This is a genomic window from Shewanella sp. NKUCC06_TVS (genome assembly GCF_019345515.1).
GTDB lineage: Bacteria > Pseudomonadota > Gammaproteobacteria > Enterobacterales > Shewanellaceae > Shewanella > Shewanella oncorhynchi.
The window spans coordinates 288,358-346,028 of record NZ_JAHKQX010000001.1 but is presented as its reverse complement, the minus strand read 5'-3'; the positions used below and the strand labels follow the sequence as shown (position 1 = coordinate 346,028).

The 57,671-nt window shown below is 46.3% G+C and carries 47 protein-coding genes (2 of these 47 only partly in view); 15 read left to right on the top strand and 32 right to left on the bottom strand.

The genetic code is table 11. The features are described from left to right. On the bottom strand, window positions 1-1,467 hold the 5' portion of the coding sequence (locus tag KO531_RS01365) for a DUF885 domain-containing protein (protein WP_251068801.1). It extends 408 nt beyond the left edge of the window; only the first 1,467 of its 1,875 coding nucleotides appear in the window; it begins with the start codon at window positions 1,465-1,467; its stop codon lies off the left edge, out of view. A 567-nt stretch (window positions 1,468-2,034) separates the two neighbouring features. On the opposite strand from KO531_RS01365, the gene KO531_RS01360 reads away from it, so the two are divergent. Further along, window positions 2,035-2,244 carry a cold-shock protein gene (locus tag KO531_RS01360; RefSeq protein WP_006080998.1) on the top strand — a complete coding sequence of 70 codons (210 nt, stop codon included), beginning with the start codon at window positions 2,035-2,037 and terminating at the stop codon, window positions 2,242-2,244. A gap of 110 nt (window positions 2,245-2,354) precedes the next feature. On the opposite strand, the gene KO531_RS01355 is transcribed toward KO531_RS01360, so the two are convergent. After that, window positions 2,355-4,301 carry a monovalent cation:proton antiporter family protein gene (locus KO531_RS01355; RefSeq protein WP_219250185.1) on the bottom strand — a complete coding sequence of 649 codons (1,947 nt, stop codon included), beginning with the start codon at window positions 4,299-4,301 and terminating at the stop codon, window positions 2,355-2,357. 170 nt (window positions 4,302-4,471) lie between these two features. Between KO531_RS01355 and KO531_RS01350 the strand changes: the two genes are divergently transcribed. Then, a complete protein-coding gene (locus KO531_RS01350; protein WP_105249714.1) occupies window positions 4,472-5,362 on the top strand; it encodes a GGDEF domain-containing protein in 891 nt (296 codons plus the stop codon). Window positions 5,363-5,502: 140 nt separating this feature from the next. On the opposite strand, the gene tilS is transcribed toward KO531_RS01350, so the two are convergent. The 17 genes from tilS to rpsB all read right to left on the bottom strand — a co-directional run bounded on the left by tilS (window position 5,503) and on the right by rpsB (window position 25,503). After that, on the bottom strand, window positions 5,503-6,942 hold the full coding sequence (gene tilS, locus KO531_RS01345) for a tRNA lysidine(34) synthetase TilS (protein ID WP_219250184.1): 1,440 nt from the start codon (window positions 6,940-6,942) through the stop codon (window positions 5,503-5,505). A gap of 41 nt (window positions 6,943-6,983) precedes the next feature. After that, complete coding sequence (dnaE, locus tag KO531_RS01340) at window positions 6,984-10,457, bottom strand: DNA polymerase III subunit alpha (RefSeq protein WP_028760595.1); 3,474 nt, start codon at window positions 10,455-10,457, stop codon at window positions 6,984-6,986. Between the two features lie 150 nt (window positions 10,458-10,607). Then, the gene (rnhB, locus tag KO531_RS01335; RefSeq protein ID WP_219250183.1) at window positions 10,608-11,240 is read right to left on the bottom strand and encodes a ribonuclease HII; all 633 of its coding nucleotides are present in this window, start codon (window positions 11,238-11,240) and stop codon (window positions 10,608-10,610) included. Then, entirely contained in the window at window positions 11,240-12,418 is a 1,179-nt protein-coding gene (gene lpxB, locus KO531_RS01330; RefSeq protein WP_219250182.1) for a lipid-A-disaccharide synthase, read from the bottom strand. Before lpxB ends, rnhB begins: the two co-directional genes overlap by 1 nt. Window positions 12,419-12,659: 241 nt before the next feature. Then, window positions 12,660-13,430 (bottom strand): acyl-ACP--UDP-N-acetylglucosamine O-acyltransferase, encoded by a 771-nt coding sequence (gene lpxA / locus KO531_RS01325; RefSeq protein ID WP_219250181.1) that lies wholly within the window; start codon window positions 13,428-13,430, stop codon window positions 12,660-12,662. After that, on the bottom strand, window positions 13,427-13,891 hold the full coding sequence (gene fabZ, locus KO531_RS01320; RefSeq protein WP_006080990.1) for a 3-hydroxyacyl-ACP dehydratase FabZ: 465 nt from the start codon (window positions 13,889-13,891) through the stop codon (window positions 13,427-13,429). Before fabZ ends, lpxA begins: the two co-directional genes overlap by 4 nt. Window positions 13,892-13,922: 31 nt before the next feature. Then, a complete protein-coding gene (gene lpxD / locus KO531_RS01315; RefSeq protein WP_105249717.1) occupies window positions 13,923-14,948 on the bottom strand; it encodes a UDP-3-O-(3-hydroxymyristoyl)glucosamine N-acyltransferase in 1,026 nt (341 codons plus the stop codon). Window positions 14,949-14,951: 3 nt separating this feature from the next. Next, window positions 14,952-15,449: an OmpH family outer membrane protein gene (locus tag KO531_RS01310; protein ID WP_028760600.1), complete on the bottom strand. Its 498-nt coding sequence runs from the start codon at window positions 15,447-15,449 to the stop codon at window positions 14,952-14,954. Between the two features lie 64 nt (window positions 15,450-15,513). Next, window positions 15,514-17,994, bottom strand: a complete 2,481-nt coding sequence (gene bamA, locus KO531_RS01305; protein ID WP_131523800.1) for an outer membrane protein assembly factor BamA — start codon at window positions 17,992-17,994, stop codon at window positions 15,514-15,516. A gap of 31 nt (window positions 17,995-18,025) precedes the next feature. Further along, on the bottom strand, window positions 18,026-19,396 hold the full coding sequence (gene rseP, locus KO531_RS01300) for a sigma E protease regulator RseP (RefSeq protein WP_028760602.1): 1,371 nt from the start codon (window positions 19,394-19,396) through the stop codon (window positions 18,026-18,028). Between the two features lie 39 nt (window positions 19,397-19,435). Next, entirely contained in the window at window positions 19,436-20,626 is a 1,191-nt protein-coding gene (gene ispC, locus KO531_RS01295) for a 1-deoxy-D-xylulose-5-phosphate reductoisomerase (protein ID WP_219250180.1), read from the bottom strand. A 4-nt stretch (window positions 20,627-20,630) separates the two neighbouring features. Next, on the bottom strand, window positions 20,631-21,488 hold the full coding sequence (locus tag KO531_RS01290) for a phosphatidate cytidylyltransferase (RefSeq protein WP_219250179.1): 858 nt from the start codon (window positions 21,486-21,488) through the stop codon (window positions 20,631-20,633). A gap of 20 nt (window positions 21,489-21,508) precedes the next feature. Next, the gene (locus tag KO531_RS01285) at window positions 21,509-22,336 is read right to left on the bottom strand and encodes an isoprenyl transferase (RefSeq protein WP_028760605.1); all 828 of its coding nucleotides are present in this window, start codon (window positions 22,334-22,336) and stop codon (window positions 21,509-21,511) included. An 81-nt stretch (window positions 22,337-22,417) separates the two neighbouring features. Then, on the bottom strand, window positions 22,418-22,975 hold the full coding sequence (gene frr, locus KO531_RS01280) for a ribosome recycling factor (RefSeq protein ID WP_012088724.1): 558 nt from the start codon (window positions 22,973-22,975) through the stop codon (window positions 22,418-22,420). A 21-nt stretch (window positions 22,976-22,996) separates the two neighbouring features. Continuing rightward, the gene (gene pyrH, locus KO531_RS01275; protein ID WP_006080981.1) at window positions 22,997-23,734 is read right to left on the bottom strand and encodes a UMP kinase; all 738 of its coding nucleotides are present in this window, start codon (window positions 23,732-23,734) and stop codon (window positions 22,997-22,999) included. A gap of 68 nt (window positions 23,735-23,802) precedes the next feature. Then, complete coding sequence (gene tsf, locus KO531_RS01270; RefSeq protein ID WP_028760606.1) at window positions 23,803-24,654, bottom strand: translation elongation factor Ts; 852 nt, start codon at window positions 24,652-24,654, stop codon at window positions 23,803-23,805. 120 nt (window positions 24,655-24,774) lie between these two features. After that, a complete protein-coding gene (gene rpsB / locus KO531_RS01265) occupies window positions 24,775-25,503 on the bottom strand; it encodes a 30S ribosomal protein S2 (protein WP_028760607.1) in 729 nt (242 codons plus the stop codon). Between the two features lie 283 nt (window positions 25,504-25,786). Between rpsB and map the strand changes: the two genes are divergently transcribed. From map to dapD, 3 genes are read left to right on the top strand one after another with little or no spacing between them, the layout of a single operon-like run. Further along, window positions 25,787-26,617 (top strand): type I methionyl aminopeptidase, encoded by an 831-nt coding sequence (gene map, locus KO531_RS01260; protein WP_226058787.1) that lies wholly within the window; start codon window positions 25,787-25,789, stop codon window positions 26,615-26,617. A gap of 33 nt (window positions 26,618-26,650) precedes the next feature. Then, window positions 26,651-29,236, top strand: coding sequence for a bifunctional uridylyltransferase/uridylyl-removing protein GlnD (glnD, locus tag KO531_RS01255; protein ID WP_219250178.1), 2,586 nt, complete (start codon window positions 26,651-26,653; stop codon window positions 29,234-29,236). A 21-nt stretch (window positions 29,237-29,257) separates the two neighbouring features. Continuing rightward, window positions 29,258-30,082 carry a 2,3,4,5-tetrahydropyridine-2,6-dicarboxylate N-succinyltransferase gene (gene dapD, locus KO531_RS01250; protein WP_212600028.1) on the top strand — a complete coding sequence of 275 codons (825 nt, stop codon included), beginning with the start codon at window positions 29,258-29,260 and terminating at the stop codon, window positions 30,080-30,082. A 134-nt stretch (window positions 30,083-30,216) separates the two neighbouring features. On the opposite strand, the gene KO531_RS01245 is transcribed toward dapD, so the two are convergent. The 4 genes from KO531_RS01245 to KO531_RS01230 form a co-directional block, all read right to left on the bottom strand. Next, on the bottom strand, window positions 30,217-32,148 hold the full coding sequence (locus KO531_RS01245; RefSeq protein WP_168823188.1) for an HD domain-containing phosphohydrolase: 1,932 nt from the start codon (window positions 32,146-32,148) through the stop codon (window positions 30,217-30,219). Between the two features lie 172 nt (window positions 32,149-32,320). Continuing rightward, window positions 32,321-33,187 (bottom strand): formyltetrahydrofolate deformylase, encoded by an 867-nt coding sequence (gene purU / locus KO531_RS01240; RefSeq protein WP_105252965.1) that lies wholly within the window; start codon window positions 33,185-33,187, stop codon window positions 32,321-32,323. 165 nt (window positions 33,188-33,352) lie between these two features. Continuing rightward, window positions 33,353-34,834, bottom strand: coding sequence for a PTS transporter subunit EIIC (locus KO531_RS01235; RefSeq protein WP_113938960.1), 1,482 nt, complete (start codon window positions 34,832-34,834; stop codon window positions 33,353-33,355). After that, entirely contained in the window at window positions 34,786-35,250 is a 465-nt protein-coding gene (locus KO531_RS01230; protein WP_113938961.1) for a flavodoxin, read from the bottom strand. Before KO531_RS01230 ends, KO531_RS01235 begins: the two co-directional genes overlap by 49 nt. 121 nt (window positions 35,251-35,371) lie before the next feature. Between KO531_RS01230 and KO531_RS01225 the strand changes: the two genes are divergently transcribed. Beyond that, window positions 35,372-35,566, top strand: coding sequence for a hypothetical protein (locus KO531_RS01225; RefSeq protein ID WP_105249725.1), 195 nt, complete (start codon window positions 35,372-35,374; stop codon window positions 35,564-35,566). Between the two features lie 121 nt (window positions 35,567-35,687). Here KO531_RS01225 and truC read toward each other — a convergent pair whose 3' ends face one another. Together truC and KO531_RS01215 are read right to left on the bottom strand one after the other, a co-directional pair. Further along, the gene (truC, locus tag KO531_RS01220) at window positions 35,688-36,533 is read right to left on the bottom strand and encodes a tRNA pseudouridine(65) synthase TruC (protein WP_219250177.1); all 846 of its coding nucleotides are present in this window, start codon (window positions 36,531-36,533) and stop codon (window positions 35,688-35,690) included. Next, a complete protein-coding gene (locus tag KO531_RS01215) occupies window positions 36,520-36,840 on the bottom strand; it encodes a YqcC family protein (RefSeq protein ID WP_028760615.1) in 321 nt (106 codons plus the stop codon). Before KO531_RS01215 ends, truC begins: the two co-directional genes overlap by 14 nt. A 163-nt stretch (window positions 36,841-37,003) precedes the next feature. Here KO531_RS01215 and KO531_RS01210 point away from each other — a divergent pair, with 163 nt between their 5' ends. After that, window positions 37,004-38,017: a DUF3549 family protein gene (locus KO531_RS01210; protein ID WP_219250176.1), complete on the top strand. Its 1,014-nt coding sequence runs from the start codon at window positions 37,004-37,006 to the stop codon at window positions 38,015-38,017. Continuing rightward, entirely contained in the window at window positions 38,014-38,400 is a 387-nt protein-coding gene (locus KO531_RS01205) for a DUF3301 domain-containing protein (RefSeq protein WP_105249728.1), read from the top strand. The genes KO531_RS01210 and KO531_RS01205 overlap by 4 nt, the downstream gene beginning before the upstream one ends. Window positions 38,401-40,151: 1,751 nt before the next feature. Here KO531_RS01205 and KO531_RS01200 read toward each other — a convergent pair. Continuing rightward, complete coding sequence (locus tag KO531_RS01200) at window positions 40,152-40,457, bottom strand: DUF962 domain-containing protein (protein ID WP_219250175.1); 306 nt, start codon at window positions 40,455-40,457, stop codon at window positions 40,152-40,154. Next, window positions 40,450-41,088, bottom strand: a complete 639-nt coding sequence (locus tag KO531_RS01195) for a GNAT family N-acetyltransferase (protein WP_219250174.1) — start codon at window positions 41,086-41,088, stop codon at window positions 40,450-40,452. The genes KO531_RS01200 and KO531_RS01195 overlap by 8 nt, the downstream gene beginning before the upstream one ends. 149 nt (window positions 41,089-41,237) lie before the next feature. On the opposite strand from KO531_RS01195, the gene KO531_RS01190 reads away from it, so the two are divergent. Continuing rightward, entirely contained in the window at window positions 41,238-41,471 is a 234-nt protein-coding gene (locus KO531_RS01190; RefSeq protein ID WP_028760620.1) for a DUF2789 domain-containing protein, read from the top strand. A gap of 11 nt (window positions 41,472-41,482) precedes the next feature. Here KO531_RS01190 and KO531_RS01185 read toward each other — a convergent pair whose 3' ends face one another. Then, entirely contained in the window at window positions 41,483-41,890 is a 408-nt protein-coding gene (locus KO531_RS01185) for a DUF3192 domain-containing protein (protein WP_028760621.1), read from the bottom strand. Window positions 41,891-42,054: 164 nt separating this feature from the next. Between KO531_RS01185 and KO531_RS01180 the strand changes: the two genes are divergently transcribed. Next, window positions 42,055-42,438, top strand: coding sequence for a hypothetical protein (locus KO531_RS01180; protein WP_131523814.1), 384 nt, complete (start codon window positions 42,055-42,057; stop codon window positions 42,436-42,438). Further along, window positions 42,438-43,211 (top strand): Zn-ribbon-containing protein, encoded by a 774-nt coding sequence (locus tag KO531_RS01175; protein WP_131523815.1) that lies wholly within the window; start codon window positions 42,438-42,440, stop codon window positions 43,209-43,211. Before KO531_RS01180 ends, KO531_RS01175 begins: the two co-directional genes overlap by 1 nt. A 95-nt stretch (window positions 43,212-43,306) precedes the next feature. Here the strand turns inward: KO531_RS01175 and syd are convergent, their stop codons facing one another. After that, window positions 43,307-43,957 (bottom strand): SecY-interacting protein, encoded by a 651-nt coding sequence (gene syd / locus KO531_RS01170; RefSeq protein ID WP_219250173.1) that lies wholly within the window; start codon window positions 43,955-43,957, stop codon window positions 43,307-43,309. A gap of 59 nt (window positions 43,958-44,016) precedes the next feature. Between syd and queF the strand changes: the two genes are divergently transcribed. Next, window positions 44,017-44,874: an NADPH-dependent 7-cyano-7-deazaguanine reductase QueF gene (gene queF / locus KO531_RS01165; RefSeq protein WP_105249734.1), complete on the top strand. Its 858-nt coding sequence runs from the start codon at window positions 44,017-44,019 to the stop codon at window positions 44,872-44,874. An 82-nt stretch (window positions 44,875-44,956) separates the two neighbouring features. Here the strand turns inward: queF and KO531_RS01160 are convergent, their stop codons facing one another. After that, window positions 44,957-45,898, bottom strand: coding sequence for a LysR family transcriptional regulator (locus KO531_RS01160; protein ID WP_219250172.1), 942 nt, complete (start codon window positions 45,896-45,898; stop codon window positions 44,957-44,959). Between the two features lie 123 nt (window positions 45,899-46,021). Here KO531_RS01160 and KO531_RS01155 point away from each other — a divergent pair, with 123 nt between their 5' ends. Beyond that, the gene (locus KO531_RS01155; protein WP_219250171.1) at window positions 46,022-48,010 is read left to right on the top strand and encodes an alkyl sulfatase dimerization domain-containing protein; all 1,989 of its coding nucleotides are present in this window, start codon (window positions 46,022-46,024) and stop codon (window positions 48,008-48,010) included. 171 nt (window positions 48,011-48,181) lie between these two features. Here KO531_RS01155 and KO531_RS01150 read toward each other — a convergent pair whose 3' ends face one another. Together KO531_RS01150 and KO531_RS01145 are read right to left on the bottom strand one after the other, a co-directional pair. Continuing rightward, the gene (locus KO531_RS01150; protein ID WP_219250170.1) at window positions 48,182-48,727 is read right to left on the bottom strand and encodes a hypothetical protein; all 546 of its coding nucleotides are present in this window, start codon (window positions 48,725-48,727) and stop codon (window positions 48,182-48,184) included. 88 nt (window positions 48,728-48,815) lie between these two features. Continuing rightward, entirely contained in the window at window positions 48,816-49,685 is an 870-nt protein-coding gene (locus KO531_RS01145; protein WP_219250169.1) for a 4'-phosphopantetheinyl transferase superfamily protein, read from the bottom strand. A 647-nt stretch (window positions 49,686-50,332) separates the two neighbouring features. Between KO531_RS01145 and KO531_RS01140 the strand changes: the two genes are divergently transcribed. Together KO531_RS01140 and KO531_RS01135 are read left to right on the top strand one after the other, a co-directional pair. Beyond that, window positions 50,333-51,202 carry a helix-turn-helix domain-containing protein gene (locus KO531_RS01140; RefSeq protein WP_219250168.1) on the top strand — a complete coding sequence of 290 codons (870 nt, stop codon included), beginning with the start codon at window positions 50,333-50,335 and terminating at the stop codon, window positions 51,200-51,202. Next, on the top strand, window positions 51,199-57,671 hold the 5' portion of the coding sequence (locus KO531_RS01135; protein ID WP_219250167.1) for a type I polyketide synthase. The gene runs 1,819 nt beyond the window's last position; the window shows 6,473 of its 8,292 coding nt (coding positions 1-6,473); it begins with the start codon at window positions 51,199-51,201; its stop codon lies beyond the right edge, outside the window. The genes KO531_RS01140 and KO531_RS01135 overlap by 4 nt, the downstream gene beginning before the upstream one ends.

The following is a 57,671-nucleotide window of genomic DNA, read 5'->3' as shown; positions in this document are numbered from 1 at the left end:
ATCAAAGGGATCCTTTTGAAAACCAAGCTCCCACGCCAAACGTTCACTATATAAAGCCCAACCTTCAATGTACGCCGTAAAAGGCGCCATCTTACGAATAAGTGGCATACCTTCTAACTCCATCGCCACTGCAATTTGGAAATGATGCCCAGGGATCCCCTCGTGGTAGGCTAAAGTGCGCATACCGTATTTAGGCGTGGCCTTGATGTCATATAAATTGGCATAGAAACGCCCTGGACGACTACCGTCAATCGCGGGCTGCTGATAATAGGCACCCGGTGCCGTTTTCTCTTTAAACTCAGGAATACGCACCACTTCCATGCCCGCTTCGGGTCGAATACGGAAGGCATCACCGAGTCCCGCATTCACTTCATCAAGAATCGCTTGATAATCAACGAGGATTTGCGCCCTACCCGCATCGCTATCCTCGTAGTAAAACTTAGGATCGGCGGCTAATGCTTCAATCGCGACCGAGAAACCTTGGCTTATATCGTAACCTTCAGCGGCTAAGATAGTCATGATTTCATTTTGAATGCGATCTACTTCAGCGAGCCCTTTGGCATGGATTTCGTCCGCAGTGTAATTAGTGGTCGTAAAGAACTTCAGCAATTGCTCATAGGCAAGGTTGCCATTTGGCAGCGCCCAATAACCATCATCCGTCCCAGCTTTGGCTTGTAGCTGGGTAAGGTAGTCGATAAATAATTGATACGCTGGATGCACGTAACCTTTAATGTCCGCTTCCACCGCTGCCAATAACCGTGCTTGCTCATCGGCACTGATATCCGTGTCAGCCAATTTAGTTTTGAAGGAACTGTAGAGAATATTGTCTTGAATCGGCGTCGCGACAAACTCATTCATCTCGGTCAGAACACGCTCAATCACAAACTTTGGCGGGATAATCCCCTTAGCCTCACGAATTTTTAAGCCTTCGAGAGTTTGCGCAAACTTAAGTTTCACTTTTTGTAAACGCGACAGATAGTTTTCAGCATCGCCCACAGAATGCACTTGGTGCTGCGCCTGCATAAAGCTGGGATAACCGTTTTGCACGCCAAACAACTGATTCAGCGGATAGTTATGGTAACGATACGGCTCAGAGATCAGCGCAAAATCGGCAAGATATAGGGCGATATCCTTGGAGATACGTTGATTTTCATCTAAATCCGCATCGGAATAGCTCAATAGGGTTTCACGCAGATCTCGCACTTGCGCGAAAGTCTTATCCATCGCCTCAGGACTATCGTCATCCAACTCTGCGTTATGGCCTGTAATCCCTACCGATTCCAAGAATCCCAATGAGGTTAAGGTCTCAGGGCTTTCGAAAGCCATCTTGACCACACTGTGGTCTAGAAATGCGCGAAAGAAAAACGGCTTTTTCGCAAACCATTCATGGACGGCCAGCGCCACTAATAACAGCACTAAGACTAAGCTGCCAAGTCCAATCCGTTTTAGTACTGTTTTCAACGTCATTCTCCATTCTTAATTATATTCAATCTAAAGTTATCGCCCTGAATCCATAGCTCAAGCACGTTTTTATTGGATGACGAGAATACCATTAACCACAAATAAGTAACAATTCAATAACGTAACGAATCATGACAGAATCCTTACCTAAGCATACAAGCCGCATTTAAACCTAATGGAACGGATTGAAAGGTTAATCGCAAGTCAGTCATGGCAAACATAAAAAAACTTTCACACTAGATAACAATCAAAAACAAAATCTAAATAGTTGAATATTAATAGTTATATCTAATTCCGCACTCAATAAGTCGCAAAAAAGCAGTTTCAATATGAGAGGTATTTAAAAATAAAACTATACAAACCCCTAGAGTATGTTAATCTGCACTCCGGCCTGTGATTCAGACCTATTTATAAGCAATATTATGTATTTGAAAACCTTCGCTACGCCTGTAATATTTTTTTTGCTGTCATGAAGCTTTCCACTCATAACTTATCATCAATGTAAATAATTCTATTTCTGGCTAACATACCGCATAATTGCGAATTATTTGTTTGAAAATTTTGGAGACATTCATGTCTAAAACTACTGGTGTAGTTAAATGGTTTAACGAAGATAAAGGTTTTGGTTTTATTTCTCCTGACAATGGTGGCGCTGACGCATTCGTTCATTTCCGCGCAATCGTTTCAGAAGGCTTTAAAACTCTTGCTGAAGGTCAAAAGGTTTCTTTTGACATCGAACAAGGCCAAAAAGGTCCTCAAGCTGCGAACGTAGTTATTCTGTAATTAGACTTTGTCTAATTTAAGTTAACAAGTTCCAGACAAAAATGCCGACACTATGTCGGCATTTTTATATCTGCATTTTCATCCATCTCAAAAGAGTGAACCTCAGGCCTTTAGCCATGTAAGAGCTTAGCCTCAGCTTTCTCAAGTCGTCGTGGTTTACCCACTATCAGTAAGATATCCCCTGCACGAAAAACCCAGTCCTGCTCAGGATGTTCCACTTCGGCGCCATTGCGACGAATCGCCCTTAACTCTACTTTCAATGTTTCCCACAAGATATCGGCAACGGTTTTACCAATCGCATCAGCCCCACGCGGTAATGCCACCGCATGCAATGACTCTAAAGTAAAATCAGTTTCTGTGCCGGAAAAGAAGCCGTGTAAAAATTGATAATGATTGCGCCGCTCAGATTCTAGCCGTTTTAGGATCCGTGCCAATGGCACACCACATTGGTGTAGTACCTGCGATACTAACATCAAGCTCCCCTCTAAAGACTCAGGGATCACTTGATTAGCTCCCGCCTTTTTAAGCAAGTCTAGATCGCTGTCGTCTTTGGTTCTAACTAAAATTTTAGCCTCTGGTGCCAATAACTTACATAAAGGTAAGACTTCTTCTAAACTACGTGACTCACAAAAAGTGATAACGATCATCTTGGCCTGTTTAACGCCCATTTGTTTTAAAATTGCCCGTTTACACACATCACCGAAATAAATAGGTTCGCCCGCACGACGCGCTTCAGTGACGCGCGTTGGATCGAGATCCAATACCAGATAGGGTACAGCTTCAGTTTTTAAAAAACGGGCAATGGTTTGTCCTACTCGGCCGTAACCAAAAATCATCACCAGCTCATGATCATCCATCATCAATGGCACAGCTTCATCCACATGCTTTGCCTGACGGATCCCCAGCGCCCACTTAGCAATATCCACACTATGACGAACTAACCAAGGAGCTATTGCCATGGAAAGCACGGCGACCATGACTAATATGGTACTGATCTCATTATTTAAAAGTTGATAGTTGACCGCTAAAGCCAATACCACAAAACTGAACTCCCCCACTTGAGCTAAGCTCATAGCCGTACTCATCGCAATTCGAAAAGGCTCACCTACTAATCTTAAAATGCCATGAATGATCAGCGCCTTACCTAGCACAACAGCCACTAAGATCAGCAGTATCTGCCACCAGAAACGTATCACTAAGGTAAAGTCCAGCATCATGCCAATGGAGATGAAAAACAGCCCCATCAATAGATCACGAAACGGTCGTATATCCGCCTCAAGTTGGCGGCGATACTGGCTTTCTCCCAGCAGCATACCCGCCATAAATGCCCCCAGCGCCATAGATAATCCTAGCCACTGAGTAAAAGCCCCTGTGACAAGCGCAACGACTAAGGTCGATAATACAAACAGCTCATTGGAGCGAGAACGCGCAACCTCATCAAATATCCGCGGCAACGCCCACTTACCAAACGCCATTAAGAGGAAAAAGGCCAATATGCCTTTGAGCAAGGCAAAGGCGATGTCCGCGACCATCAAAGGTTCGCCGCCATTGGCCAGTAATGGCAATAGGATCAACAACGGCACAACCGCTAAATCTTGGAACAAAAGCACGCTGACGGAGAGTTCGCCGTGGCGGCGCCTCAGCCATCCCTGTTCATTGAGTAATTTGAGGACAATAGCAGTAGATGACAACGCGATGGCAGCACCGATAACCAAGGCTTCAACCCAATTCAGGCCGCACAATAGGGCCATGCCCATGGTCAACAGGGTCGTGATCACCATCTGCGCACTGCCTAAGCCAAATACAGTCCGGCGCATGGCCCACAGCCGCGGCACAGAGAACTCTAAGCCTAAGGTAAACATCAGCAGCACAACGCCAAGCTCGGCGACAGATTGCATTTGATGCTGGGTAAACCAATGAAAACCACTCGGGCCACTCACAACCCCTGTGAGTAAATAAGCCAGAATTGCGGGTAGGCCCAAACGACGCAGCACAGCAATGGCCACAATGGCAATCACGAGCATAAGTAATACTTGGATTAAAAAGCTATGTTCCATTGGGGCTATGACTCCTGTCAAAATGCTGACGTGTCAAAAAATCTAACTCTCAGTTTTAAGCTTAACTGAATGACTAACAAAGACAAATTTTATTAACAAATATTGCGGCACGGTATTTGCTTAGACTAGGTTAGAGATGTATCGCACTAACATTTGCTGGAGTGATGATTATGGACTTTGGCCTAGCGACCGAGCTGTATCCCGACGAATATCGCTATCAAACAGAACATTATAGTCCCAATGATAATCCATTGGACTTGATACAAGTGATCCAACAACTGCATGCCAGTTTAGATCCTAGGACAGTCTTTGCCTGCTATGGCAAAGTGCTGGGACAACACTTGCCGATCCAAGGCGTGCGCTTAACCTATGGCGAGCACAAATTCAGCTGGGGCAAACGTTATGGTATCAGCGTCAAACGACAGCTCATGTGTGCAGGAATGCCATTAACGATTCAGTACCAACTGGTGACGCCATTTACGCCATCACAAACCTCAAACTTACAGGATATTGAACCGCTGTTATTGCAACCTTTATTAAATGCGTTGCAATATCAAGAAATGTCGATGCAAGCTATGTTTGACTCGCTCACTGGCTTAGGCAATCGCCATTATTACAGTCAGAGTCTCAGTAATGCGACCGCCAGAGCCCATCGAAAACAAGGAGCCGTCGCTCTCATAGTGCTCGATCTTGATAACTTTAAACAACTTAATGATAAATTCGGCCATAAATGTGGTGACTATATTCTGAAGGAATTTGGTGACATCATTCGTGCAACCATACGCAATACAGATCAAGCCTTCCGGATTGGTGGTGATGAATTCGTCATTATTGTCCAAGGCAATATTCATGCGGCTGGCTTGTTATGTGAACGGATTGTCTCGGTAATTAATCAGCACAGTAGTTTCAATCAATTTGGGGTGAGCTGTAGTTTAGGGGCGGCAGAATCACACGATACCATTGAAGCCGAACAACTTTATGAACTTGCCGATAAGGCACTTTATCAAGCCAAAGCAGCCGGACGTAACTGCTATAAACTCAGCCAAAATCAATTAGTTTAACACGCGCAGGGATGCCAAATGAAATGCGATAACTCACTCGCAGCGCGTACCCCATAAAGGTCTAAATCAAACTGACGCGCTGCGTTCCACTCTCCTCTCGCTTTCCTAGAACACACCAATATTCCAAGATTAACTCTCGACTAGAATTCCTTTGCTTCCTCAACAAACACCTGTAAACCAAGTCCATTCGACTCAACAATAAAGCCCTTTTCAACCCACAGTCCAATTGCCATCACCAGTTGCTCGCCATAAAACACAAACCCCACCTTTTCGCGTACCCAAGGCGGAATGGCAAACTCTTGCCACAGTTTCTTTAATTCTCGCCCCTTACCCCGAGAATGCGGGTGGCAGCGAAATTGCCCCGCAAGTTGATAACGCACACTGACCACTTCATCAGGCCAAGGTAAACGGACTCTGGGACCTTGTTTTATCACTATCAGCCTAATCTGCTCACCATTCGCTAAGCCCGCAGGCGACACGACTAATTCGGTACTATCTCCCTGTAATAAAGAAATAAAGTCATGCTGTGGCAATGTCCAACTCACAGGCTGAGTGTGACGTTTGTGAGTTTGATACTTGAATAAATAGACTTGATTAGCAAAGCGACGGATTTCACACTCACCCACTCGAATATGCACTTTAGCATCGTCTTTCGCGTTAAGAAGCTGAGTGATGATTTGCTTAAGCTGCACCTTTGAGGGCAAGGCGAACCCTTGGGATTCAATAAAACCCCGCAAGAGTAACGCTTGCCAGTCGGCTGACTGTTCGGCAAAACCATCGAGCTTGAATACACTTTGAGTATGGTAAGGCGCTTGGGTTAACCATAAAGGTAAACGTTCACTCACCAGTAAATCCAGCGTCGCCTGTTGTTCGGCGCACAATGCCGCACTGCGACTCGCAGTTGTCGCAATACTCGGCCAACGCGCTTTTAAGCGGGGAATGATTTCTAAGCGTAAAAAATTTCGATCGTACTTATCGTCTTGATTACTTTCATCTTCGATATGCACTAAGCCTTGATGTTTCGCGTAGGCTTCAATTTGCTCACGGCTGATATCCAATAACGGCCGCAGTTGTTTGCCTTGTGCTAATGCTTGAACTTGTCCCATGGCCGCCAATCCTTTTGGTCCTTGTCCACGTTTCAGCGCCAGTAAGATAGTCTCAAGCTGATCATCTTCATGGTGAGCCGTCAGCAACACATCATTGGCACTTAAATGCCGCTCAATCGCCTGATAACGCACTTTGCGCGCTTCAGCTTCAAGGCTCAATCTTGGCCCACGATTAACCGCGACTCGCTCAACCGTCACGGGCAGGTCGTAATACTGGCCCCGCTCAAGGCAATGCTGTGCCCAAGCCTCAGCGTTATCGCTTAGGCCATGGTGTACATACACTAGCTGATAATTAAACTCCGGATGTTGCCGTGCAAACTGGCTTAAACCAAAGGCCAAGACTTCGGAATCAACCCCACCACTGTAAGCCAGTACTAACTTGCTGTCAGGCGCTAAGGATTGCGCAGCCAAAAAATCACAGATATGCGCGCTGAGATCGCCAGCAGTCGACGCTTCGTCAAGCTTAACCGACATAAGTTAACTTCATCTGTTTGCACCTAAGACATTCACCAACATTAGAATAAAATTCGCACCTTGTTTGGCCCGAGCAGCGATTCGAGCGAGAGCATCAAATCATCGGTCGGATTCACTCGCCAAGCATCGGCTAACCTAAACTGACCTTTGGCTTGAGCTTGAGTGTAATTGATCACCACAGGCACAGCACCGTTACGCCACGGGCTTAGGGCTTGCTCGAAAGTGTCTAACGCCGATGGCGTTAACTCGCTGCCATCCATATCAATTTCCAGCGCCTTGGCAAAGTGGCTGCGCGCCTCACTGATATCAATGATGTTACGCGCCGTCATGCGGTTGCCGCCGGCAAAATCATCGTAACTCACCTCACCTTCACAAATGAGGATGCGGTCTTTCTCCAGCAGATGATTAAATTTTTCAAAGGCTTCGGTAAACAACATGATTTCAAGACGTGCGCTCTTATCATCGAGTGTCAACAGGCCCATTTTCGAGCCGCGCTTGGTCAGCATCACTCGCGTTGCCACCACTAACCCCGCAGCCTTAGCAGTTTTACCGCGTTCGGTGGGATGCACATCTTTCAAGCGACCGGACGTGTAATGCTTCAGCTCTTTTAAATATTGATTGATCGGATGACCAGTCAAATACAAACCTAAGGTTTCGCGCTCGCCTTCGAGCCAAATTTTATCTGGCCATGGGGTACATTCGACAAACTGCTGCTTACTGTCTTCGGGTTCACTGTTGAGCAAACCAAACATATCGTGTTGGCCAATCGCCTCGGCTTTGGCATGTTGATCAGCAGCGCGAATCGCTTCGGGCAAGGTTGCCATCATAGACGCACGATGCGGCCCTAGAGTATCGAGTGCGCCCGCGCAGATCAGCTTTTCAATCACGCGCTTATTGAGCTTTTTCAAATCAATACGGGCACAGAAATCGAATAGATCCACGAAGGGGCCATCTTTACGGGCCTCTAAAATCGATTCAACTGGACCTTCACCCACGCCTTTAATGGCGCCAATGCCATAAACGATGCGCAAATCATCATCGACGGTAAATTTGAACAAGCCTTTGTTCACATCCGGAGGAATGAGCGGTAATCCCATACGCTCGCATTCATCGACCAAAGTCACAATTTTATCTGTGTTGTCCATATCAGCCGACATTACCGCCGCCATAAACTGCGAAGGATAATGGGTTTTTAGCCATAAGGTCTGATAAGACACAAGCGCATAGGCGGCTGAGTGAGATTTGTTAAAACCGTAGCCGGCGAACTTTTCCACTAAGTCGAAGATCTTCATCGACAAGTCGCCGTCGACGCCGTTATTGATTGCGCCCTCTTTAAAGATACTGCGCTGCTTGGCCATCTCTTCGGGCTTTTTCTTACCCATAGCACGGCGCAACATGTCGGCGCCGCCAAGGGTGTAACCCGACAACACCTGTGCAATCTGCATCACTTGCTCTTGATACAGAATAATGCCGTAGGTCGGTGATAGCAGTTCTTTTAGTGATTCATGCTGGTACTGAGAATCGGGATACGATACTTCCTCGCGCCCATGCTTACGCTCGATGAAGTTATCTACCATGCCCGATTGCAAAGGCCCAGGGCGGAACAATGCCACCAGTGCGATCATGTCTTCAAAACAGTCGGGCTGCAGACGCTTAATCAAATCCTTCATACCACGGGATTCCAACTGGAATACCGCCGTGGTTTCATATTTTTGCAACAAGCGGAAAGATGCCGCATCCGTTAACGGAATCGCTTCGATACGCACAGGTGGGCGACCGTTTTTGACCTCGACCTTGTTCACCATTTCCAGTGCCCAGTCGATAATGGTCAAAGTGCGTAAACCCAAAAAGTCGAATTTAACTAAACCTGCGGTTTCAACGTCGTTTTTATCGAATTGCGTTACTGGGTTTTTACCTTCAGCATCGCAATAGAGTGGCGCAAAATCGGTAATTTTTGTTGGTGCAATCACCACACCACCCGCGTGTTTACCCGCGTTACGCGTCACACCTTCGAGCTTGCGACACATGTCGATCAGATCTTTTACGTCTTCATCGGCATCATAGGATTCTTGCAGGGCTGGCTCGACCTCAAAAGCCTTCGCCAGCGTCATCCCAGGTTCTGGTGGAATGAGTTTAGAAATTCGGTCAACGAAGCCATAGGGATGACCCAGCACACGGCCAACGTCACGAATAACCGCTTTTGCCGCCATCGTTCCGAAGGTGATGATTTGCGATACCGCTTCGCGGCCGTACAATTCGGCCACATGGTCGATCACTTCATCACGTCTATCCATGCAAAAGTCGACGTCAAAGTCGGGCATAGAAACCCGCTCAGGGTTGAGGAATCGCTCGAACAGTAAGTCAAATTCCAATGGGTCTAAGTCGGTAATCTTAAGCGCATAGGCCACGAGTGAACCCGCGCCCGAGCCACGACCAGGCCCTACTGGAATACCGTTATCTTTACCCCATTGGATGAACTCCATCACGATCAAGAAGTAACCGGGGAACCCCATCTGGTTGATCACTTTAAGTTCAATGTCGAGGCGCTCATCGTATTCGCCGCGTTTCTCGGCGCGCACCTCAGGATCAGGGAACAAAAACTCGAGCCGCTCTTCAAGACCCTTCTTCGAACAGTCGACCAGAAAGTCTTCAATGGACATATCGCCCGTCGGGAAATTAGGCAGGAAATATTCGTATAAACGAATCGTGACATTACAGCGTTTAGCGATTTCGACACTGTTCGACAACGCCGCAGGAATGTCGGCGAATAGTTCACACATTTCCTCTTCGCTACGCAAATACTGCTGTTCACTGTATTTTTTAGGTCGGCGAGGATCGGCAAGGGTAAAGCCATCGTGAATTGCCACCCGAATTTCGTGGGCATCAAAATCTTCGGGTTTAAGAAACACCACCTGATTAGTAGCCACCACAGGGATGCCCTTCTCCTGCGCTAAGGCCACAGCCATATGCAGATAACGCTCTTCATCGGGTCGACCTGTGCGGATAAGTTCGAGGAAATAACGGTCAGTGAAATGGGTCTGATAAAAGTCGCATAAAGATTCGACTTGTGTGCCATTGCCCTTGAGCAGTGCCTTACCCAGATCGCCTTCTTTGGCGCCCGATAACAGCAAAATGCCTTCGTTATAAGTGAGTAACCACTCTTGGTCTATCACTACACGGCCGGCCACTTGGCCACGCAAATAGGCTTGACTGATGATTTGAGTCAGATTCTGATAACCGACATTGTTCATCGCAATGATGGTTAAGGCGCATAATTCGCCTTCAAATCCGGGCACTTGCATCCAAAAATCGGCACCAATAATCGGCTTGATCCCCGCACCATGGCAACCACTGTAAAACTTCACCAAACCACAAAAGTTATTTTGGTCAGTCAAGGCGACCGCGGCCATTCCCTGCGCTTCCACCTGCGCCAAAATAGGCTTGACCTTAGCCACGCCATCGGTCATAGAGAAGTCACTGTGGACACGAAGATGCACAAAACGAGGATCGGACATAATTAGGATTATCTTTGAATAGCAGGTTAACAATAACTAGAAAGCAGACTAACAAAGTCACGCAGCCAGAGCCAGTGACTTTGCTGGATAACGGGAACTTATACCCAAACAACCTGAAACTCGTATCTTCAGGTAGCTTGGGAGCACAGCTTACAGTCCCAGTAATGCCTTGACGGGTTTAAAACTTTTACGATATTGGTCAAACACCCCATGTTCGGCGATGGCCTCAAAATGCGCCTTAGTCGGATAGCCCTTATGCTTAGCAAAACCGTATTGCGGATAAGCAGCATCGAGCACATCCATCTCACGATCACGCGTCACTTTGGCGATAATCGATGCGGCACTAATACTGGCAATTAAACCATCACCTTTAATGATGCTGTGACTGGTAAGCGAGACGCCATTATGGGCAACAAATGCCGGACTGCGATTGCCATCGACTAACACCAACGCAGGCGCAATCTTAAGCCCTGCAACCGCGCGCTGCATTGCCAACATAGTGGCATGCAAGATATTAAGCGTATCGATTTCAGCAGGACTTGCGCGGCCCACGTGATAACACAGGGCTTTTTCACAAATCTCATCAAACAAAGCTTCGCGACGCTTCTCACTGAGTTTCTTGGAATCATTCAGACCACTGATGGGCTTGTTTGGATCTAAAATCACAGCCGCAGTCACCACATCACCAACTAAAGGCCCACGGCCGACTTCATCCACACCAGCAATCAAACCCGTCGAAAAGGTCAGCAAATCGGCGTCGGTTAAACTTTTAAAAGTTGCCACTAGTTAGCCTCCTGCGTTTTAGCATGACTTGGTTTAGACTCAACCAGTGCCATTACCGCTTCAGCGGCTTTTAAGCTCGCATCACGGCGTAACACTTGGTGCAGGGCATCAAACTCAGCTTTGAGCGGCGTAAAATCTCGATTTAACTCGACTGTGACCGCCGCAGCTATTTTCTCTGGCGTGCAATCTTCTTGAATGAGCTCAGGGACGAGATCTTTTCCAGCCAGTAGATTCGGTAACGAGAAACACTCGACCTGCATCATGCGCTTAGCAATCCAATAGGTCATAGGGCTAACACGATAAGCCACCACCATTGGACGCTTGACCAACATGGCTTCTAACGTCGCGGTACCAGATGCTAATAAAATGCCATCGGCAGCCGCCATGACTTCGCGCGACTGGCCTTCGACCATATGAATTTCGAGATCGGGTGCAAAATCCTTCAACGCTTGCTCAAATTGCTCACGGCGCTTTTGATTTACCAGTGGCGTCACAAAACGTATATCAGGGAAGTTCTGTTTAATCAGTAAAGCCGCCTTCACGAAAGGCTCAGCCAGTTGCTTTAACTCGCCACCACGGGATCCAGGTAGAATCGCTAAATATTCTGCATCGGCATCGAGTTCGAGTAACTGGCGTGCCGCCGCTTTATCACTTCGCAACGGAATATCATCCGCTAAGGTATGACCCACAAAGGTGCAAGGTACTTGATGCTTGTCATAAAAAGCTTTCTCAAAAGGCAATAGCGACAACACCATATGGGTCGCCTTCGCGATTTTGAATATACGTTTTGGGCGCCATGCCCACACGGATGGGCTCACATAATGGACGGTTTTAATACCGCGCGCTTTAAGTTTAAGCTCGAGGCCTATATTAAAATCCGGTGCATCTATGCCAATAAAACAATCGGGCTTAAGCGCGGTGATCTCTTTAATCAAGGATGACCGCACTTTTAATAAGCGAGGTAGACGGGATAACACTTCAACAATTCCCATCACTGCGAGTTCTTCCATCGCAAACAGGGATTTGAAGCCTAGGGCTTCCATGCGGGGTCCACCGATACCGACAAAGCGCGCATCGGGATGGGTCTTTTGCAGCGCAGCCATTAAACCTGCACCTAAAATATCGCCTGAGAGTTCTCCGGCAACCATGGCAAACACTAATGGAGTTTTATTGCTCATAAACCAATCACGTCTCATGAATTAATGGCATTGGATGAAGAGGTAAACCGCACCTAAAATACATCGTTCCAAGCCTACACTTATGTTAAGTTAATGATTCAATTAATGACTAAGCTCATTTATGGTCGAATGCATTGATGAATAAACGCATTTTTAACGACTACGTCTACCACAAAAAAGGCTTAAACCAATAATACAAAAGGGCATAAAAATGCCCTTTTGTTGTCATGTGGTCATCAAGTTAGCGAATAATGCCGCGACTCGATGACTTTACAAACTCAAGCAGTAATTTGACTTGCTCATCGTTCTGCGCATCTTCAGCTAATGCTTCAATCACTTCTTCTACCGTTAAACTACTACGATATAAGGTTTTATAAGCACGACGCACGGCTAACTGGCTTTCTTTAGAAAAACCTCGACGCTTCATACCCTCACTATTTAAGCCGCGAGGCACCGTCGGTTGACCCGCTGCCATCACAAAGGGAGGCACATCCTGCAGTACTAAAGAACAACCAGCAGTAAATGCATGGGCACCAATATGCACAAACTGATGCACACCTGTCATACCGCCTAAAATCGCCCAGTCACCGACGTGCACGTGACCAGCAATAGATGCGTTATTCGCCATGATGACATTATCGCCGACCACACAGTCATGGGCGATATGCACATAGTTCATAAACAGGTTATTCGACCCAATACGGGTTTCACTGTTATCTTGAACCGTACCGCGGTGAATGGTCACGTTTTCACGGATGACGTTATTGTCGCCAATGATCAGTCGTGTCGGCTCACCAGCGTACTTTTTGTCTTGGCATTCTTCACCAACGGAGGCGAATTGAAAAATACGATTCCCTTTGCCGATAATCGTTGGACCTTTGACCACCACATGGGAACTCAACCAACAATCATCACCAATTTCGACGCCCGCACCGATATAGGTCCAAGGGCCAATAGTGACGTTATTGCCAATTTTTGCATCGGGATGCACAAACGCTAATGTATCTATCACTGACTAATCTCTCTGCGGGCACACATGATTTCAGCGGAACAAACCACTTCACCATCCACTTTGGCCTCACCGTAGAAAACGCCAATCCCGCGGCGCTCTTTAATCATTTTGACATCAAAATGAATTTGATCTCCTGGCTCAACCACACGTCTAAAACGCGCATTATCAATACCAGCAAAGTAATACAACACACCTGGTGGTGGTACATCACTACTCATCGTTTTAAAGGCTAACAGGCCAGTTGCCTGTGCCATCGCTTCTAAAATAAGCACACCTGGCATCACAGGTTGTATCGGGAAATGTCCCTGAAAAAATGGCTCATTTATTGAAACGTTTTTGATCGCCTGCAGACTAACACCAGGAGTGTAATCAAGCACACGATCGATCAATAGGAATGGATATCTATGGGGTAGATATTTAAGTATTTCTTTAATATCCATAGTGTTCATTTGATTAGACACGAACCGAGTTCCTCAAATTGCCTTGGGGCAATTAATCTGGTGTTTTTAAATTTTTTTCCAACGTTTTAACACGCTGGAACAGTTCATCTAACTGACGGAAACGAACTGTATTTTTACGCCAAAGTTTATTGTCCATTGCCACGGTGGCAGAAGAGTATAAGCCAGGCTCACGCATATTAGTGGTGATATTGGTAGCACCAGACACATGCACACCATCGGCAATGCTCAAATGACCTGCGATGGCACAGCTACCGCCAATAATACAATATTTACCAATAGTGACACTGCCAGCAACAGTAGTACTGCCTGCAATAGCAGTATTTTCGCCGATTATATCGTTATGGGCAATTTGCACTTGGTTATCAATAATCACACCATCGTGGATCTCTGTATGGCCTAATGCCCCACGATCTACAGTTGAATTAGCACCAATCTCAACCCGATCGCCAATACGCACGCCACCTGTCTGCGGAATTTTAATCCACTGACCACGTTCGTTAGCATAACCAAAACCATCTGAGCCTAATACGGCACCCGAATGGATAATACAATCCTGTCCTAAATGCACATCGTGATAGACGGTGACATTAGCCCACAAACGTGTTTTTGAGCCAATAACCACATCTTGTCCCAGCACAACACCGGCACCAATCTGCACATTTTCACCTAAAATGACGTTCGCACCAATCACAGCATTCGCGCCAATAGCGACACCTTCCCCTAAATGGGCTGAAGGATCAATTTGTGCCGAAGGATGGATACCCACCGCCGCTTTGGGTGTAGTGTCCAAATACTGAGCAACACGAGCAAAACCGACATATGGATCTTTTACAATTAACGCAGTACCTTGATAATCCTGCGCATCTTTAGCTGACAATAACACCGCACTCGCTTGAGTTGCCTCAAGCTGAGAGCGGTATTTACTGTTGGCTAAAAAAGAGATCTGACCCGCCTTGGCATTTTCTAAGGTCGCCACACTATTAATAATTAGCGTTTCGTCGCCTTGGATATCACCGTCTAATAACAGGCATAGCTCTTTTAAAGTCACACTATTCATCTATTACTTGCCTTTGCTTAAGGCTTCAACCACTTTGCCACTGATGTCAGCGTTAGGCTTAACATAAATGACAGCACCACGTTGTAATACCAAATCATATTGGTCTTTTTCAGCGATAGTGTTGATGGCTTTTTGCACTTTAACTAACAGTTTATTTTGCTCTTCACCTTGGCGACGACGTAGGTCTTCATCCAATGCTTTGCCTTTTAACTGATATTCAGATTTTAGCGATTCCATTTTACGAACCAGCTCTGTTTTTTGTGCATCGTTCATTAACGCACCGTCACGTTGCTGCTTCTCCATCAGAGAACGCATTTCTTCTTGCATTTTTTGGACATCAGCTACGCGATCACCAAACTCTTTCTTCAGAGATTGGGAGATCTGTTCACGTTGTGGGAGCTGTTCAAACACAGCGCCCATATCCACTACGGCAATTTTCTCAGCATGTGCCACTAACGGCGCGCCTAACAAAACTAACGTCATCAGCGCGCAATTTACCATCTTGTTCAAAATAAACTCCTTGTTACCTTGTTATTGTCAGCAAAACTTGCCGAGTGTATGCCTTTTAAAAAGTTTTGCCAATATTGAAAGAGAAGATCTCCGTTTGGTCACCTTCATATTCTTTAAGCGGCCACGCCAAGCTGAACACCATAGGTCCCATAGGTGATAACCATTGAACACTCAAGCCCCAAGAGGCGCGCAGGCGAGCTGGATCACTATAGTCTTGTAACTTAGCAAACTCGTCCGCCGGAAGTGTTTGATATGACTCGTAATCAAACTCAGTATCCCAGACGTTACCCGCATCGACGAAGAAGCTAGTACGAACTGAGTTAGTGTAAGCCTCATCCAGAAATGGGGTTGGTACAATCAACTCCATACTTGCCGTTGCAAGGGCATTACCACCGATAGAGCGGCCAGAACTGACTTGGATACTATTAGGATCGCCAGGCAAGCTACAGCCATCGCCCGATGGATCCGGTGCACACGGCTCACTACCTCGATAGAGATAGAATGAACGTGGACCTACAGAGTTCGACTTAAAGCCACGTAGCGAACTACTACCACCTGAGTAATAGTTTTCCCAGAAAGGTAAAATTTGGTCATTATCATTAAATTGACCATAACCGTTACCATAACCTAATCGACCACGGGCCAAGAGCACAACGCTCTGACTGCGGTTAACAGGGAAATAGTAGTTAGTGTCAAAGTCTGTCTTAAAATACTGTAAATCAGACCCTGGCGAAGTCATTTTGCCGTTCAGACGCTGGGACGAGCCATCTGTTGGGAAAGTGCCACGGTTCAAGGTGCTACGATACCAGCCCAGACTGAGTTCAAAGTTATCGAAACTTAAGTCCGCGTTTGGATCGTCATCACGATAGATGTTATAGAAACGCAGCGCCTGCTCATAAGCTGAGATCTCAGAAATCGTGTTGTGACGATAGCCAATACCACCATTGATACGGTTGTATTCGTTAATCGGGAAACCCGAGTTAAGCGCCACACCATACGAACTGTTTTTATAGCGTTCTAAGTTAGCTTCATTGGCGTCAAACTCACTCCAATAAACGCTCCCGCCTAAACTCACACCGTCTTTTGTCCAGTACGGATCGGTATAGGATAAGTTAACGTTTTTAGAGTACTTGTTGGTGCTCAAGCTAATACCCGCTTGATTACCTGTACCTAAGAAGTTGTTTTGTTGTACACCAAACTGCAAGCTCAGGCCTGATTCAGTACCATAACCGACACCCGCGTTAAATGAGCCCGATGGCTGCTCTTTCACTTTAACCGCAACATCAACTAAGTCATCAGTACCCGGCACTTGAATGGTTTCAGTGTCAACGGTTTCGAAGAAGCCCAAACGGTTAAGACGCGCTTTAGATTGCTCAACTTGCGCAGAGTTTAACCAAGCCCCTTCCATCTGACGCAGCTCACGGCGCATCACTTCATCTTTAGTCACTGTGTTACCAGTGAAGTTAATCGCCCGTACGTAAACACGTTTACCCGGTTTAACATTGATGTTTAAGGTGACTTCTTTAGTCTTATCATCAATTTCAGGGTAGGTTTTCACTTCAGGGTAAGCATAACCGAAGCGGCCTAAATACTTGCTGTACATTTCTTCGGTGAAAGTCACATCACCGCCGTTGTACATATCACCCGCTTTGATTGGCAGAATTGATTTCATCAACTCTTCACGGCCCATCAAATCACCCGTCAGGTTTACTTCTTTAACTTTATACTTCTCACCTTCATCTACGTTGATGGTGATATATAAACCTTTACGGTCAGGCGTCATGGCCACTTGAGTCGAGGTGACTTCGAAGCGGATATAACCTTTATTGTGATAATAGGTTTTGATGGTCTCAAGATCGGCCTGCAGCTTTTGCTTCTGATAACGGCGTTCGCCGAACAGATCCCACCAAGCCACATAATCTTTAAGTTCCAGCATGCCAATCAGTTCAGCATCGGTAAACTCTTTGTTACCGACCACGTTAATTTGGCGGATTTCGGCCGCTAAACCTTCGGTAAACTTAAATTTCAGCTCAACCCGATTACGGGGTAAGTTAATCACTTGGGCTTCCACTTTCGCGCCGTATTTACCCACGCCGTAGTAGAAATCCTGCAGACCCTTTTCAATACCGGTCAACATAGTACGATCGAGCGACTCACCGACTTTAACGCCAGAACCGTCCAGACTTTCCTGTAACTGTTCGTCTTTAATGTCTTTGTTGCCATCGAATGTCACGGCACTAATAGTCGGACGCTCAGTGACTTTCACCACTAATACGCCGCCATCTCGGCTCACGGAGACATTTTCAAAGTTAGTCGATGCATACAAGCTTTTAATCGCTTGCTGGATTCTTAACTGGTCAACAGTGTCACCTACTTTTACTGGTAAGCTTAACAAGGCAGCACCGAGTGCAACTCGTTGCAAACCTTCAACTTGGATGTCGGTCACTTCAAACGGTTGGAAAGTATCAGCCAACACAGTCCCTGAAAACGACGCACCGACGAATAACATCGAGGCAAAAAGTTTATTCAATCTCATAGAGCACTTCTAATTATTAGTCTGTCCTTGCTCAGAGTCGGGCAAAATCATTGAAAAGCGCAACGCTCATCAACATCAGCAGTATTGCTGCCCCAAATCTGAATCCTATTTCCTGCACCTTTTCAGGTACAGGTTTACCAGTTATTACTTCAATAAAGTAATACAGCAGGTGTCCCCCATCGAGCACAGGTAAAGGCAGCAAGTTAATGATGCCTAAATTGACGCTGATGAGCGCGAGGAACCCGAGAAAATAGACCAAGCCATAGTTTGCACTACTGCCCGCACCCTGTGCGATCGAAATGGGTCCACTCAGGTTTTTCACCGACACATCGCCGGTAAATAATTTGCCAATCATCTTAAAGCTCACAGCAACAAGTTGCCATGTTTTATCCGCTGCTATACCGAAAGAATCGATTGGTCCATATTCAAGTTGTAAACGCATATTGTCTGGCCATTGTGCTTGGGTTGGGCTCACCCCGAGCATACCTATCTCTTGGCCATCGGCATTTTTACTGCTTAAGGGTGTCACTGCCACATTAAACTGTTCGCCATTGCGACGCACAGTTAAACTCACAGGCACATTGGCAGAATGTTGAATAATGTCAACAAAAGCCTGCCAATCGGTATAATTTTTACCATTTATAGCAACTAAGGTGTCACCGACTTTTAGCTCACTATTCGCAGCGGCACTGTCAGGACTAATTGCAGCAATGGTGGGAACGATTTCGGGACGATAAATCCCTAACCCTAATGCCGTAATCGGGGATTCTTTTTCAGGATCAAAACGCCAATTACGCGTATCTAAGGTATAAGACCGCGCACTAGAATCCAAACCTTGCAAACCATTCAATGGCGTTAGCGATACACTCAGACTTTCATCACCTATGTGGCCGACTAAAGCTAAATTCACTTCTTCCCAGTTACGCACAGCCTGACCGGAAATGGCCGTTATTTGCATTGGCTCTGTGATTTGAATTTGCGCAGCAGCAGTCCCGGGGGTCGTCGAAGTGATCACAGGCTTAAGTGATGGCACACCAATCAGATACATAAAATACAGGGCAACGATGGCAAAAATAAAGTTAGCAATTGGACCTGCGGCCACAATCGCAATACGTTGCCATACGGTTTTACGATTGAACGCTTGATCTTTTAATTCATCGGGAACGTCTTCAACACGCTCATCGAGCATTTTGACATAGCCGCCAAGGGGGATCATGGCTAACACATATTCAGTGCCGTCTTTACCAACACGGCGCCAAATAGCCTTACCAAAACCAATGGAGAAACGTTCGACTTTCACGCCACAACGTCGCGCGATATAGAAATGGCCGTATTCGTGGGCAGTAATTAACAAACCCAGTGCAACGATGAAAGAACCTAAGTTCCATAAAAAATCTAACATCCCACTCCTTACGTTATAAATTTAATCACTCAGCTATTGCTAAGCGATGCTTGCTAATGTCTCACGCGCATAGACGCGGGTTTGCGCATCTAAGGCTAAAATATCTTCTATGCTGCCCATAGGACGTTTAGGCACAGTGACTAAACAAGCCTCATTCACTTTTGCAATTTGCGTAAAACCAATTTGCCCCTGCAAGAATGCTTCAACAGCTACCTCATTGGCAGCATTTAGTACGGTTGTTGCCTCTTGGCCTTGGGCACACGCTTCCATAGCCAAAGCCAAACAGGGGAAACGTTCAAAATCAGGTTCATAAAAGCTTAACTGTCCGACTTTGAAAAAATCTAAAGGTTCAACGCCCGAATGAATTCTTTGCGGATAAGCCATGCAATGGGCAATCGGTGTGCGCATATCTGGGTTACCCATTTGGGCGATAACCGAACCATCACGGTACTGCACCATAGAGTGGATCACGCTTTGCGGATGAATAACCACTTTAAGTTGCTCAGCCTGAGTATTAAACAACCACCGCGCCTCAATGAACTCTAACCCCTTATTCATCATAGTGGCGGAGTCAACAGAGATTTTAGGTCCCATGGACCAATTAGGGTGTTTACAGGCTTGGGCAGGCGTCATGGCCGCAAGTGTCGCAAGTTCCGACCGCAGGAAAGGTCCGCCAGAACCGGTTAACAAAATATGGGATATACCCGACGCAGCTAAATCGCAACGGCCGAGGTTAGCCTGTACTTCTAGGGGTAAACATTGAAAGATAGCATTATGCTCACTGTCCACGGGCAAGAGCACAGCACCAGAGCGCTTAGTCGCCTCAATAAACAACTCACCCGACATGACTAAAGCTTCTTTATTGGCCAGTAATACTCGCTTTCCCGCCTTCACGGCTTCAAGGGTTGGTACTAGCCCTGCCGCCCCGACAATCGCTGCCATTACAGTATCCACTTCGGCAGCCGTCACTAAACCGAGTAAATCGTTTATGCCAGTAGTGACTTGGATATTGAGCGCAGCGGGTAAAACGGCGCGTAACTGTTTCGCAGCCTCTTCATCCACCATATGCGCGACTTTCGGTTTATGGGCTACACACAAAGCCAGCATCTTATCAACGCTCGCATTGGCCACCAATCCATAGATGCTATAAGCCAATGGATTAGCCGAAATCACGCTTAAGGTACTAGCACCAATTGAACCGGTAGCACCCAAAATCACCATATTTTGCATAGCGTTACATCCAGAATGCAATGTAGATCAGGGTAAACACCGGCAAGGCTGCAGTCAGGCTGTCGATGCGGTCGAGCACGCCGCCGTGACCGGGCAAAATAGTGCCAGAATCTTTAATACAGGCCGCACGCTTAAACATACTCTCAGATAAATCGCCCAGCGCTGACACTAAAGCAACAAATAAGGTCACTGCCACAACTAAACCCAGTTCTTGCTCTGGCGAATAATACATAACACCTGCAACCACGAGCATAGTCGTCACTAAACCACCAACTAGGCCTTCCAAGGTTTTAGCAGGGCTCACTGCAGGCATCAGTTTCGTTTTACCTATCGCTTTACCGACGAAGTAAGCCCCAGAATCTGCGGCCCACACAATCAACATCACTAACAGTACTAACACTGGGCCGTAATAGGGTGAAGTTTGTGAGCTAATGGATTTGAGTGCGATAAGAGCAACAAAGCAAGGCACTAAGGTTAACTGTCCAAACATGGACTTAAACATAGGATTCTTTTGCCAGAACTTAGCGCTTTTAGGATAAGTTACCACTAATAATAGTGATGCTAACCACCAGAATGCACCAATATAGAGAATGGCCAAATAGATAGGATGTAACTGGTGGCTTAACCAAACTGCATCAATTGGCACAATCAGATTAATTGCCACCAATAGAATGCCGACTGTGAAGGTAAAGCTCCACTGAGTGACATCACACTGATTATCGATAATTCTTCCCCATTCCTTTGCTGCAATAAGGAAGACGGCAACCAAGGCCCAGGCGAAGTAGCTGGCAGGGAGCAAAAATATCGCCCCCAAAACTAATGGAACTAACCAAATTGCTGTTATTATTCGTTGTTTTAGCAAAAAAAATCCCTCATGAGGTTTTACAATGCACGCATCTCATCAATCTGACTTCCAGTCAGACCAAAACGGCGCTGGCGACTTGCAAAAATGGCTATCGCTTCATGAAAAGCCTGTTCATCGAAATCAGGCCAAAGGGTGTCGGTAAACACCAATTCTGCATAGGCCGCCTGCCACAGCACAAAATTGCTGATGCGACAGTCCCCGCCCGTGCGGATCATTAAATCAACTTCACTCTGATTTTGCATGCACAAATGTGCACTTAAGGCTTCTTCGGTGAACTGACTGCTGGTCATTTCGCCAGTTTCGACCTTTTCCGCTAATTTTTGTGCTGCTTGAAGTATGTCCCAACGGCCACCATAGTTAGCCGCAACATTCAGAACCAAGCCAGTATTGCGAGATGTCTTCTCTTGAGCAGCAGCAATTTGTTTCTGTAATCGCGCCGAAAAGCGGCTGATATCGCCAATAATGTTGAGCTTAACCTGATTCTTATCCAGCAATTTAATTTCGCGCTGTAATACGGTAAAAAACAACTCCATCAGCAAGCTGACTTCTTTATCGGGTCTACGCCAATTCTCGCTAGAAAATGCGAATAAGGTTAGCGATTCAATGCCTAATTGGCTTGCCGTGCTTACGGCTCTTCTAACGGCCTTAACACCAGCCTTATGTCCCATCACTCGTGGTTTACCTTGGGTTTGTGCCCAACGCCCATTGCCATCCATGATAATAGCAACATGCTTAGGTAACGACTGTTTCACGAGTTCGGGTAATTGTCCCGGCAAGGTCGTTTGAGTGTATAAATCACTCTCACTCGTCCTAGGGTGCGGATCAAGTTCCACTGTGGATGACATCTAATACAGCCCTTTAAAATAGACAAACGCCGTGTAGTATACCCCTACACGGCGCATCAACTCTAGCTTATCGAACTGAGATTAGACTTCCATCAACTCAATTTCTTTGGCCGCTAAAATCTCATCGACCTTTTTAATGTGAGCATCGGTGAACTTTTGCACTTCTTCTTCACTGCGACGCACATCATCTTCAGTACAAGCTTTAGCTTTTTCAAGCTTTTTCACTTCAGAAATAGCATCACGACGCACGTTACGGATAGCAATACGACCGTTTTCAGCTTCGTTACGCACCACTTTGATGAAGTCTTTACGACGTTCTTCAGTCAACGCGGGTAATGGAATACGTAATGTCGCGCCAGCTGACATAGGATTCAGACCTAAATCAGAGCTCATAATAGCCTTTTCAACGGCTTGGATAGCACTACGGTCAAACACAGTCACAGACAGAGTGCGTGAATCTTCAACGCCCACGTTAGCCACTTGGTTTAGTGGCGTCATAGTGCCGTAGTAAGAGACTTGAATGGAATCCAACAGGCTTGGGTGGGCACGACCGGTACGCACTTTTGCCATTTGGTTTTTAGTCGCGTCAACGCATTTACCCATACGCTCTTGCGCATCTTTCTTAATGTTCTCAATCACGTTAAATGTCCTTCTTGGTCATTAAATAACTTTTTTCGCTCTGATCAGTGTGCCTTCTTCTTCACCCATGATAACGCGGCGTAGAGCGCCAGGCTTGTTCATGTTGAAAACTAAAATAGGCATGTCGTGATCACGCGCCATAGTAAAGGCGGCTAAGTCCATTACTTTTAATTCTTTTTCCAGAATTTCCGCATAAGTCACTTCATCATACTTAACGGCGTCTGGGTTCTTCATTGGATCTTCGGAGTATACACCGTCGACTTTAGTGCCTTTCAATACGACTTCAGCTTCGATTTCAATGCCGCGTAAACAGGCCGCAGAATCGGTCGTGCAGAAAGGATTACCTGTACCGGCAGCAAAAATAACCACTCGGCCAGATTTTAGCAAGCTGATCGCTTCAGCCCAATTGTAATCATCACACACACCCTTTAACGGGATAGCTGACATCAGACGAGCATTAACATAGGCACGGTGCAGGGCGTCTCGCATTGCCAAGCCGTTCATAACCGTTGCCAGCATACCCATGTGATCGCCCACCACACGGTTCATGCCGGCTTTTGCTAGGCCTTCACCGCGAAACAGATTACCACCACCAATAACCACACCCACCTGAATACCCAGCTCAACCAGCTCTTTCACTTCCTGAGCCATGCGATCTAATACTTTGGGATCGATGCCGAAGCCTTCGTCGCCCATCAGTGCTTCGCCACTTAATTTAAGAAGAATGCGTCTAAATGCGGGTTTTGGATTGGTGCTCATAATTTTTATCCTGGTCATAACAAGACCGCAGCTATTGCCGCGGTCTTGGGGGTATTTAGCGTTGGCGATTAAGCCTTTTTAGAAGCAGCGATTTGAGCAGCAACTTCAGCCGCGAAATCTTCTTCTTTCTTCTCAATACCTTCACCCACTTCTAAACGAATGAAGTTAGTGACTTTAGCGCCTTTCTCTTTCAGAATTTCGCCAACAGTTTTCTTTGGTTCCATGATGTAAGCTTGACCAGTCAGAGAAATCTCACCGGTAAACTTCTTCATACGACCTAGAACCATCTTCTCAGCGATCTCTGCCGATTTGCCTTCGTTCATTGACATTTCGATTTGCAGAGCTTGTTCTCTTGCAACGATTTCTGCAGGAACATCTTCTGGGTTCACGTATTCAGGCTTAGAAGCAGCAACGTGCATTGCGATGTGCTTTAAGGTTTCTTCGTCAGCTTCACCGGCAACAACAACGCCAATGCGCTCACCGTGACGGTATGAAGATAGGTTTGCACCATCGATGTACTCAACACGACGAATGTTGATGTTTTCACCGATTTTAGTTACCAATGCAACGCGTGCATCTTCGAACTGTGCTTTTAAATCTTCAAGAGTCACTTTAGATGCAGCAGCGGCATCTAATACTGCGTTCGCGAATGCTAAGAAGTTTGAATCTTTAGCAACGAAGTCAGTTTGACAGTTAACTTCTAATAGCGCAGCGAAACCTTCGCCATTCTTGATCAGAATTGTACCGTCAGCAGCGATGTTACCCGCTTTTTTAGCCGCTTTAGCAGCGCCAGACTTACGCATGTTGTCAATTGCTAACTCCATGTCGCCGTTAGCTTCTGTCAGAGCGTTTTTACAATCCATCATGCCTGCGCCAGTACGGTCGCGCAGTTCTTTAACTTGGGCAGCAGTAATTGCCATTGTTAAATCCTCTATAAAAAATCGACTAATTTGCAGATATAAAACAGGGGCCGAATGGCCCCTGTTAACCAATCAAAAATCTTGGTTAATAAGGGTGATGATAATCATCCCGCCTTATTATTATTCGGCTTCTACGAAACCGTCTTGCTCAGCTTGAACAGCCAAATCTTGACCACGGCCAGCTTTTGCAGCAGCAGCAACAGAAGAAGTGTACAGGCGGATAGCACGCATAGCGTCGTCGTTACCAGGAACGATGTAGTTAACACCATCTGGCGCAGAGTTAGTATCAACAACTGCAACAACAGGGATACCCAAGTTGTTAGCTTCTTTAATAGCGATATGCTCATGGTCAGCACCAATGACGAATAATACGTCTGGCAGGCCGCCCATGTTTTTAATACCACCTAAAGATTTTTCCAGCTTTTCAAGCTCACGAGTACGCATCAGCGCTTCTTTCTTGGTCAGCTTGTCGAAAGTACCGTCTACTGATTGGCTTTCCAGTTCTTTCAGACGTTTGATTGACTGACGAACGGTTTTCCAGTTAGTCAGCATACCGCCTAACCAGCGGTGATCAACATAGTACTGGTCACAAGATAGAGCAGCTTCTTTGATCGCTTCGCCAGCAGCACGTTTAGTACCAACGAATAATACTTTACCTTTCTTTGAAGCTACGTTGCTGATGAAAGCTAGCGCTTCATTGAACATTGGCACAGTATGCTCAAGGTTGATGATGTGAACACCGTTGCGAGCACCGAAAATGAATGGCTTCATTTTTGGGTTCCAGTAACGGGTTTGGTGACCGAAGTGGACACCGGCCTGAAGCATATCGCGCATTGAAACTGTAGTCATTTCTATTACCTTAAAATTTAGGGGGTTAGACCTCCACGTATCCCATGTCTTCGACCCCTTATATAACAACTGAGGGCACCCCGAAGAATGTGTCGACACGTGTGTGATTTAGTATTTAGACAAATAGCCATGTATAATGGCCGCCATCTTTAGTCTTGCAAGTATCAAAGCAGCGCAAAAGCTGGCTTAGACAATTCATCAAGACTTAAACATAACGGCGCGCTTTATACCATAAATAGCCCTAAAGCACAAATTTTTGCATTAGGTTGCGTGGCCAACAGACATTAAAGACACAAGAGAAAACGCAATGAGTATAGTCATCAAGACCGCTGAAGAAATTGAAAAAATGCGTGCTGCGGGCAAACTAGCCGCACAGGTATTAGAAATGATCGCGCCGCATGTTAAACCGGGCGTGACCACCAATGAGCTCAATGACCTCTGCGCCAAATATACCGAAGAGCAAGGTGCGATTTCGGCGCCGCTTAACTACCATGGTTTTCCCAAATCCATTTGTACTTCTGTAAACCATGTGATTTGCCACGGCATTCCAAACGACAACCCACCATTGAAAGAAGGCGATATCCTCAATATCGACATCACAGTGATTAAAGACGGTTATCACGGCGATACCTCGATGATGTTTTTAATCGGTGAGGTGAGCGCGAAGGACAAACGTCTGTGCCGCATCGCGCAAGAAAGCCTGTATTTAGCTATTCGTAAGGTTCGTCCAGGTTTAAAACTGGGTGAAATTGGCAATACTATCGAAAAATTCATCAAAGCAAGTAAAACAGGCCTTGAGAAATATTCCATCGTGCAAGATTATTGTGGCCACGGTATTGGATCGGGTTTCCATGAAGAGCCTCAGGTCATGCACTACCGTAACGGCGATAACACAGTATTACGCCCTGGCATGTGTTTCACCATTGAACCTATGATCAATGCTGGTCGCCACACGACCATACTCGATCGCGATGATAAGTGGACGGTAACGACCTCCGATGGTAAAAATTCAGCCCAGTGGGAACATACCTTACTGGTGACTGAAAAAGGGGTTGAAGTACTTACCCTGCGTGAGGATGAAGATTTCCCACGCATCATCAATCACGAGCGATAGGCCACACTAACAAACATAAAAACAAGGGACTCGATGAATATAGCTCTGCTCGCTAAACAATCATTAATCGAACAGAATCAGATTCTTTTGGCCAGTTTTAAGGCTAAAACCCCGATTGAAGAGCTCGTCACGCAGCGCTGTCAATTTGTCGATGCCCTTGTTAAGCAAGCTTGGGAACAGCACGGTCTAAGGGAATATGATATTGCCCTGATTGCCGTGGGCGGCTATGGCCGTGGGGAGCTGCATCCCCACTCAGATGTCGATTTACTGTTCCTGTTTAATGATATCTTGTCACCCGCCGCCGAAGCGGCACTCAGTCAGTTTATTGCCTTTCTGTGGGATGCCAATCTGGAAATCGGCCACAGTGTCCGTACGTTAAACGACACGATTATCCTCGGCCGAGAAGACATCACCATAGCCACCAATCTGTTAGAGGCACGATTGCTCGAAGGGCCCGAATTTTTATTCGATCAACTTTATGATGCGATTCGTCAGAGTGACTTTTGGACTTCAAGCGATTTTTTTATCGCAAAACGGGATGAGCAAAATGCTCGCCATGCCAGAGCCAGTGCCTTCGATTTAGAACCCAATATCAAGAGTTGTCCCGGTGGTCTTAGGGATATTCAAACCATTGCTTGGGTAGCCATGCGTCACTTTGGTGCCGCTCGCCTCGAAGAATTAGTCCAATACGACTTTTTAGAGCCTGGTGAACTAGAAGAGCTGCTCGAATGTCAGCACTTTTTGTGGAAGCTACGCTTTGCCCTGCACATGGTGGTCGGTCGCGATGAAAACCGCTTACTGTTTGATGTGCAGCGCCAAGTTGCCGAGCTTATGGGTTATGAAGACGCCACCCAGCTTGCCGTTGAGCAGATGATGAAACGCTACTATCGCACGGTGCGCCGAGTGATGGAGCTGAACGAAATGCTGTTGCAGCTCTTTAAGCGCGCAACACTGGGCCACACAAAAGCCTTAGAAATTCAATCGATTGATAAACACTACCAGCGCCGCGGCACTTTTATCGAAGCGCTCAGTGATGATCTGTTCGATAGCGGCGAAGAAATTGTGCGGCTATTTTTGTTGGTCGCTAAAAACTCCAACATCAAAGGCATTTACGCGCCAACACTGCGTTCACTGCGCCGTGCAAGACGCGCCCAGCCGCAAGCCTTGCAAGAAAACCCGCTTTGCCGCCAAGCCTTTATGGAAATTTTGCGCCATCCTCGCGGCATTGTTGCCTTGTCTTTAATGCACAAACACGGCGTGTTATCTGCCTATTTACCGGCATGGCGAAATATTGAAGGTCAGATGCAGTTTGACCTGTTCCACGCCTACACAGTCGATGAACATACCCACAGATTGCTGCTCAATATTGAGCGTTTTTCTCAAGCCGAACAAAAAGAAGAATTTCCCTTAGGCTCGATTCTCATCAACCAACTGCCTAAAAAAGGTTTACTCGTATTAGGCGCTATCTTCCACGATATCGCCAAAGGTCGCGGTGGCGATCACAGTAAACTGGGCTCAAGCGATGCCCTCGCCTTTTGTAAGCTGCATGGATTAAATGATCACGATGGCCGTCTAGTCGCTTGGCTGGTTGAAAATCATCTGGTGATGTCTGTCACCGCCCAGCGCCGTGATATTTCCGATCCCGATGTGGTGGCCGACTTTGCCAATAAAGTCCGCGATGCCGTGCATTTAAGCTATCTGTACTGCTTAACCGTCGCCGATATCTGCGCCACCAACGAAAAAACCTGGAACAACTGGAAAGGCTCACTGCTACGCGACTTGTACTTTTCGACCCAAAGAGTGCTAGCCCGCGGTAAAGAAAAACCCGTCGATATTCGTGCCAGAGTGCGTGAATACCAAGCCAAGGCGAAAAAAGAACTGCTGCGCCGCGGATTGAAAGAGAAAGATCTCGATGCCCTGTGGCAACGTTTTAAGGCAGATTACTTTTTACGCCACCAGCCAAATCAAGTCGCGTGGCACGCCGAAGCGATTTTAAAGCACAAACAACAGGATGAGCCCTTAGTCTTAGTGTCCAAACACACCACCCGTGGTGGTACTGAGCTATTTGTCTATTGCCAAGACAGACCTAAATTGTTCGCAACTGTGATGGCGGTACTCGACAATAAAAATATCAACGTCCATGATGCCAACATCATGACGTCAAAAGACAATTATGCCCTCGATACCTTTGTGATCTTAGAGCAGGATGGTGAGCCCGTTAGCCAGCTTTCACGCATCCAAAGTATCCGTAAGGCGCTTGAGAAGGCCCTGTCGAGCGACAGTCCAAAACTGCCGCGCTTTAGAAAACTATCGCGCAAGATGAAACCTTTTAATGTGCCGACACAAGTGAGTTTCCTCGAAAGCAGTCGTCATGGTACAAGTATGATGGAGCTTATCGCCTTAGATTCGCCAGGATTACTGGCAAAAGTCGGGGATATCTTTTACCGTTGCAACACAACATTACTCGCGGCCAAAATCACCACCATTGGTGAGCGAGCCGAAGACTTTTTTATGCTGCAGACCAATGACGGCTTGCAACTTAACGAAGCCCAAGAGAATGCCCTCAGGGACGCTTTAATCAGTGCCCTGAGTGCAAAGAATATCGAATCAGTTAATTAACGAGACCAGTGGGAGAAGTAAATGGAGGCTTTACGCCAACGTATTGAAGCGGCTTTTGAAGCGCGCGCCGACATCACACCAAGCACAGTTGACGCAGGTGTGCGCAGCGATGTGCAACATGTCATCAATATGCTCGATAAAGGTGAAGTCCGTGTCGCCGAGAAAATCGACGGACAATGGCATGTGCACCAATGGCTGAAAAAGGCGGTATTACTGTCCTTCCGTATTTTCGATAACGTGGTTATCGATGGCGCCGAAACCAAATACTTCGACAAAGTGCCGTTAAAATTTGCCGAATATGATGAAGCTCGCTTTAAAGCGGAAGCCATTCGCGTGGTGCCTTCGGCTACAGTGCGTAAAGGCTCATTCATAGGTAAAAATACCGTGTTGATGCCATCTTATGTGAACTTAGGTGCCTATGTTGATGAAGGCACTATGGTTGACACTTGGGCGACAGTTGGCTCATGTGCACAAATCGGTAAAAATGTGCATTTATCTGGCGGCGTAGGTATTGGTGGCGTACTTGAGCCATTACAAGCGGGCCCAACCATCATCGAAGATAACTGCTTTATCGGTGCACGTTCTGAGATTGTTGAAGGCGTTGTGGTTGAAGAAGGCTCAGTGATTTCTATGGGCGTGTATATCGGCCAAAGCACCCGAATTTACGATCGCGAAACTGGCGAAGTGCATTACGGTCGTGTACCAGCAGGCTCTGTGGTTGTTTCTGGCAACTTACCATCAGCCTGTGGCAAGTACAGCCTCTATGCCGCTATTATCGTTAAGAAAGTCGATGCAAAAACCCGCAGTAAAGTGGGTATCAACGAATTACTGCGTATTGTTGATTAACAGTCACAGCATTTGTTCGATAACATGAGTTCCATAAAAAGATGCCTAAGGGCATCTTTTTTATTGTCGGTAAAATTTAGCCTACGGTTGCGCTGTCATTATCAGGCTTAAAAATAAAGTGTTTAATAAGACACTTAAATCAAACGCTCTACTTCACGGAATGCATTTCTCGTCATGGCAATGGCCCGCCAGCCGATAATCCCCAATGGCTGCTGCGCTTTGTTCACCACCACAAGATATTCTGAGTCTAGTAAATTCAACTGCAGTAATGCATCTTCCGATGTGGCCACCTCACTGATAATAGGCACTGAATGCTCCATGATCTGATGGGCTTTTTTATGTAAAGATGCCCTATCCAGTTCACGCTCAGCCGCAGTGCCAAGTAATGGGCTAAACCAATGTTCCAGTAAGCGGCTGGTGATCACCCCAAGTATCTTATGTTGCTCATCCAATACCACTGCCACCTTAGCATGGGCTGTCGTAAGTAAACGTTTAATATCAACTAACTCATGGTCAAGTGAAATCGTGACTAAAGGTTCAAGCGGCGCAGCACCGATATGATCGCTAATACTCAACTCTCGATTAATCAAAATCGCTAAACAAGTTTCGACTATCTCAGGGTCAAAAAGTGTCCCTTTACCCGCACGCAGCACTTCAGTCATTTTCTCCAGCCCTAACGATGGCCGATAAGGCCTGTGGGACAATATCGAATCGGCAACATCGGCGACGGCAATAATTTTCGCCTCATATAAAATCGCCTTATCCTTTAAGCCCGCGGGATAACCTGAGCCATCGAGCCGCTCATGATGCTGTAAAATCATCTCTTTAATGGGCCAAGGAAACTCCACATCCTCAATAATTTCAGCACCATGGAGCGGATGGGTCTGTATTAATGCGTATTCTTCTTTTGAAAGTTTTGACGGTTTTGTCAAGATCTGCGATGGAATCGCTAACTTGCCGATATCATGGACTAAGGCACCAATCTTCAGCCCTTCTAAACGCAGCGGGTCTAAACCTAATTTCTCACCAATCAAATAACTTAATTGCGCCACCGACTTTTGATGCCCTGCGGTATAGGCATCTTTCAGTTCTAATGCCTCAGAAATAGCACTAATAAGCTGGGTTAACGATTGAGATAATTGCTCTTTTTGCGCTTTAATGATTTTGGACTGGCGGGATACCGCGCGCAATGTGCGTGGTAGTTCAATGCTGTGCCATAAAATGCTGGCAAAAGTCAGTAATGATCTCGCATCATTACGACTATAAGGCTCGTTACGGTCGACCACGCACAGCATGCCCACTAAGCGACTGCGAAATAAAATCGGCACCGCCAAGTAACGCCCTCCAAGTAGCAGTTTATCTAAGGGCAAATCCCCTAAGCGCCTTTGGGAGTCGGTTTGATTTTGGATAATCGGCTTATAATCTCGCACACATTCGAGCCATACGCGGCTTTCAAGTTCTGACACTTGGGTATTATCTTCAACAAAATCGGCTTGATTAGCCTCTGCGTGGGGATACTCAGAACGCGCAGCAAGTGTGAGTGTTTTTAACTTTTCGTTATGCAACAGAATAAAGCCATATCGACTGCCAGTGAGCGACATAGCCTTAGAAACTGCGACTTTAAATACTTCTTCTTGGGAGGATTTAATCACATCTTCAATGTGTTGCAGCCAAGCATCGCTGGCTTGAATCGCTCGACGATAATCCGAGTGCAACTCCTTCATCTGCGGATCTTCAAAATTGATGTCGGATAGAATCAAGTACCATCCCATTTCAGGCAAAGAATGCAGCGCGAGATGCACACGTATGCCGCGATGATCTTGTAATTGAAAACCGATTTCTTGGCCGCGTCGCCTCACTATATCGGCGCATAGTTCAGCATTAAAAGCACTAAACAATTGGCTAATGGGTTGATTAATGATTTGCGCCGCAGAGCGTTTGCAACGGCTGTAAAAGGCTTGGCTCATCCGTAGCACACAAAACTGCTCATCTAGCTGTGCCCAAGATAAATTCAAACTATCGGGCAAGTCTTTCATTCCAACGATAAGGCTTTGACGAGTTGACATCCAGCACTCCGACCTGTAATTCGAGCATGGGCAATACACTATACCGCTATGTTCACCACAATGTGAGCACTATAAAATCTCCAATAAACATAATGATAGCTGATTTCATGACAGACGCGGGTTAAAATAAATGCCGCTGAATGTCATGCCATTGCCACGACTCACCTACATCTTAAAAAACGATCGTTTTATTGCCGTACACGACCACTTGTTCGTTGAGCACTAATTGCAGCGCTTTACTCAATACACTCTTTTCAACATCGCGCCCAGCACGCGCCATTTCTAAGGCACTATAACTGTGGTCGACGGGAATCACGTCTTGCTTGATGATCGGCCCTTCATCGAGGCAATTATTCACAAAATGCGCCGTCGCACCGATAATTTTCACCCCGCGCTCCCAGGCTTGGCGATAGGGTGCTGCGCCGATAAAAGCAGGTAAAAAAGAATGATGGATGTTGATGATGCGATTAGGATATTGCGCCACAAAATCTGGAGTTAGCACCCGCATATACTTAGCCAACACCAGATAATCTGGCTCATATTGCGATACCGCAGCCAACAGTGCTTGCTCGTGTTGAATTCGGTCTAAGCCTTCGTGGCTCACCAGATGAAAGGGGATGTTAAACTTCTCTGCCAATTCACGTAGTGCATCATGGTTGCCCACCACAGCGGCAATCTCGACACTTAAACCACCGTAATAGGCTTTCATTAACAAATCGCCTAAACAGTGCGCTTCCTTTGTGACTAACACCACAATGCGTTTTTTACCCGCGCTAACTAACGTCATATGATTTTGCGTAGGCAGTACGTCACGCAGATCCTGCAATAACTGTTCGCTGTTAAAAATGCCCTCTAACTCAGTTCGCATAAAGAAACGCCCTTGGGCATTATCCACAAACTCACTGTTTTTGATGATATTCAGTTTATGAGTAAAACAAACACTGGTGATTTTAGCGATGAGGCCTTGGGCATCAGCGCAATCCGTCAGTAAGATTTTACGTTCTATGGATGGCGAAGTATTACCGCGAGTTTCAGTCATTTGTTGCAAAGTTGGCTCTCCTATATTGTCCCTACACCGAGTTTGCCATAGCAAATCATGCTGAACAGTATGAAAACCCTATAATGCGAAAATAAAAATGATATTTCAGAGGCTTGAATCAATAAAATGTAAAAATTAAGCAGTTAATTTTGTAAAAACACAATCCTAGCGGCGAGTATCTAAGTAACGCTGCAATACTTTACGCAAGGTTTCGGCCTTAGTGCCGTAAACCACCTGCACACCTTTGCCCATAACGATCACGCCCTTAGCGCCCAACTGACTCAAACGCACCTTATTGACTAACTCGGGCTTGTGTACGCTCAAGCGTAACCGTGTCAAACAAGCATTAAGTTCAACGATATTTTCACGCCCGCCGAGCGCCGCAATAATCGCCCGTAAACTTTCTTTGGGTCCTTTACTGTCGTTATGCTCAAGCCTACCGGGAGTTTTCAAATTAAAGGCTAAAATACTCAGTCTAAACAACAGGTAATATATTATGGCGGTTAAAGGCCCAAGGAAAATAAACCAGCTGGCATTACGGGACAATGGAAATAGCAGCGTAAAGTCCACCAGCCCTTGGGAGAATACTATGCTGTGGTGAATATCCAGCATAATACAGACAAAATAAGCGAGCCCAGTGAGTAAGGCGTGAATAATAAATAGAATCGGCGCCACAAACATAAAAGCAAATTCGATAGGTTCAGTCACCCCAGTTAACCAACTTGCCGCCCCCGCCGAGAGCATAATGCCCGCCACGCGATTCCGCTCAGAGGGGTCAGCGCAGCGCCACATTGCCAATGCCGCAGCTGGCAAGCCCCACATTTTAATCAGATAACCACCGGCAAGGTTTCCCGCCTGCGGATCGCCCGCTAAATAGCGCGCCACCTCACCACGAACGACTTCATGCCCCAATAACTGATATTGGCCCACCTCTAAGTAAAAAGGCGCATTCCAAATATGATGTAAGCCAAGGGGAATAAGTAACCGCTCTAATGCGCCATACACGCCAAAAGCAATGGCTGGTTTTTGATAAACCGCCCAGTCGGATACGCGCTCAATCAATAAAGCTAAGGGTGGCCACACATGGGCGAGTACATAACCTAGGCTCATCGCTAGGGGAATAATAAGTAAAGATGCACTGCGACGTCCCTCGAAGAAAGAGAAAATCGCAGGCAAGCGAATATATTGACTCCAACGGACTGCGAGGCAAGTAATACCACCAAGCATCATACCACCTGCAATTCCAGTATCTAAGGTATCCATTCCTAATAAAGGTTGGGTTGGAAGTCGATACAAATCGGCCAGTGCGGCTAATGTCGCTGTCATCACCCCATAACCAAACACTGCCGAAAAGGCGGCAATACCTTGATCGCGACAAAAACCAATAGCGACAGCCACGGCAAATAACATCGGCATAATGGCGAAAATGAGTTTGCCCACCGCCAGCATCAGCACTGTCAGCTCTTCGGGCATAAAAGGAATTGGACTAACGGTTAAGCCGAGCATAACCCCAGCGGCGGGTAAAATGGCAATAGGAATAAGCAGCGCTTGGCTTAAGCGCTGGGCAAATTTAAACCACTGTAGATTGACGAAACTACCTAAGCGACGAGCTCGGTTTTGACGACTTGATTCCAGCGTTCTAGCCATTTTATCGCTTCAACCTCAGGTTCCATGGTTTCACAGGCATCAATTTCGAGTAATTCCACCAGCGGCTTAGCGCCAAGTTCACTCAAGAGTGCATCTACAGACTTACCTGCACCGCAGAAAGTCTCATAACTTGAATCACCTAGAGCTATCACACTGTATCTAAGCTCAGGTAAGTAGGGAGCTAAATGTTTAAGATTATGGTACCAAGACTGAATATCATCGGGTAAATCCCCTTGCCCGGTCGTCGAAGTCACCACCACTAACAATTCATCCTGAGGAGGAATAAAGCTTGCTACCTCATTAGGTTGCCACAATGTGACATCGTAACCTAAAACTTGCATTTCTTTCTCTAGGGTTTCAGCGGCAAATTGTGCACTACCATATACAGTGCCAAACACCAGATTCACCTTTTTCATGATACACTCCACATCGCGTTGCAAACCTTATTAGGCTGACCTTACTTTATTGTTCAGCGTATGAGCAAGCTAAGGCGCAAATTTTTTATAAATCAAGCCATTGAGCGTGAGAAAATATCTAATGCGACAGTCCACCCGCCAAAAACACCTCAAGCAGCACCACAAAACAACCCATATTCGACGTAAAAACTACTTCCACTCCGCCCAGCAAAATCTCATATCGCCACTTGCACTCACGTCTGGATTCTCAACCTTAGCTGTCATGATGCAAGAGCTGCGGCCACAAACAGCACAAACGCCACAACTCCTCGATTAAGCAATCCACCTCGTTTTTAATTCGATGACTTTAGTTTCAATAACAAAGCAAAGTGAATGCACTTAATTTTATTCACGCGGCTAAGTTGATATCACCATATCAAGCATTGGCCGCTTGCTGTTCACGCCTCTTGGGCGATGAATAACTCAGCTTGCTGACTCAAGGTCGCCTCATCCCAACCTAGCTCGGCAAACACAGTTTCCCACTCGGACTCAAGCTCGGTTTCTATGCTGAGCCGAGTTTGAGTTATTGGGTGTGTAAAGGTGAGTTTTTTCGCGATAAGCCACAGGCGATTAATACCGAAATGCTCACGAAAAAACGTATTTTGCTTACCGTCGCCATGGGTGGTATCACCGACGATGGGGTGGCGTAAATGTGCCATATGCCTTCTAAGCTGATGCTTACGCCCCGTTTTAGGACTCAAGCGTACCAGTGCGAATCGGCTAGTGGGATATCGGCCTGACTGATACGGAATTTCAGTATTGAGTAACGGCTCATACGCCGTCACAGCCTCCTGCGCCGCTTTATTAGGATCGGCATTCTTATCGCCTAATTCATCCAACTCAACCTTAAGCGCATAATCTAAAATACCGCTCTCATACATATTACCGCGCACTAAAGCCAAATATTGTTTTTCAATCGTATGGGAAGCAAATTGCTCACACAGAGCATTAGCCACTTCACTACTCTTGGCAAACAAGAGCACGCCGGATGTCGGCCTGTCGAGACGATGTACAGGAAACACATGACAGCCCACTAAGTCACGGGTCAGCTGCATGGCAAAAAATCGCTCCCGACGCGCTAAATAACTGCGGTGGACCAATAAGCCTGCGGGTTTATGAATTGCCACTAAGTGCTCATCTTCATAAAGAATTTCAATCTCAGGCGCCTGCTCTTCTGAATCATCCTCTTGGGATACATTCACTGCATTTTCAGGCGTTTCAAGCCAGGTATCATCTTGATTCATTTAACAACATATCCAATTCATTCAATAGGCTAATTAAAGTTTGGCGCGGGGGCATATCCAGCCAAACATGTTCAGCCATAGGGGCAATCGCAATTTGAGTCGGCAATGGCGCCCCCGTTTCGATTAAAGTCTGCATTCTAGGCAGCAAAATAAACTGCAGCCACTGCTCAAGGGGCATAAGATCACAGGCAAAAGGTGCTGTGCTTGCCATTGCAGCGGCAGAAGGCGCTTGCTCAGACCACAACTCGGCCGCTTGCAGCGCGTGGGTAATCTGAGCCAATTTAGCTTGGGTTTGACTGTATAACATAGCTTTCAGATCCATTCTCATATTAGCCCTGTGTGATTCGAAAACTTCCCACAATTCACTGGCCGAATAGGTCGATTAAAGTGCCGCAATCATACCATCCAGACGCACTTCCCCCTATAATGGCGCCAATTTATTGAGCCTCTTTGATTGATATGGCAGCCAAATGACTGAAATTACAACTTTAAGCCAGTTTTTAACCACAGCCAAAACCCAGTTCCAAGTGTATGATCTTGGCCGTAGGGTGCAACATATTGATATGCTCGCATTTCACCAAATCGAATCTCTGTCAGCCCCTTATCCTTATCCCATTCAAGGGCATGCACAATTTGCTATTGTCTTTTGGGATGCGAGCCAACAACACTTTATTTGGTTTCTAAAACTGGCGTTAGATGAGCAAGGATTACTGTCGCCTGCACCGCGCTCACAATTTATCGAAATGATATTAGCGGCATTAGGGCAAGATCCCACTCAGCCACTCAGTGATGAGCAGCAAGAACGACTCGCGAATAATCCGTTTAATTTCAAGCCAAGCCAGGAAAAACTTGCCGTATTTAACGCACTCGTTCGTAAACAACTTGGCCAGCGCGCTTCATCACAATACGAGTTTGCCGTGCAATATCTGTCAGGCCAAATTGCCCCATCACAATGGCAACATATTGGAATGCAAGGCATAGCCGATGTGTGTGTACGCACAAAAGAATTTGATCATGAGCAGCACTTGGTATCGAGTTTTGATACAGCCTCCATCGAAGTGCAAATCGCCCTATGCCAATGTCTTGAACACTTACAGATTAGCGACACACTCGCCGATAAAATTCTCGCGAAACTTCAAGACGCAGCGCCAGAACACCAAGCCTATTTCCTTCGCGCTCTGGCTTCTAGCGCTAAACACAGCCAAAAAGCGTTTGAGCATCTACACGACCAAGCCTCTTTAGATACCAATGCCCTCATCAGCATTGCCGGACGTAACTGGTCGGTATTAAAACAAGATTCAAGTCGCAGTCTTTACTTAGAAGCCCTAGCACTGCAGCCCCAAGCCTTTTTTAATCAGGTCTTTGCTGATATTGTGGCTATTCCTAGTTTGCGCAATCAACTACTAGGCGAATTAAGAAATCCCAATCGAAGTGTTCAACTATCACAAGCCATAGGTGGTTTGTTTAAGGCAGCTAGCAAATGATGTCAGATTTACTGTTAATTATTGGCCTCGTCGTGATTGCCGCATTCTTTTGGCAACTACGCCAAATGGCAGAGTTGAGCCGTATTTTTGCCGAAAAAGAATGTTGGCGACAAAAAGTTCAACTGTTAGCCATTGCCATGGAAACTGCCCGCCCAAGTATTGGCGGCACCACGGGGATTTGTTGGAAAGCGAAATATTTATTTGAATTCAGCACCGACGGCATTAACCAATACCGTGGCCATATTTGGATGCAAGGTAAGAAAATTCAAAAAATAGAATGGCCTATCTTCCCTGAGCCTGAATGGCATGAAGCCCCAACGTCACAGGGTAAGTTTGGCGGGTGTGGTACGCAAAGTGGTTGCAACTCAGGCAAATGCCATTAAGCTTTTATCGACAATGTTGGCTCAAATAAAATGTGAGCCAACATAGAGAGCAAGACATCATTCTTTTTTATCGTAAATACGGCTAAAAAATAACTCACTGTAAAAGTTAAAAAAGAAAGGGCGCGGCCCTAAAGCCACGCCCTCCTATTCTCTGTTAAGCTATCCCGCTATTTTTGTGCTCCCTGCACCATCCATGCGTCAATCTGCGTCCTGCTTCATCCCTGCTCAATCCTTGAGGTCCTTGTACTCATGTACTTCCCTATCTCTTGGTCATCCAGTCCCAAGCTTGCTCTTTCCTGAGCGGTTCCATCATCATCCATGAAACGGGTATTGCATCCATTCAATTGCACTCCCTGTGCCATTGCCATCCTATGCAATGAGTCTATCAATCCTTGATAGTCTCCCTTCCTTGGTATTGGCTCTCTTTCATCCTGAAAGGCCTATATCCCTATCTTTCCTTAAGTCACATTCCTTAGTCACTGTTCAATCATCCTGATCGCCAACATCCTGTTGCCCGCAATTCCTTCTACAAGATGAATTCTACGCCAACCAACGAAAGTACTCATTGTGGAATATTTAAAATGTTAACAAAAATGGTGAGCCCAACTGATAACAAACAGGTTAACCTACTGATATAAATTAAAATAATAACTAACCCAGAGACATAACCCCCCTTTAGACTTACAAATTACTTACATACTTGTGAGAGATCTCTTACACGGAGGATGGCAATTCAAATCAAAAGTAAGCAAGTGCTAGTTGTTCTCCCCTGAAGGACTTATGCATAAACCGCTATCGCTCAAAATTCGACAAGCATTCGGCGAATGACCAGAACACAGAGAGTAAATCATTGGGCAATAAGAGAAGTAAGACTGGTAAACATGTTTTACGGCAAGATGTCTTTAAGCAGCGTTAAGATAAAGTCTGTGTGAATAGCGTTATAGCGTGAATAGCGTTATAGCTTGGCAAAGCCAGATTAATGCTGAAAATGAACCAAAGAAAAGGGCGCAACTAAAGTGCGCCCCATTTATCCTTTGTAAGCCGTCCTGCTCGATTTGTGCTCCCTGCACCATCCATGCGTCTGCTTGCGTCCTGCATCGTCCCTGTAATCCCTTCTCGTCCCTGTGTATCAAACTTACGTGAGATAACACTCAGTCCCTTGACCTGTAAATCCTTTTTACAGAGCCTGTCACTTCCTATGACGTATTCCTATTGCATCCTGCAAAATTTATTTTCCATAGATTAGTACAAGCTGTTCACCCTTATACTTTATCCTTATCTCGACACATCCTGTTTCGAGTTCATGCTTAATCCTTAAGCGTGTCCTGTATTCTTCCTGAAATTCATCATCCTGACGATACAACTCACTGTCCCTAATCATCCTTAAAAAGCAATCCTGCTTTTCCTTAGCCTATCCGAGGCGAATGACAGTTTTCCTACCGTCAGCGATTTCAACCTTGAAATCTTAATTCGTTGCTTCTTGCGTCCCTTTGGCCTGTTTTGCTTTCCTTGCTATCCATTTGCTTTGGCCATGAGTGAATTCTACGTTAACCCTAACGTTTTTGTTCGGCTCAAAGAACGGACTACAAGATTAATTACGGACCAACCAAAGAAAAATAAATACAACCCAATGATTCTATTTAAAATTAAATACTGCAGGACAAAAAACAATCAAAAAGAAAACATTATGTCCTACAACGTTTGTAAGCGATCTCTCACACGGGCATGGGCATCTCACTCGGGAAATTTTTTTAACGTTTAAAAAAGCGGCGGATCATCTGAGCAAACATCACCCAATCTGCCATCAAACTGTAAAAGGGATACTGAAATGTCGCAGGTCGATTCTTCTCAAATACGAAGTGTCCCACCCATGCAAAACCATAACCAACAATAGGAATAAACCAACATAGCCACCAAGCTTGTGAAACCAAGGTAATACCAATCAGCAGCAGAACTAAACAACTGCCAACAAAGTGTAATTTCCGACAAGTCGGGTGCTGGTGTTGGGATAAATAGAAAGGATAAAAATCGGCGAAACGTTTATAAGAGTTAGTCATCTTGTTGAACCGAATAGAATAAAAGCTGGCCATGAATACTGCCAATACTCAGCTCGCCTATGGATACAAAGTTATGCTGAGTAAACAGTTGCAAGTGGTTCTCCTGAGCGATAAACACACCAATGCCATCCAAATCAGGCTGCTCATCACACCAACTCACCACAGCTTGCACTAACTTATGTCCAAGTCCTTTGTGCTGTTCATTTGGTGCAAGAGCAATAAACTGCAAAATACCGCAGTGCTTACTGGGTAAAAGCTCAATAATACTGGACTCTTTGTTCATTAGTGCTTGAGTCGATTGCCAACCTGTACCTAACAACATCTTTAAGCGCCAGTGCCAATAACGCCCTTCTCCTAAAGGCACTTCTTGAGTGACTACACAGGCTAACCCAAAGAGTCTTTCATGGTCGAATAAACCAATGAGGGCTTGTTTTTGTTGCCATAACGTATTGAGTTCTTCCCTGATTGCAGCGCGTAATTTTTGCTCATAAGCGGCTTTGTCTGAGGTAAAGAGTGAATCGACAAAAAAAGGATCATCATGGTAAGCGTTATAGAGAATAGAAGCGGCAATGCGTAAGTCTTCCGCGGTCAAATAGACTGCGCGGCAGTCCTCCAGAATTTCATTGTCCATCGTTAGCATTCCTTGACTTAGCTCACACTTTTTATGCGTAACTGTTAATCTACCAAGGAAACTAAAAAGTGCAAATTTTAATCATAGATTGCATTTTTCAATCAGGCGCTTACTCTAAACGAAGGCACTATACTGAAAAGGAAATAATGATGGATACAACTCCAGTAGACTTAAGCCACTTGTTTGAGCAACTCGGTTTAGACAGTAGCGACGAGGCCATAGCACAGTTTATTGCAACCCATGATATCGACCATCACATCCATTTAAGCCAAGCGCCCTTTTGGACCCCTGCCCAAAAGAGCTTTATCATTGAAGGTTTAGAAGCCGATGCCCTCTGGACTGAGCCCATTGAGCAATTAGACACTCAGCTACGTAAACGATAAGACTCGTTGGTTCAGATTTTACCGTAAGCCGTTTCACCCCAACCCACTAAGGCATTGTTGCTCAGCACGATAGGCGTGCATTCATCCTTAGTGGTTTTTCCATCGCCATTATTACGCTGGGTACGATAAAACAACACTAAGACTTCTTTATTGGCTTCACCTTGTTGAGCACTTTGTTGAATATAGGCTTCACTAAAATCAGCGGTGCCCATTAAGATCATCACTTGGTCTTTAGGCATGCCTAAGCTCAGTTTGGTTAAGTTAGTGCGATTTTTATCCTGCACTTTCTCCCAAGATTCGCTGCTATCCCAGCCCGATTCTCCATCACCGACATTGACCACGCAGCCGCTAAGACCTAAGCTTGCGAGCCCTAAAAAAGTGATGGCGATAAGTTTGTTATTCAATTTATGGTTCATCATGTGACATCCTGTGTAATTATTATTGAAGCTTAAAAAATGGTATTTCGGCTGGACAATAAGCAAAATAAATGCCACAAGACAACACACTGTTTTTAAATGAAAAAATTAATTATTATTTTAAAATTGGTTTAAACAATTCAACAAATTAAGGAATTTTGCTAATTATGAGTCCCCTTGACCAAGTATTAGCGGCCGCACGTTCGCTCGAAGCCTGCGGTAAAGTACCGAGCCTTGCCTTAATTAAAACCCGTTTAGGTAGTAGCCTACCTTTACCTATATTGATCCAAGGCTTACAGCAATTTAAATCTATGCCTAAGGCGGATCGCGAGCGTTTAGCTGAGTTGCAAACTATCAGCCCTACAACTGACACTCCCGCAACTAACGATACCTTAACCCTTGCAGTGCTCGCCGAGCGCCTGCAGATGCAACAGGCGTATTTTGAACGTCATGCTGAGCAGCAAAAAACAGAAATAATGCAATTAAAAAACGAACTGCTTGAACTTAAACAACGCATCAACTTATTAGAAATCCAAGGAAAAACAGCTTAATGTTTGTCACTGAACTGCGCTTCGAATGCTTCGCCGACACCACGATATCTGCCGCCGAGAAGGCAATTAATCAGCTCCTTGAAGCCTATCGAGCTAATGGTCAAATCTTAGGGCGAGAATTTGCGGTCGCCTTTAATGATGGTGAGTTTAGAGTGCGTTTATTGATGCCAGAGAAAAGCAGTTTAGCGCACAAATATCACAGCCCTTGGGTCAAAAAAGCCTTAGTAGAATTAACCGACGCTAAACTACTCGCGCCGCGGGAAAAGTTTATTGGTCAGGATATCAATTCTGAAGTAAGTAATACCGAAACACCCAGCTGGCAACTGCTATACACCAGTTTTGTGCATATGTGCTCGCCCCTACGCAGCGGCGACAATTTATTGCCCATTCCCCTGTACCGTTTACCCGCAACCTTTAATGGCGATCATAAGCGCATTATCCGTTGGCAGAGCGAATGGCAAGCCTGTGATGAGTTACAAATGGCGGCGGCCACCAAGGCAGAATTTGCCGCACTTGAGGAATTATCGAGTCCGGACAGTGATTTATTTCGTAGAGGTTGGGATTTGCGCGGTCGTATCGAATATCTCACTCAGATCCCGACCTATTACTACTTATATCGCGTTGGCGGCCAAGATTTAGCCACAGAAAAAACGCGACCTTGCCCACGTTGTGGCAGTCATGATTGGAAACTCGATGAACCTTTATTGGATATGTTCCATTTTCGCTGCGAGCCTTGCCGCATAGTGTCGAATCTGTCTTGGGATCATCAATAACATCTGTTTATCCCCTTGCAGAACTCAACCTAAAATAAGCCACGCTTAGGTTGAGTTAATACTTAGGTTGATAATAAAAATGTCGCTCACAGAAGTTAACGTTTACCGAAAAGGTTTTGCCACATACGTTTAAAACTGGCGAAAATACCAGGATGTTCTAATGCGGGCATAGGTAGTTCTTCATGTTTAACGGGTGGTGCTATCCGTGGCGATAATGCTTCAATAAACGCAGTCAAACTCGAGGACAATTGCTCAGATTGCACTTCACCAGGGATTTCAATCCATACGCTACCATCACTGTTATTGATGGTGAGCATTTTATCTCCCTCATCTAACAGACCGATAAACCAAGTCGGTGACTGCTTCAGTTTTTTCTTCATCATCAGATGACCAATCAAGTTTTGTTGCAGGCAGTTAAAATCGTCATCATTCCAGACTTGCAGTAACTCCCCAGTGCCCCACTTAGAGTCAAATAATACTGGGGCGGAGAAATAATGACCGTAAAAATCATTGATCTCTGGCCATAAAGTTAACTCCAGTGCATGCTCTATATTGGCGAAACTGCCTTCAACTTTGCGTTTCACTGGCTGCCAAGAAACGGCCTGTTCAAGATCCGGTTGAAATTCGCCTTGAATACACACAGAAGGCTCACCCTGTGGGTAATAACGCGGTAGTTCACCTAAACTCGTTAAGTAAGCTTGATGATAGTTTTGCAAAAATTTATCGAGTGCGGGCAGACAAGACACTTAAGCACAATCCAATTTCAGGTATAATGTGCGCCTATTTTGACATGGAAACAGTATTGATGACACAGAATCACGATCCCTATAGTGATGCGCAAGCGCTTGTTGGCCTGACTTTAGGTAAAGCCACCGACTACCAAGCCGAGTATGATGCGTCGCTGCTGCAAGGGGTTCCACGCTCACTAAACCGTAATGCTATTGCACTCACTGGGACGTTACCGTTTCATGGTGCCGATATCTGGACGGGTTATGAGCTGTCTTGGTTAAATGCCAAAGGTAAGCCTATGGTGGCCATAGCTGAATTTCATTTAAGCTATGAAAGCCTGAATCTGATTGAGTCGAAATCGTTCAAACTGTATCTCAATAGCTTTAATCAAACCAAGTTTGATAGCCTAGATTCACTGCAAAAAACCTTAGTGCAAGACTTAAGTCAGTGTGCTCAAGGTGATGTTAGCGTTAAGATTATCGAGCCAAAAAGCTTTGGTATTCAGCGTATTATTGAGTTACCAGGCACTTGTATTGACGATCTCGATATTGAAGTCAGCGATTATAGTTTTAATCCTGATTACTTAGTTAACAGTACAGACGATAAGCAAACGGTCGCGGAAACGCTTAATTCAAACCTGCTGAAATCCAACTGTTTGATCACTTCGCAACCCGATTGGGGCAGCGTGATGATCCGTTATCAAGGCCCTAAAATCGATCGCGAGAAACTGCTGCGCTATTTGATTTCTTTCCGCCAACATAACGAATTCCACGAGCAATGTGTCGAGCGAATTTTCGTCGATTTAAAACGTTTTTGCCATTGCACTAAATTGACAGTTTACGCCCGCTACACGCGTCGCGGTGGTTTAGATATCAACCCTTATCGCAGTGACTTCGAGCAACCTGGTGAAAGCCACAGACTCGCAAGACAGTAATGACCTTCTTAGGCGATTAGATTAACAATCTGAGATAGAAAATAAGGTTTAAAAACTGCAACAAAGCTCTGAATCGCTAGCCCTAGCTGCTCGCTAGATTCAGAGCTTTTTTATTCACAGTGTTTGCACTCGCATTAAGCAATAAACGCCGTAGCCATTGGTGGCTCGGGTTTTGGGTATATTTACTGCTCCACACCATATACAAATCAATTGGCCTTGTTTTCAGGGGCATAGGTAAAATCTGTAAGCCGAACATCTCAGCGTACTGACTGGCGTACCGCAAAGGCGCTATGCCTATCGCCTCACTTTTGCCGACAGTTGCAAACATACTCAATAAAGATGATTGCTCACTGTACATTTTGCGCCTTGGTAACACGCCTTCGGTAAACAAATCCCCCGCAGTCAAATTAAAACGCCTTAGATTCAAAAAGACGTGTTTCTCCTCAAAATACTGTTCATGGCTAATGACACCTTGAATACGGGGATGCTGCAAACTGACGATACAAACGAGGGTTTCGGTGAAGAGTAATTTACTCGAGAGCAAACTTTGCTGCGCGGGCTTAATGTCTATGGCAACGGCAACCCGCTCAAGCAAAATATCGCGATATAGCTCATCCTCCTGCGGCGGCGACTCGCGGAAAATGACTTCAATATCCGCATTCTGTAACAAAGCCTGCACGCCTGATTGCAGCGCTTCGATAACTGACTCATTAGCATATACATAAAAGCGCCGCTGGCTCGAGGTAGGATCAAAATGCTCAAACCCCAGTAATACGGTTTCAATATCCGCCATGGGCTGCTCAAATTTACGGTACATCTCCCGTGCCACCGATGTAGGCTCAATTCCCCGTCCAACGCGATTAAACAGCGACTCCCCGACCCAAGCCCTAAACCGGCTTATCGCATTGCTCACAGATGACTGAGTTAAATCTAACTCCTGCGCCGCTTGGGTGAATGAACGAGTACGGTAAACCACCATAAACACGCGTAATAAATTTAAATCTAATGGCTTTCGTGTCGGCATAAGGGAGTGCACTCATTCACTATATGAATATTACAACCCAAGCTAACTCGAGTTATCTAAATACACAAGCTGGCTATACTCAAACCATCAACGACACTATCCCACTTTTCGGTAGGTAAAATAATGCAAAAATCTTTGATGACAATGAGTATTATCGCAAGCTTCTCTTTAAGCGCCGTGGCCGCTGAACATGAGCATGAACATATTAGCCTGCACTATCAGGGAAAGCCTGCCACCGAGCAAACCATTGCGGTAAACAAAGCCACGGCAGCAAGCCTTAATTTTGCCGATAAAAAAGCCTTTGAAGAGTTTTCTAAAAATCTTATTGCTGAACTAGATGAACCAACAGCAGCCATTTTACGTGCCGATTTCAGCTTTATTGGCGACAAAACTCCAGACACAGTAAACCCTTCACTTTATCGCCAAGCTCAATTGAATATGGTGTCTAACGGCTTATACAAGGTCACAGATGGCATTTATCAAGTGCGTGGCACAGACTTATCGAACTTAACCCTTATCCGCGGTAAAACGGGCTGGATCCTTTATGACGTACTGCTCACCAAAGAGTCAGCAAAGCAATCCCTTAAGTTTGCGCTTAAACACTTGCCCGAGGGCAATGACTTACCCGTAGTCGCAATGATTTATTCCCACAGTCATGGAGATCATTTTGGCGGCTCCCGCGCCATCAAAGATATGTTCCCAAACGTCAAAGTCTATGGTTCCAATAACATCACCAAAGAAATTGTCGACGAAAACGTGCTTGCCGGTAATGCCATGAGCCGCCGCGCCGCCTATCAATACGGCGCCACATTAGAGCGAAACGATCAAGGCATTGTCGATGCCGCACTTGCTAAGGGATTATCCAAAGGCGAAGTGACCTACGTTAAACCCGATGTCACCTTAAATGCCAAAGACAAGTGGGAAACACTCACTATTGATGGTATCGACATGGTGTTTATGGATGCCTCAGGCACAGAAGCCGCCTCGGAAATGGCCACCTATATTCCCTCAATGAAAGCATTGTGGACCGCAGAGCTCACCTACCACGGCATGCACAACATTTATACCTTACGCGGGGCAAAAGTCCGAGATGCGATAAAATGGTCTAAGGATATCAACGAATTACTGACTCATTTTGGTAATGATGCACAGGTTATATTCACTGCCCACTCAGCCCCCGTATTTGGCAATACTGATATAAACCAATACTTAAGAATGCAAAGGGATAACTATGGCCTAGTGCATAATCAAACCCTGCGTTTAGCCAATAATGGCGTGGGTATTCAAGATATTGGCGATGCGATTCAAACCACTATCCCTAAGGCTGTGCGCGATACTTGGTACACCAATGGTTACCATGGCACCTACAGCCATAATGCCAAAGCCGTGTACAACATGTACCTTGGCTATTTCGATATGAATCCCGCCAACTTAAACCCACTACCGACAAAAGATGAAGCGACGAAATTTGTGGAGTATATGGGCGGTGCCAAAGCCGTAGTGAAACACGCCAAAGCCGACTATGCCCAAGGCGAGTACCGTTTTGTGGCCACCGCACTCAATAAAGTCGTGATGGCAGAACCTAATAACAAAGAGGCAAGACAATTACTTGCCGATACCTATGAGCAACTGGGTTATCAAGCCGAAGGTGCTGGCTGGCGCAACATTTACCTCACTGGCGCCCAAGAGTTACGCGTAGGCATTCAACCCGGCGCGCCTAAATCGGCCTCTGCAGATATTTTAGGAGAAATGGACATATCGACCCTATTTGACTTCCTCGCCGTAAAAGTCGATAGCCTCAAAGCTGCTGAACTTGGGCTAATCAGGCTTAATGTGATTAACCCCGACACCCAAGAAACGCTCTATGTTGAACTAAGTAACGGTAATTTAAGCAATATTAAGGTTGATAAACCGATGGAGGCCGATGCCAATCTTTATATTGATAAACGCTATATTACGGGGATTTTACTCGGAAAAGTCACACTTAAAGAGTTACTGGCTAAGGGTACTGCCAAGTTAGAGGGTGATAAAGATGCCTTCGGTAAGATAGCGTCGACCTTAGTAAAGTTCGATGAAAGCTTTGAAATCGTCCCACTACCAAGCGCGAAATAACCAAATCAACGCCCTGAATCTTCAGGGCGTTTTATGGAAAAATTACACTAGCACTAACCATTCTGACACTTGGTGAGTCGCGTTCTGTAAGCAAAAGAGTGAAGTACGGATAGTCATTTGCACGGCATGTTCTATCGTGCAATCTTTAAAGGCTAGATTAAAGTAAGAGAATTAATTCGCAGACTCTGGCGTTGGGACTGAAGTTTTGCACTCAAGCAATAACTGCTGAAAATGCACGCCTAAGTCTTGCTGGGCAAATTGCTCGCTCGCAGTCACCATTTGCTTAAGGCTTTGTAAGGCTTGATCTAAACCTTGTTGCTCGATAAGACTTTTAGCATAAGCCGCCGCATCGGCGCCCTTTTGTAGCAAGCTCGCGACCTGATCAAAACTGATGTCTTGCTCCATTACTTTCTGTAAGTCACCCAGCAACTCTGCCACCTTAGCGGACTCTACCAGCGAGCCTTCAACATTGACTAACTTACCCAGCGGATCTTGGCTGAGTTTTTCAGCCACACAGGCCGAAACTGTGCCTACTGCCGCGCTTTGAGCCACAACATCTAAGCCATTAGCACGAATTTGCTCAACCACTTGCTGCAACTGTGGATCTTGGGCTAACCAAGCCTGCTCCAATTGCTGCTTTTCATCGCCACCAAAATAACCACAACCAGATAGCAACACCATCATAGTGGCAGGTATTAGGCACTTAATCCGTTTCATTGTTAAACCTCATTTATTTCATTCAAATTCAAAATATTATGGGCGTGACTATACCCAGCAATGTTTAACCGAAGATGAATAAGACAAGTTAACCATAATCGGCAAGTAAGGCTTCTATGTTGCTCAGTTGCGCCGTTAGCATTATGGAAATCTCGGTGTTACCAGCATGCCCTAAACTCACGGCAAAACGGTACTCCTCGGTCAAACGCCCAAAATAGGTTTGCCAATACAATGAACTTGCATCAATGGTTTGCAGCGGAATATTAGGATAGACACTCAGCAAAGGCGCTACACCACAGAACGGCATCAACGCAGCATCTTGGTATCTAAGCTCAACCGATCCGGCCGCCAGTTGTTCAAACGGCTTAAGCTCAAAGGCAAAGGATTTGAGCGACTGCGCTAAACCTAGTCCTGTCGCCTTAATATAGGACTCCTTTAGCGCCCATAAATCGAAAAAGCGCTGCCGCTGACTCGCTTCATCGGCGAGGGCGAGCAAGGCTGCGGTTTCTTGGGGAGAAAAATAGTGATTTAAAATCGGATAGATATCCGTCTTCGGCCGTGACCTTTCAATATCGACACCAAATAAACCAGACTCAACGCCATGAAACTGAGCCACACCAATCAATAACCAATCGCCGCTATGGCTTAAATTAAACTCAAGCCCCGTTTGCTGTTGCAATTTCGCCGTTAAACTTGGTTTGCCCTTAGCGCCATATTCAAAACACCACTCGTGTGGCAATAAATCCGCATAGCGAGATAACACGGCCCGCAACGCTGCCCTGACCTGTAATCCCTTTATTTGCGCCTTGGGATCGCGATAACGCGCGACCTTAGCGAGTTCATCATCACTTAACCAAGACTCGGCAAGTGATGTTTGCGCCGCTGAAATATCGTTCAGTGGAATAAAAAATAGATCCACATTCACGCCGTTTTTGCTAGATGTTCTGGAGTAGGTCATTTAAGGGCCTTGCAGGACAAAGCCTTGCGGCTGATGGTTATCATTGTCTGGCTTTTTGGAGAGCACTTAGCAACATTCTTATCTCGGTATTGTCTAGGTTCATTGTTATCTGAGTTCATTATGCATCTTAAATAGTTTCAACTAAGCCCTATTTCAATTCTTAGCCACACTCTAATAAGAGCAATTCTTAGAACGACTCTGAACGCCATCCTAAGCGCAAATTTTTGCTGCAATTGCGCCAAGATTTTGCGCCCAAATTAATAGGTTTAGCCGCACAGTCTGATTCCTTGCAGAGGAGGCTTAAGCCAATATTGGGCTATTTTACCCCGCTAACTCAAAAAAGCGGCCTTTATCGCCCCTAAAAATTTAATTCTTCCACTATCAAAGTATTAAAAAGCCCAAGCGGTCAGCGAAAACCCAACATAACGCACAGAAAATACCATTACTCAACGAAAGCCAATAAATTCCAGTCCCAGATGATTGTATCGACCCGAAACCTCAGGTAATCTGCATCCCCATTAAGTGACACAGATGATAAGCACAGGTTTTACGATGAGTGTCACTATGTTCTTCAAGAGTGCCACAGCTGACTCAGCCAAAATGGCTTCTCAGTCCCAATAGATTATGTCGGATGATAATTATTATTAATGGCAGCTCGCGACTCTCAATCTAAAGCGCCGTCTTACGCCCCTAAGAGCACAACTCAAGCGGCGAAAAAAGACAGCGCACCTCGGCATCGAAACGCCACCACCACGCCTGAAATGCGACTCTTTATCCAGCAATCGGATCTGAGCGTCAGCCAGCTGGCAAAAATTTTAAATATTACTGAGGCAACAGTCCGTAAATGGCGGAAGCGTGAGTCCATTAGTAACAGTTCGAACACGCCCCATCACCTCAATACCACGCTCACGCCGATGGAAGAATATGTGGTGGTGGGATTACGCTATCAACTCAAACTCACCTTAGATAGATTGCTCCACGTCACCCAAACCTACATTAATCCCAATGTATCGCGCTCCGGCCTTGCTCGTTGCTTAAAGCGCTACGGCATATCGCGGCTCGATGAGTTTGAAGCACCACAAGTACCCGAACGCTATTTTAATCAATTGCCTGTGACTCAAGGCAGCGATATCCAAACCTATACGGTCAATCCAGAAACCTTGGCCAAGGCGCTGGCTCTGCCAAGTACCGACGGTGATACTGTGGTGCAAGTGGTCTCACTCACCATACCGCCGCAACTCACAGAGCAAGCACCAAGCTCAGTACTATTAGGCGTAGACACAGCAAGTGATTGGATTTACCTCGATATTTATCAAGACAGCAATACCCAAGCGACCAATAGATATATCGCCTATGTCCTCAGACATGGGCCGTTTCATTTACGAAAGTTGCTCGTTCGCAACTATCACACCTTCTTAGCCCGTTTTCCCGGTGCCCATGGCACGCCAAAGACAAACGCGGCTGGATCCCAAAACAAGGTCACCGTATCCAGGTCGACCCGTGGAGACTCTTTATGAGCCATACCCCTTCTGTACCTAATTCTGCGACTGAGTCAAAAAAAGATAAACGACTCAACAAACGTTTAAAAGATATGCCCGTTGCCATCGTCGGCATGGCCAGCATCTTCGCTAACTCGCGTTATTTAAATAAATTTTGGGATTTGATCAGCGAAAAAATCGATGCCATTACTGACATCCCAGACACCCATTGGCGCGCCGAAGATTACTACGATGCCGACAAAAGCAAAGCCGATAAAAGCTACTGTAAACGCGGTGGTTTTTTACCAGAAGTCGACTTCAATCCAATGGAATTCGGTCTGCCACCCAATATTCTTGAGTTGACAGATACCTCGCAACTGCTGTCGCTGATTGTCGCCAAAGAAGTGCTTGCCGACGCCAATCTGCCCACCGATTACGATCGTGATCGTATCGGCATCACCCTAGGTGTGGGTGGTGGTCAAAAAATCAGTCAGAGCTTGAACTCGCGCCTGCAATATCCAGTGCTTAAAAAAGTATTCAAAAGCAGCGGCCTGAGCGATGAAGACAGCGAAATGCTGATCAAAAAGTTCCAAGACCAATATATCCACTGGGAAGAAAACTCTTTCCCTGGGTCCTTAGGCAACGTGATTGCAGGCCGTATCGCCAACCGTTTTGATTTTGGCGGAATGAACTGTGTGGTCGATGCTGCCTGTGCGGGCTCGCTTGCCGCTATGCGTATGGCGTTAACTGAACTGACCGAAGGTCGCAGCGACATGATGTTAACCGGCGGCGTTTGTACCGACAACTCACCGTCCATGTACATGAGCTTCTCAAAAACGCCAGCCTTCACCACCAATGAAACCATTCAACCCTTTGATATCGATTCAAAAGGCATGATGATCGGCGAAGGTATCGGCATGGTCGCGCTTAAACGCCTTGAGGATGCCGAGCGCGATGGCGACCGGATTTATGCCGTCATCAAAGGCGTTGGCGCCTCATCTGACGGTAAGTTTAAGAGTATTTATGCGCCGCGCCCTGAGGGCCAAGCCAAAGCACTCGAACGTGCTTACGACGACGCGGGTTTTGCACCGCACAGCATTGGCTTAGTTGAAGCCCATGGCACGGGTACTGCAGCGGGTGATGTGGCTGAATTCAACGGCTTAAAATCGGTATTTGCCCAAGGCAACGACACAAATCAACATATCGCGTTAGGTTCAGTGAAATCCCAAGTGGGCCACACTAAATCCACCGCTGGTACTGCCGGGGTGATCAAAGCCGCGCTAGCGCTACACCACAAGGTATTGCCTGCGACCATTAACGTCAGCCAGCCTAATCCAAAACTGAATATCGAAAGTTCGCCATTCTATTTAAATACCGAAACTCGCCCATGGTTCCAGCGCGCCGATGCAACGCCGCGCCGTGCAGGTGTAAGCTCCTTTGGTTTTGGCGGCACGAACTTCCATCTTGTATTAGAAGAATACAAACCTGAGCACAGCCGCGATGAGCAATATCGTCAGCGCAGTGTGCCGCAAACGCTATTGTTTGCCGCAGCCAATAAAGCCGCGCTACTTAGCGAGTTAAAAGCTGCGCTGAGCCAAAGCGTGAACACAAGCGCAAACGCGAATAAGAGCAGCGCTGCGAGCCTAAACGCTATCGCTCAGCAATATCCGCTGCGCGTGCTGGCAGACACAGATGCCCGTTTAGGTTTTGTGGCTAAGGATATCGCTCAGCTGCAAGCTCAGTTAAATCAAGCCATCTCTCATCTAGAAAGCAGTGCGCATTTAGAAAGCGGGCACCTAGAAACCAGTGCAAACGAGGCGTGGCAGCTACCTTCTGGGATCAGCTACCGCTCCCATGCCTTGCTCACTAAAGATGAATCAAAGAAAGTAGCCGCTCTGTTTGCCGGCCAAGGTTCACAGTACCTGAACATGGGCCGCGAACTCGCCTGTCATTTCCCGGAAATGCGCCAACAAGTGACGGCCAGCGATAAAGTATTTGCTCACCACGGTCAAACACCGTTATCGAACATCCTCTACCCTATTCCAGCATTCGATGCCGATGCGGTGAAAGCCCAAGAAGCGGCACTGACCAATACTATGTTCGCTCAAAGCGCCATAGGAGCGGTTTCAATGGCGCAATATTCGCTATTAACGCAAGCGGGTTTTGCCCCCGATATGGTGGCAGGTCACAGCTTTGGTGAATTGTCAGCCCTTTGCGCGGCAGGCGTGATTTCCAATGAAGATTACGTCGAACTGGCCTTCGCCCGCGGACATGCCATGGCGCAAGTGCCGAGCGATACTGGGACTCAAGTTGATTTAGGAACCATGTTCGCGATTATTCTTAAGCAAAAGAATGATATCGATGCGATCAATAGCTGTTTAGCCCAGTTTGATGGCGTTAAAATTGCCAACTACAACGCGCCGACGCAATTAGTCATCGCAGGTGGCACAGAGCAAACTCAGCTGGCCGCGAAAGCCATTAGTGAACTGGGCTTTAAAGCGATTGCCCTGCCTGTCTCAGGCGCGTTCCATACCCCATTGGTTGGACACGCACAAAAACCCTTTGCCAAAGCCATTGATAAAGCAAAATTTAGCGCACCTTCAATCGCGCTTTATGCCAACGGCACAGGTCAACTACATCCAAGCGATGGCAAAGCGATTAAAGCAGAATTTAAGCAACACATGCTGCAATCGGTTCGCTTTAGCGAACAACTGCAGGCCATGTATGACGCTGGCGCCCGTGTGTTTGTTGAGTTTGGCCCTAAGAACATACTGCAAAAGTTAGTTGAAAATACCTTAGGTGAACACTTAAATGAGCTTTGCCTTGTCAGCATGAACCCGAATCCTAAGGGCGACAGTGACAGCCAATTACGCTTAGCCGCAGTGCAACTCGCGGTAGCCGGTGTGGCGTTAACTGAGATTGACCCCTATCAAGCCGTCACGTCACAAGAAATTGCCGAGCGTGAAGCGCCATCGGCGATGAACATCAAACTCACAGCCACTAACCATATTAGTACTGCAACCAAAGCTAAGATGGCGAAATCCCTCGCCACAGGCAGCGTGACTAGCCAAGTGCAATATGTGGATCGCATCGTTGAAACGGTTGTCGAAAAAGAAGTCGAAAAAATCGTTGAGAAAGAAGTCATCGTCGAAAAAGTGGTTGAAAAAATAATAGAAGTGGAAGCGAATCAAGTGGCAGCTGTTGAAATGAAACAAACATCCCCAAGCGTGACGCAAGGCTTAAATAATCACGCACAACAAGCAACGGCGCAGTTGATGAGCCCAAGCACACCAAACGTCAGCAGCGATGCGTTAACGGCATTTTTCAGCGCACAATCTCAAGCGGCTCAGTTACATCAACAGTTTTTAGCTATCCCACAGCAATACGGCGATACTTTCACGACACTGATGACAGAACAAGCCAAGATGGCAAGCCTTGGCATTGCAATCCCTGAAAGCCTGCAACGCTCGATGGAGATGTTCCACCAGCATCAAGCACAAACCCTGCAAAGCCACGCCGAATTTATGCAGCTACAAAGCAGTAGCAGCCAAGCGGCCTTGGCGATGTTAAACAATGCACCGATTAACTTTACTCCAGCAGTTGCAAGTCAGCCACGAGCAACTGCGCCGGCTCCAGCATCTGTTGATCCAGCGCCTGTTGCTGCAACGACAATGCCACATAATGCTGCACCAGTGACTCAAGCTGTTGCAACGGAAGCGGTTAGCACACCTGTTGCACCTGTTGTGCAAACCGCTCCCGTTGCTTATTCACCTGCTGTGACTGTACAAGTTGCGCCTGCCGCTCCTGCATTAGTCATGCCTGCTGTAGTGATGCCAGAAGTGACACCTGCGGCACCAGCAACGAGCGGCTTAAGTGCTGGACTTGTTCAGGCTTCTGAAATCGAGAGCACCATGATGGCTGTGGTTGCCGATAAAACAGGCTACCCCACTGAAATGCTGGAACTTGGCATGGATATGGAAGCCGATTTAGGTATCGACTCTATCAAGCGCGTTGAAATCCTAGGCACAGTGCAAGATGAACTGCCGGGTTTACCCGAACTTAGCCCAGAAGATTTGGCCGAGTGTCGCACCTTAGGTGAAATCGTTGACTACATGCAAAGTAAACTTACACAAAATGACAAGCTTCCAGCAGTGGGTTCAATTATCGTAGCGCCTATTACTACTGCAAATGTGGCAACTCAAGTGGCAACAGCCGCACCTGCCGTTAACGGTTTAAGCGCTGCGTTAGTACAACAAACCATGATGGCTGTGGTGGCTGACAAGACAGGCTATCCGACTGAAATGCTGGAGCTCAGCATGGATATGGAAGCCGATCTCGGTATCGATTCCATTAAGCGCGTTGAAATTTTAGGTACAGTACAAGACGAACTGCCGGGTTTACCAGAGCTCAGCCCAGAAGATCTGGCCGAGTGTCGTACCTTAGGTGAAATCGTTGACTACATGAACTCTAAACTGCCAGCAGTGGGCTCGGTTTCAGCTCCAATAGCAACGTCAGTCACAGTTGCAACAAATAACGGCTTAAGTGCTGCACTTGTTCAACAAACTATGATGGCAGTGGTGGCCGACAAGACTGGCTACCCCACTGAAATGCTGGAGCTCAGCATGGATATGGAAGCCGATCTAGGTATCGACTCCATCAAGCGCGTTGAAATCTTAGGTACAGTGCAAGACGAACTGCCCAACTTACCTGAACTCAGCCCAGAAGATCTGGCCGAGTGCCGTACTTTGGGTGAAATCGTTGACTACATGCAAAGTAAGCTTACACAAAATGACAAGCTACCAGCAGCAGGTTCAGTTGTAGTTTCTACAACAGCACAAGCTGCGCCTGCCGCCAACGGTTTAAGCGCTGCGTTAGTGCATGCTTCTGAAATCGAGAGCACCATGATGGCTGTGGTGGCCGACAAGACTGGCTATCCCACTGAAATGCTGGAACTCAGCATGGATATGGAAGCCGATTTAGGTATCGATTCCATCAAGCGCGTTGAAATCTTAGGCACAGTACAAGACGAACTACCGGGTTTACCTGAGTTGAATCCTGAAGATCTGGCCGAGTGCCGCACCTTGGGCGAAATCGTTGACTACATGCAAAGTAAGCTTACACAAAATGACAAACTACCTGCGGTTGGCTCGGTTTCAGCTACAACAGCAGCGCAAGTCACTGTTACCGCTACAACAAATAACGGTTTAAGCGCTGAAAAAGTCCAACAAACCATGATGTCAGTAGTGGCCGACAAGACAGGCTACCCCACTGAAATGCTGGAACTCAGCATGGATATGGAAGCCGATTTAGGTATCGATTCTATCAAGCGCGTTGAAATCCTAGGCACAGTGCAAGACGAACTGCCGGGTTTACCGGAGCTAAATCCTGAAGATCTGGCCGAGTGTCGCACCTTAGGTGAAATCGTTGCACTCTTTTCGAAAGAAATAGGGCAAAGCAAGCTAGGCCAAAACGCGGTAAGCCAGAATGCCGCGCCAGTTAGCGCTGTCGTTCAGCCTGAACCTACTATCGATTTACCACCACATGATTTACCACCCCATAGTGAGGTGGTGCTAAAAAAGTTGCCAGCGGCGGCTGAGCTAACGCAACTATCGCCACAGCAATCGTCAAAGCAATCAGCGCAACAAGGTCTGCCACGCGTTTTTGCTAAAGATGCCTGCATTATCATTAGCGATGATGGTCACAATGCTGGCGTACTTGCCGAAAAATTGCATGCTCAAGGTTTAACGGTTGCGGTTGTGCGCTCGCCTGAAAACCTTGTGGCCAATGCATCACCGCTCAATAGCCACATTGCCAGCTTCACATTGGCGGCGATTGACGATGCCAGCATCAGCGCAGTGATTAATGAGATCAAAAACTTAGGTCCAGTTGCAGGCTTTATTCATCTGCAACCACAACATAAAACCTCAGCAGATGCGAAAGGTTTAGTGTTGTCCAGTGCCGCCAAAGCGTCGGTCGAGCAAGCGTTCTTGTTCGCCAAGCACTTACAGCCGCCTTTAACAACAGCAGCAACCGCCAATACTGGCAGTAGCTTTATCAGCGTCAGTCGTATCGACGGTGGTTTTGGCTATCTTAACCACAGCCAAATTGCCCGCAGCGAGTTAAACCAAGCGGCATTGGCAGGTCTGACTAAAACCTTAAGCCACGAGTGGCCAAGCGTGCATTGCCGCGCCTTAGATATCGCGCCAGCACTTGATGCCAAGCAACTGGCCAATGCTGTGATCGCAGAGCTATTTGCAACCGATAACGTATTGGAAGTCGGTGTTAGCCAAGGCGCAGCCCAAGCACTTGAGCGCGTAACCTTAGTTGCTGGCAAGGCTAATACCCGCCACGGCGCAGCAAACTTGACGAGTGCAGATAAAATACTGGTGACCGGTGGCGCAAAAGGCGTGACCTTTGAATGTGCGCTAAGTTTAGCCAAACGCAGCAAGGCGCACTTTATCCTTGCTGGCAGAAGCAGCCAACAAGCCATTCCCGCTTGGGCACAGGG

Coding starts and splice junctions, on each gene's coding strand:
- lpxB (WP_219250182.1), bottom strand. CDS start 12,418: ATGAGCAATAAAACTCCATTAGTGTTTGCCATGGTTGCCGGAGAACTC.
- KO531_RS01205 (WP_105249728.1), top strand. CDS start 38,014: ATGATGTCAGATTTACTGTTAATTATTGGCCTCGTCGTGATTGCCGCA.
- queF (WP_105249734.1), top strand. CDS start 44,017: ATGACACAGAATCACGATCCCTATAGTGATGCGCAAGCGCTTGTTGGC.
- lpxD (WP_105249717.1), bottom strand. CDS start 14,948: ATGAATAGTGTGACTTTAAAAGAGCTATGCCTGTTATTAGACGGTGAT.
- KO531_RS01195 (WP_219250174.1), bottom strand. CDS start 41,088: ATGGACAATGAAATTCTGGAGGACTGCCGCGCAGTCTATTTGACCGCG.
- KO531_RS01185 (WP_028760621.1), bottom strand. CDS start 41,890: ATGATGAACCATAAATTGAATAACAAACTTATCGCCATCACTTTTTTA.
- KO531_RS01230 (WP_113938961.1), bottom strand. CDS start 35,250: ATGAAAAAGGTGAATCTGGTGTTTGGCACTGTATATGGTAGTGCACAA.
- dnaE (WP_028760595.1), bottom strand. CDS start 10,457: ATGTCCGATCCTCGTTTTGTGCATCTTCGTGTCCACAGTGACTTCTCT.
- pyrH (WP_006080981.1), bottom strand. CDS start 23,734: ATGAGCACCAATCCAAAACCCGCATTTAGACGCATTCTTCTTAAATTA.
- glnD (WP_219250178.1), top strand. CDS start 26,651: ATGAATATAGCTCTGCTCGCTAAACAATCATTAATCGAACAGAATCAG.
- rseP (WP_028760602.1), bottom strand. CDS start 19,396: ATGTTAGATTTTTTATGGAACTTAGGTTCTTTCATCGTTGCACTGGGT.
- KO531_RS01175 (WP_131523815.1), top strand. CDS start 42,438: ATGTTTGTCACTGAACTGCGCTTCGAATGCTTCGCCGACACCACGATA.
- KO531_RS01200 (WP_219250175.1), bottom strand. CDS start 40,457: ATGACTAACTCTTATAAACGTTTCGCCGATTTTTATCCTTTCTATTTA.
- KO531_RS01355 (WP_219250185.1), bottom strand. CDS start 4,301: ATGGAACATAGCTTTTTAATCCAAGTATTACTTATGCTCGTGATTGCC.
- KO531_RS01190 (WP_028760620.1), top strand. CDS start 41,238: ATGGATACAACTCCAGTAGACTTAAGCCACTTGTTTGAGCAACTCGGT.
- KO531_RS01160 (WP_219250172.1), bottom strand. CDS start 45,898: ATGCCGACACGAAAGCCATTAGATTTAAATTTATTACGCGTGTTTATG.
- KO531_RS01180 (WP_131523814.1), top strand. CDS start 42,055: ATGAGTCCCCTTGACCAAGTATTAGCGGCCGCACGTTCGCTCGAAGCC.
- dapD (WP_212600028.1), top strand. CDS start 29,258: ATGGAGGCTTTACGCCAACGTATTGAAGCGGCTTTTGAAGCGCGCGCC.
- KO531_RS01350 (WP_105249714.1), top strand. CDS start 4,472: ATGGACTTTGGCCTAGCGACCGAGCTGTATCCCGACGAATATCGCTAT.
- KO531_RS01210 (WP_219250176.1), top strand. CDS start 37,004: ATGACTGAAATTACAACTTTAAGCCAGTTTTTAACCACAGCCAAAACC.
- purU (WP_105252965.1), bottom strand. CDS start 33,187: ATGACTGAAACTCGCGGTAATACTTCGCCATCCATAGAACGTAAAATC.
- bamA (WP_131523800.1), bottom strand. CDS start 17,994: ATGAGATTGAATAAACTTTTTGCCTCGATGTTATTCGTCGGTGCGTCG.
- rpsB (WP_028760607.1), bottom strand. CDS start 25,503: ATGACTACAGTTTCAATGCGCGATATGCTTCAGGCCGGTGTCCACTTC.
- KO531_RS01360 (WP_006080998.1), top strand. CDS start 2,035: ATGTCTAAAACTACTGGTGTAGTTAAATGGTTTAACGAAGATAAAGGT.
- KO531_RS01245 (WP_168823188.1), bottom strand. CDS start 32,148: ATGTCAACTCGTCAAAGCCTTATCGTTGGAATGAAAGACTTGCCCGAT.
- truC (WP_219250177.1), bottom strand. CDS start 36,533: ATGAATCAAGATGATACCTGGCTTGAAACGCCTGAAAATGCAGTGAAT.
- KO531_RS01145 (WP_219250169.1), bottom strand. CDS start 49,685: ATGACCTACTCCAGAACATCTAGCAAAAACGGCGTGAATGTGGATCTA.
- ispC (WP_219250180.1), bottom strand. CDS start 20,626: ATGCAAAATATGGTGATTTTGGGTGCTACCGGTTCAATTGGTGCTAGT.
- KO531_RS01140 (WP_219250168.1), top strand. CDS start 50,333: ATGGCAGCTCGCGACTCTCAATCTAAAGCGCCGTCTTACGCCCCTAAG.
- KO531_RS01155 (WP_219250171.1), top strand. CDS start 46,022: ATGCAAAAATCTTTGATGACAATGAGTATTATCGCAAGCTTCTCTTTA.
- KO531_RS01150 (WP_219250170.1), bottom strand. CDS start 48,727: ATGAAACGGATTAAGTGCCTAATACCTGCCACTATGATGGTGTTGCTA.
- KO531_RS01215 (WP_028760615.1), bottom strand. CDS start 36,840: ATGTTATACAGTCAAACCCAAGCTAAATTGGCTCAGATTACCCACGCG.
- KO531_RS01310 (WP_028760600.1), bottom strand. CDS start 15,449: ATGGTAAATTGCGCGCTGATGACGTTAGTTTTGTTAGGCGCGCCGTTA.
- tilS (WP_219250184.1), bottom strand. CDS start 6,942: ATGTCGGTTAAGCTTGACGAAGCGTCGACTGCTGGCGATCTCAGCGCG.
- tsf (WP_028760606.1), bottom strand. CDS start 24,654: ATGGCAATTACTGCTGCCCAAGTTAAAGAACTGCGCGACCGTACTGGC.
- KO531_RS01235 (WP_113938960.1), bottom strand. CDS start 34,834: ATGGCTAGAACGCTGGAATCAAGTCGTCAAAACCGAGCTCGTCGCTTA.
- KO531_RS01285 (WP_028760605.1), bottom strand. CDS start 22,336: ATGTCATCCACAGTGGAACTTGATCCGCACCCTAGGACGAGTGAGAGT.
- KO531_RS01225 (WP_105249725.1), top strand. CDS start 35,372: ATGCGACAGTCCACCCGCCAAAAACACCTCAAGCAGCACCACAAAACA.